The sequence below is a fragment of the Pararhizobium sp. DWP3-4 genome (assembly GCF_049898205.1).
Taxonomy (GTDB): domain Bacteria; phylum Pseudomonadota; class Alphaproteobacteria; order Rhizobiales; family Rhizobiaceae; genus Pararhizobium.
The window spans coordinates 1,011,702-1,067,855 of the sequence record NZ_JAFCXF010000001.1; the positions used below are offsets into that span (position 1 = coordinate 1,011,702).

Sequence of the window (56,154 nt, forward strand, 5' to 3'; positions counted from 1 at the left end):
CGTCAGTTCATCGCCCCAGGCATATTCGACATCGTCGAGACCACCGCGCGCGGCCAGTTCCCACTCGGCTTCCGTCGGAAGATCGAGGCCCGCCCATTCGGCATAGGCCTTCGCATCGCAGAGCGCCACATGCACGACGGGATGGTCGAGCTTGCCGCGAAGGTCGCTCAAGCCACCATAGGGGCGCCGCCAGTTGGCGCCGAACTTGAAAGCCCACCACTGGCTGATATCCGGTCCGTTGACCGATTTGGGTGGCGTGAAGACGAGCGAGCCGGCTCTCAGCATCTCCGGCAGAGCACCGGGATAATCCTTGGGATCCGGTGCCTTTTCGGCGAAGGTCAGATAGCCCGTGGCTTTTACGAATGCTATGAACTGCCGGTTGGTCACGGGCGTCGCTTCAATCCAGAAACCATCGACTTTCACAGGGTGAGGGGGAGCCTCCTCGGGATAGTGTTTGTCGGATCCCATTGTGAAGGTGCGGCCCGGTATCCAGAGCATCTCGCTCAATGCCATAAAACTGTCTTTTCCGCTATCCAATGCCAAAGCCATGGCAGTCTCCGAATTTCGATGCCGCAACATCGCAACCGCGATGTGCATCCGGAAGTACGTTACAGTAACAACGCCTCCCGGGCAGCTGCGTCTTTCACGCAACGACACATCACGATGTGGTGACCGGGCGGGAAACTTGACGCCAGAACCGCAACGTCCCGTTGGAAAGGGCTGCGATTGGCTGCATAAGAGCTTGATCCGATTCCTGCGGGGTGAAGACGCGTGGCGCATTGCTTGATTGGCGAGCATGCCGGCTGCTTCGTCCAGATGGGCCGGACATTATTGCCGACTAGCGAATTGATGGGGCTCATGACGACCGATCACAGTTTTTCCCGCCGCGGTTTTCTCGGCGTTCTTGCGGCAGGCACGCTTGCCGGATGTTCCACCACGATGCCGGGCGGAAGCAATGCTCCGACGCCCGGGCGACTCAGCCGGCCGATCGGCCCGCCGTCGGATGCCGAGTTGCAGGTGATGTACGGCCCTGTCGAGGACGGCGGCTATTTGATCCCGGCCATTCCATACCAGCAGATCGATCCGCAATTCTACCGCCAGCGCGTCGTCGATCGCACCGGCGAAGCGCCGGGTACCGTCGTCGTCGATACGCCATCGCGCTTGCTCTACGTCATCGAGCCCGGTGGCACGGCGATGCGGTACGGCGTCGGCATCGGCCGCGAAGGTTTTGCCTGGCAGGGCGACGGCGTCATCCACTGGCGCCAGGCCTGGCCGCGCTGGAAGCCGCCGAACGAAATGGTGGCGCGCACGCCGAGCCTTGCCAAATATTCGATCGCCAATGGCGGCATGGAGCCGGGCCTGAAAAATCCGCTCGGTGCCCGGGCGCTCTACATCTTCCAGAACGGCGAAGACACGCTCTACCGGCTGCACGGCAATCCGGAATGGAAGTCGATCGGCAAGGCAGTCTCGTCCGGCTGCGTGCGGCTGATGAACCAGGACGTGATCGATCTCTACCAGCGCGTTCCTGCAAAGGCGAAGATCGTCGTCTGGCAATAAGCCGTTGAGAGGCCGGCGAAACTGCGCCTGCCTCCCGCAAGCTGCGGGGCAGATATTAACCGGACGCTAACCGCGATGACCGATTCTTCGATGGCCGGGCGCATTATTGCTCCGATTTGACACGTCCGACAAAACTTTGGCACGATTTCCAGCGATAGACCCTTTCATGAATTCTCTGCTTGCTCTTTATCGCGCCTCGACGCGCGTCAGTTCCGCCCGCACGGTCGTGTCGCGGACGTTGGCAGCACTTGCCCTTGGCGTGGCGCTGTCGGGCTGCATGGCGCTCGACGACCTCTCCGAGGCACCGCCGAAACTGTCCGGCAAGATGATCGCGGAAATGTCGAAGAAGGGCATGAAGCCGGAAAGCCCGGTTCTGGTGCGCATTTTCAAGCAGGAAAGCGAGCTGGAAGTCTGGAAGGTCAACAAGACGGGTGCCTATGCGCTGTTGAAGACCTATCCGATCTGCCGCTGGTCCGGGGAGCTCGGCCCAAAGACGAAGGTTGGCGACCGCCACGCGCCGGAAGGGTTTTATCACGTCTCCGCGGGCATGCTGAACCCGAACTCGCAGTTCTACGTTTCCTTCAATCTCGGCTATCCCAACCGGCTGGAATCGGCGCTCGGTTATACCGGCGAGGCGCTGATGGTGCACGGCGCCTGCTCGTCATCCGGCTGCTATGCGATGACTGACCAAGGCGTCGGCGAAATCTATGCAATAGTCCAGAAAGCACTGGCGGGCGGCCAGGAAAAATTCCAGGTCCAGGCCTATCCTTTCCGCATGACGGCGCAGAATATGGCCGGCCATCGCGGCGATCCGAACATGTCGTTCTGGCGCACGATGAAGGAAGGCTACGATGCCTTTGAAGTAACGCGCCGGCAGCCGAAGGTCTCGGTGTGCGAACGCCGTTATGTTTTCAACAAGGAATTCGAGGGCGGCGAGCCGACCGATCCGCTGGCGGCCTGCCCGCCGGTTGTCAATCAGATCGAGCCGCAGGCGATGGCCAGGATAGAGGCGGAAGACCGCAAGCTGGACACGGCGATTACCGGGTCCGTTCCCGCCAGCTCGACACTCAGCGCCTATTCGGATGGCGGCATGCATCCGAGTTTTCGGGCGCTGTTGAAGGCGCAGGGCCCGAAGAAGCTGGCCGCCAGCATTTCCGGCACACAATATCCGATCAGCCGCCCAGATGCTGCCCTGGCCGATCCTTTTGACGGGCGGTAGCATCACCGATCAGTGACGCGACGGATGGTGCGCGCGCTGCCGGCTGTGGTTTATCCTGGCCATGCCGCTCCGTTCTGCTATTCCACTCCCAGTACCATCCGGCGCGTTGCAAACGCTTGCTCTCGCCCGCAGATGGCCTATCTTCACAGTCACGACAATGCTTCGGCAGGAGCCACATGGCCAACGATCCCTACAAAACCCTCGGCGTGGCGAAAACCGCGACGCAAAAGGAAATCCAGAGCGCCTATCGCAAGCTTGCCAAAAAGCTGCATCCTGACCTCAATCCGGGCGACAAAGGCGCCGAGGACCGTTTCAAGACGGTCTCCGAGGCCTATTCGGTGCTGGGCGACGAGGACAAGCGGGCCCGTTTCGACAAGGGTGAGATCGACGGCGCCGGAACCGAACAGGCGCCGCGAAACTATTACCGCGAATATGCAGGCGCTCCGGGCACCGACGCGCGCTACCAGAACAGCAGCGGATTTTCCGACTTCACCAGTACGGACGATATTTTCTCCAGCTTCTTTTCACGGCGGGACCGGAGCCAGATGCGCGCCAAGGGCAGGGATTTGCAGTTCTCGATGGAAGTGGACTTCCTCGATGCCGTCAACGGCTCGAAAGAGAAGATCACGTTGCCGGACGGAAGCGTGCTCGACCTGCAGGTGCCGCCCGGTACCCAGCAGGGTCAGACGCTGCGGCTGCGCGGCAAGGGCGACCCCGGCTCCGGCGGCGGCCCGGCCGGCGATGCGCTGATCGAAATCCACGTCCGGTCCCATCCCATCTTCACCCGAGATGGCGACGATATCCGGATCGACATGCCGATTTCTTTGCGTGAAGCCATTCTTGGCGGCAAGGTCAATGTCCCGACGGTATCCGGCAGCGTCATGCTCACTCTGCCGCCGCATTCCAATACCGGCAAGACGCTGCGGCTGAAGGGCAAGGGCGTTGCCAAGCGCGGCGGCGGCAACGGCGACCAGTACATCACCCTCAAGATCATGCTGCCGGACGCCGCCGATCCGGAACTGACGGCCTTCGCCACCAACTGGGCGGCCGGCCAAGCCCATAATCCTCGCAGGGCCTGGGGAGATTGACATGGACCATCTGGAGTTTTGCGAGCGTCTCAGCATCGTTTCCTCCACGCTGACGATATGGATCGACCGGCAATGGATCATTCCGGAATTGAGCGAACAGGATGAAACGTTTCACGACGCGGATCTCGCGCGCGGGCTTTTGATCCTCGATCTCTCAGAGAGCATGGGTGTCAACCAGGATGGTATTGACGTGATCATGGCGCTTGTCGATCAGGTGCACGGCCTGCGCGCCAAGTTGTCCGCACTGACGAATGCGATCCGGGAACAGGATGGCGATGTTGCCGAGCGCGTGGTGAAAAAACTCGAGGGCATACGATAGCGGGTGAGGGCATCCGTTACATTTGGGGCGTGGCTGCCGCCGGAGTGGCTTTGCGCCGGCACCGGCATGACGGGAGGATTTTTCAATGCGGCATATCTATAGCCTCGACCATTTCGCGCTTCTGGTCCGCGACCTCGATCGCAGCGTCGCCTTCTACACCGATATCCTCGGCTTCACCCCGATCGAGCGAACCGGCAGCGGCAATGTCGCCTGGCTGACGATCGGCGGCCTGGATACGATCCACCTGATCGAGGGCGAATTTGGCGCGACGCACCTCACCAAGGACACCCATTTTGCGCTCCGCATCAACGATCTCAACGCCTTTGTCGCTGATATCACCGCCAAGGGCGTGACATTTTACGACTGGCCCGGAAATGCCGGCCAGATCGGCATCCGCCGCGACGGGTTCCGGCAGGCTTATGTGCAGGATCCGGACGGGTACTGGATCGAGATCAACGATCATACGAGTGCTGTTGCGGGAGGGTGAGGTCCGCGCAAACATCGCTGTTCTTTTACGCAGCCGATGGCGCACAAAGCTTGACTCATGCAGCCAGCCAGCCAGTGAACGGTCCTTAGGCTAACCCAGCCTTGCTCAACCCGTCCAGCCAATGGTCCCGCGCAGCGTCGTCGCCGTAGTGGTAGTCGGCTGACTTTTGAAGTGTCCAGCCAGGCTCGATTTCGTTGAATTCGCCCATAATCCGCCTTGCCTCATCGAGATTTCCAAGTTGAGCTTGGCTTGCGGCCTCGATGAGGCGCGTGTCGTTGGGTGGAGAGCTCATCCCGTGCAGGGTTGCCAATGCATCGGCGTACCGTTTCACCATGTAATAGGCACGGGCGCGGTTCCACTCGTGCCAGTAGGGGTGATCGGGATAGCGCGCGGCCGCACTATCGATCAGAGCGAGAGCCTGCTCGGAATCACCATAATATATGTATGCCTCTGCCATATCGGCATCCAGGTCGGCCGTATCCTTGTCGATCCGCTTCGGATCGGTGATCAGCGCTCGGGCAGCGGCAAACTCTTCAAAGCTTGTCTTAAAATCACCCCGGTTCCAATACACCATTGCGCGGTACCAACGCCCCCTGAAGTCGTTGAACCAGCCGCTTTTGGCGTCATCGGACAGAGCAACGGCATAATCCGCCAGCCGCTCGGCCTCGTGGATCGAGGCCTCCGGATCTGCGGTCCATCTGTTCTGATGGTCGCGGAGATTGGCATAGGAGCATTCGGCATAGGCGGGTAGGTAATTGCCATCTTCCTTGATCGCCAACGCGTAATATTCCTTGGCCCTTTCATTCCCTTCCGGGGTCAAAGGCTGCCGTCTTCCGTCGCGGCAATAGTCTCGGGCGGTCTGCTTCATGCTGTCCCCCATTGGCTGATATGGTTCCTGGATGCACCTTTTTTGGCGCTTCACGCATCAAGTTCGATACAAGTTACCAGATATCAAATTACGGATTGTAGACAGGTATTGTCTTTGACGGCCGTGCCAACGGCATGTCTGCACCCGATGAGTTTAATGCCGATGCAAGACGTTCGAGGCGGAATGTCGCTCAAGCTGCGCAGGGTTTAAATCAACTGCGACCCTACTTCCGATCTGAATGGCACTAATTTACGCTTGAACATCGAGTTGTCAACGTAACCAAAGCTGCCTTAAATGTAAAAAAATGTATATTTATAGTTGTATCTTTTTATTTGTACTTTTCTCATTCTCTTTACTTCTCCCTCAGTCCGGCTTTTCTCAGTCCATCGACCCAGTGCTGACGGTCGCTGTCCTTGCGATAGTAGTAGGCCGCTGATTGTTCGATCGACCAATCCGGATCTATCTTGCTGAACTCGGCCATAATCGCCCGCGCCTTGGCGACATGCCCGAGCTGCGCCTCGCTTGCAGCGGTGATCAGCCGGACATCATTGGGGGGAGCGGTCATCGTGCCGATCGTATCTATCGCTTCCTGGTAACGGCCGGCCATGTACAAGGCACGCGCGAGATTCCACGGGTACCAGAAGGGGAAAAATGGATTGTGCAGCATTGCGCCCCTGATCTGCCCGATCGCCCTTTCCGGTTCGCCGCCGTAGACCAGCGCCTCGGCCATATCCGCCGCAAGATCCGGATCGTTCGGGTTTATCTGGCGCGCCGTCTCATACTCATGGAAGCTCTTGTCGAACTCACCCTGGTTCCAGGCAACGATGGCAAGATACCAGTGGCTGCTGAAATCGTCATTCAGGCTCAAGGCTTTCTCGGCAAACAGTTTTGCCTTGCGCAGGGACGCCGGGCCATCCGGGCTCCATCCATTTTGATAGGCGCGCACATCGACATAGGAACGCTCCGCATAGGCGGACGAATAGAACGGATCGAGCTTGATCGCCATCTCGAACAGCCGGCGTGCCTCCTCGTTCCCTTCCGGTGTCACCTTGTCTGGATCCGACCAGATCGCCTTGCCTTTCAGGTAATAGTCATAGGCATCCAAGCTTTCCGTGAGCTTCCGGCCTGACCTCTGCTCTTCGGCTGCGGTCACCTTGACGGCAAGAGCAGTCACGATGTTCTTGGTGATGTCCTCCTGCACGGTAAAAGTATCCCCCAGCGTTCGATCATAGCGCTCGGCCCAAACGTGGTATCCGGTTTCGGCATTGATCAATTGGGCATTGATGCGCAGCCGCTCCGGCGTTTTCTGCACCGTTCCCTCTAAGACGTAACGAACGCCCAGCGCAGCACCGATATCCTGGACTTTCGTCGGTTTACCTTTGAAGGTCGATGCCGAGTTGTAGGCTATGACGAACAGACCGGAGAATTTGGACAGATCGGTTGTTATATCGTTGGTCAGGCCCTCACTAAAGTATTCGTGGGTGGAATCGCTGAGATTGTCGAGCGGCAGGATTGCGATCGATGGCTGTGATGCAGGTACGAGCTGCGCCGATGATTTGTTGCTGGCCGCCATTTCCGGCGCGTAGATCCAACCGATAGGGATCGCGACCATCACCAGGATCGCGCCTGCTGTCGCGACCCAGGGCCATCGCATGGTGCGCTTGCGCAAGGTCTGAGCGCTTATTCCCTTCACGGAATAGGCGTGCACCGGCGTGGGAATATTCTTCAACTTGCGCGAACCCAGATCATGAAAGCCAATGTTCGGCAGGTGCTTCACCTGTTCGTAAAGTGTTCCGGACACGCAAATACCACCTGGTTCGGACAGCCCCTCCAGGCGTGCCGCCACATTGACTGCCTCGCCATACAGATTGTCCTGCTCGACGACCGCATCCCCGAGGTTGAGGCCGACGCGAAATCGCATGCGCCAATCCTCGTCGAGTTTCTCATCCAAATGGGCCAGCTGGTTCTGGATTTCGACGGCGCAACGCATGGCTTCGACAGGGCTTGGAAATTCGGCAATGAGACTGTCGCCCGCCCCGCCGAACACACGGCCCTCATGGACCCGGATTAACTCTTCGATGATCGCAGCATGCTCCTTGAAGAGCGCAAGAGCTGCGTCTTCATCCCTTGCGACCAACCGGCTGTAACCAACGGCATCCGTCGCTAGAATTGTGACTAGCCTGCGCTGCATCAACCCTTCCACTTCAGCCACTGAGCGGCATTCGACCCGGACGATAAACGCGTATCCGGGCGTCAGTTCGGCTCTGCAGAAAGGGTGGGATCATTCGGCCGTCTTTTGACCGAGCGATCAAGGAAATGTGCAGGCCGCCCCAACGAGTACATCGGCATACGCTAATATACCTTGGGCGCGATTGGGTATTTTTGCAAGATAAGGTTTTACTGAGCGGGCAATGCCATTCAGGCGACGCTCTTTGCCACACGGCTCAACGCGGAAGCGATGATGCTCTCGATCAATGCGCGGTACGGAAGACCCTTCAGGCGCGCAAGCAGCGGCAAGTCGGAATCTTTTGGATGCAGGCCCGCCAAAGGGTTTGCCTCAAGGAAGTTTACCTTGCCGTCCACGTCGCATCGCACGTCGATGCGCCCCGCGTCTCGACAACCGAGTCCTTTCCAGGCGGAAAGCGCCAGATCTGCGGCTGCAAGGCCGTCGGCATCCACTGCCAGGCGAGCCTCGACCCGTTCTTCGAAGTGCTTTTTATTCTCGTAGGAGTAAATTTCGGGTTCGGCTCCCGCCCGCAATACCACCTCCATGACGCCGAGCACCGTCGAGGCCGATCCTGTGCCAAGAATTCCGACGGTGAATTCACGGCCCGGCAAGTAGCGCTCGACTAGGACTGGCTGGCAGTGACGCGTCAACAACCTTTCGCATCCTCGCATCAGCTCGATCCGGTTTCCGACCTTGGATGTCGCGGAAATACCTTTGCTCGTGCCTTCGGCGATCGGCTTTATGAAGAGCGGAAATGGCAGCGTCACATGCTGGACATCCGCCAGAGCCTCGACCACCGAAAAATCCGCTGTGCAAAGGCCTTGATCTCGAACGATGCGCTTGGCGGCCGCCTTGTGCAGCGTAACCGCAAGAGCGAGCGGATCGGAGAAAGTATAGGGCACCCGGTATGTATCGAGTAGTGCCGGCACCAGAGCCTGGCGGCCAAAGCCGTGCATTCCTTCAGCAATATTGAAAATCAGATCCCACCGGTCGCCATCGACCAATCGCTTTGCAAGGACGCGGGCGTGCCCGATCCGATCTGTCTCGTGGCCCAGCGAATGCAAGGCGGAATCGATCGCCAAAATGGTGTCGACATGGTCAAACTCGGCCGTTTGTTCCTCGTCATACCCTTCGCGCGCATAGTCTTCACGCAAATCGAATGTGATGCCAATCCTCATGCTCTCGGCCACCTCTGTGTGTTTTCAAAACGGTCACAGGGCGCGCAATTCGCGCCGGGGCATTGCCTGCACCAGAAATTGGAAATTTCCGGACGATAAAATCGCCCGGAAATCTGCCAGTTCTGGTTTTTGCCCTTGGAGATCATGATCCTTGCAAGGCATCCGTTCAAGACACCTCAGCTGCACCCACTCGTCGCACCACACGTGTCGCACTTCTCGCACGTGCCATTCCGCACCATCGTAAAATTCTGGCACTCGCTGCACATGTTGCCCGTATAGCCTTGCGCGATCGAGCGGATGCGGCGGGCGGCTTCCAGTTTTTTGGCGTCCGACTTGGCGGCGGCGGCTTCGGCGGCGGCCTTGTCGGAGAACAGGGCGGTGACGTCCGGTTCGGTGCTGGCGTCGTCGGCGATCTCTTCGGTGAGTTCGACGGCGCGCTCCTCGTAATCGCGCTTGAAGGCGACGATTTCGGAGGTGGAGATCGCGACGGCGGCGACCGTTTCGAGCTTGCGGGCGGCACTGCCGGAAAACGCGGTGACCGTTCCGCCCGACGATGCCTTTGCAGGAGCGGCGGTCGCAGCCCCCTTCGGCTCGCCGGAGGTGCGGTCGATCTGGCCGCCCTGGATCAGCGTCGGCTTGTGGCCGCGGGTCCAGCCGGTGGAGAGCAGGTTGGTCTTGCCTTCCTGGATGCCCTTGCCGAGCGCCGTGTTGGAGAAATCCGACGTATCGACATGCGCCAGGTCATGGCGGTTGAGGTAGGAGACGGCGAGTTCGCGGAACACGTAGTCGAGGATCGACGTGGCGTTCTTGATCGCGTCATTGCCCTGCACCATGCCGGCCGGCTCGAACTTGGTGAAGGTGAAGGCCTCCACGTATTCTTCCAGCGGCACGCCGTATTGCAGGCCGAGCGAGATGGCGATGGCGAAATTGTTCATCATCGCCCGGAAGGCAGCGCCTTCCTTGTGCATGTCGATGAAGATCTCGCCGATGCGGCCATCGCCGAATTCGCCGGTGCGCAGATAGACCTTGTGGCCGCCGACGATCGCCTTCTGGGTATAGCCCTGGCGGCGGTTCGGCAGTTTTTCGCGCTCGCGGGTGACCCGCTCGATGACGCGTTCGATGATCTTTTCAGTGACCGTGACGGCCTGGGCGGCGGCGGGCGCTGCCAGGAAATCCTCCATTGCATCCTCGTCCTCATCGTCCTCGATCAGCGAGGCGTTAAGCGGCTGGGAGAGTTTCGAGCCATCGCGGTAGAGAGCGTTGGCTTTCAGCGCCAGCTTCCAGGAGAGCATGTAGGCGGCCTTGCAATCCTCGACCGTCGCCTCGTTCGGCATGTTGATGGTCTTGGAGATCGCCCCGGAGATGAACGGCTGCGCAGCCGCCATCATGCGGATATGGCTTTCGACCGAGAGATAGCGCTTGCCGATCTTGCCGCAGGGATTGGCGCAATCGAACACGGGCAGGTGCTCGTTCTTCAGGAACGGTGCGCCTTCCAGCGTCATCGCACCGCAGACATGCACGTTGGCCGCTTCGATGTCCTTCCGCGAGAAGCCGATATGCTCGAGCAGGTTGAAGCTCATGTCGGCGAGCTGCTCGTCGGAAACCTTCAGCGTGTCCTTGAGGAAATCGACGCCGAGCGTCCACTGGTTGAAGACGAACTTGATGTCGAAGGCAGCCTTGGTAGCGCCGTTGATCGCCGCGATCTTGTCGTCGGTAAAGCCCTTGGCCTTCAGCGAGCCGGGATTGACCGCCGGAGCCTGGTTGATATTGCCGTGACCGACGGCATAGGCCTCGATCTCGGCGATCTGGCTTTCCGAATAGCCGAGCGTGCGCAGTGCTTCTGGAACGGCGCGGTTGATGATCTTGAAGTAACCGCCGCCGGCGAGCTTCTTGAATTTCACCAGCGCGAAATCGGGCTCGATGCCCGTCGTGTCGCAATCCATGACCAGGCCGATCGTGCCTGTCGGTGCAATGACCGAGACCTGGGCATTGCGGTAGCCGTGCTTTTCGCCGAGCAACAAGGCCTTGTCCCACGCATCCTTGGCATGAACGATCAGGTCCTGATCCGGGCATTCACCATGGATCAGCGCCACCGGATCGACCGACAGGCCTTCATAGCCTTGTGTCTCGCCATGGGCGGCGCGGCGGTGGTTGCGGATGACGCGCAGCATCGATTCGCGGTTCGGCTTGAAGCCCGGGAACGGGCCGAGCTTGGCGGCGATTTCGGCCGAGGTGGCATAGGAGACGCCGGTCATGATGGCGGTCAGGGCACCGGCAATGGCGCGGCCTTCGGTCGAATCATAGGGGATGCCGGAGGACATCAGCAGGCCGCCGATATTGGCGTAGCCGAGACCCAGCGTGCGGTACTCATAGGAGCGCTCGGCGATTTCCTTCGACGGGAACTGCGCCATCATGACAGAGATTTCGAGAACCAGCGTCCACAGGCGCACGGCATGCTCGTAATCGGCAATGTCGATGTTCTTGGTGGCGGCATCCTTGAACTGAAGCAGGTTCAGCGAGGCAAGGTTGCAGGCGGTGTCGTCGAGGAACATGTATTCCGAACAGGGGTTGGATGCACGGATCGGTCCTGCGGCCGGCGAGGTGTGCCAGTCGTTCATGGTCGTGTTGAAATGCAGGCCCGGATCAGCCGATGCCCAGGCGGCGTGGGAAATCTGTTCCCAGAGGTCGCGGGCCTTCAGCGTCTTCATCACCTTGCCGTCCTTGCGGGCGGTGAGGTTCCAGTTTCCATCCGCTTCCACCGCGCGCAAAAAGTCGTCCTTGAGGGAGACGGAATTGTTGGAGTTCTGGCCCGACACGGTGAGATAGGCTTCCGAATCCCAATCGGTGTCATAGGTCTTGAACTCGATATCCTTGTAGCCCTGCTTGGCGAACTGGATAACGCGCTTGACGTAGTTTTCCGGAACCTGGCTCTGCTTGGCAGCCTTGATTTCGCGCTTGAGGGCAGGGTTTTCCTTGGGATCGTAACAGGCGTCGTTCTCGGCCGAGCAATTGATGCAGGCCTTCATGATCGCCTTCAGGTGCTTGGCAACGATCTTCGAACCGGTGACGAGGGCTGCGACCTTCTGCTCTTCCTTGACCTTCCAGTTGATGTAATCCTCGATATCCGGGTGATCGATATCGACGACGACCATCTTGGCGGCACGGCGCGTGGTGCCGCCCGACTTGATGGCGCCGGCGGCGCGGTCGCCGATCTTCAGGAACGACATCAGGCCCGACGACTTGCCGCCGCCCGACAGGCGCTCGCCTTCGCCGCGCAGGTAGGAGAAATTGGAACCGGTGCCGGAGCCATATTTGAACAGACGGGCTTCACGCACCCACAGGTCCATGATGCCGCCTTCGTTGACGAGATCGTCGCCGACCGACTGGATGAAACAGGCGTGTGGCTGCGGATGCTCATAGGAAGACTTGGACTTCACCAGCTTGTTGGTGAAAGGGTCGACATAGAAATGGCCCTGGCCGGGGCCGTCGATGCCATAGGCCCAGTGCAGGCCGGTGTTGAACCACTGTGGCGAATTCGGTGCGACGCGCTGGGTGGCCAGCATGTAGGCGAGCTCGTCGCGGAAGGCGAGGGCGGCTTCTTCCGAAGCGAAGTAATTTCCCTTCCAGCCCCAATAGGTCCACGTGCCGGCCAGGCGATCGAAAACCTGGCGCGCATCGGTTTCGGAACCGTAATGCTCTTCCTTCGGCAGATCCTTCATGGCGGCAAGGTCGGCTTCCGAGCGCCACAGCCAGGACGGAACGGAATTTTCCTCGACCTTCTTCAGGCGCGCGGGAACGCCGGCCTTGCGGAAATATTTTTGCGCGAGAATGTCGGCCGCAACCTGCGAAAACTGCGCGGGAACATCGATATCCGCGAGACGGAACACGATAGAGCCATCGGGATTCTTGATCTCGCTGATGGCCTTGCGGAACTCAATTTCAGCATAGGCCGACTGGCCTGGCTTGGTGAAACGACGTTCGATCTGCATCTGTCCCTTGTCCTTTGTTTGCCGCATGCCCGAACCACTTCAAAGGCTCAGGGCACAGCTGTTCGCTTCCGGCCGAGCAGGTGGTGCGCAGCCAGTTCCGTTTTCCGCTCTGATGGGAAACCCGTTCCGGGCAACCCTGTATCTTGTGCTGATTTTGGCTGCAAACACTAAATATAGTATCAACAACTTCCTAACGCCAGCGATTTGTGACGTGTTTGGCGCCTGGGGAAATCACAAAAAATAACCGTCACGACCGGTGGATCATCCACCGGACAGTTTTGAAGACACAGACGATTTCCTCTGAAATGAACCGGCCTCGTTACTTTCCGGTCCCGCCGCCGCCGCAACGTAGAAACCATTAACGGCATTCGACCCGAGTCCGTCAAGGGCTGGTTTGTGTCGTAATTGCGAACACCAGATGTTGTGTGTGTGACCTGTGGAAAACGGGGACAGCGGGCATATCCAGCAAAATCAGACGCTTCGCCGGGTTCCCTCCAGCGTTGTCCGCCATGGCAGGCAATTTCGCAAAATTTTGCGGGTGAGAAACCACACTATATTTACCATGGTGCCCAGCGGTCATAGCCAAACCCAATAAAATATGGGGCTTGGCGAACTGATTCGAAAAAGTCGCGCCGCCAGCCTAGAGGGCGTCGAGATTGATACCGATAGTGATGGCACCGATCGGCTTTCCGGTCTTCGGATCGGAGATCGTCAAGCTGGCCTGCGATTGCAGCATCTGCGTCGATTCATCTTTCTCCGCCGCATCTACGAAGAGGGTCGAGGCTCCGGCAAGATAGGTTTTTTGCCACTTCAGTTCGTCGCCTTGCCAATAGTCGGAACTGATCTCGCTTTCGCCAACGGCTAGCCCCTTGGCGTCGATGACGAAAATTTCGGTAATGACGCCACCCGAGGCGATCTGCTTCTCCTTGAGAAACATCGACAACGGATTACCGACGACCGTATCGATCAGCGGATGAACGTTGCTCGAAAATTCTGCGCGCCACGTGGCGTCGAGATCGTCTATGGCGGCCTGGGTAAGGGCGGCGTGAAGCACATTCTGGGTGTTCAGCGCTTCAATGATGGCCTGGTTTTCGATCCACCCGCGGATATTCGCCTCGACATAGGCCGTAACCGGCTCGACATGAGCATCGCCGGCCATCGACGGCGCGATCTGCATCAGAAAGAGCGCCGCGCCGCCTGCAGCGAGAAAGAACGTCCTGCCCCCGATCATCCGTCCTCCCCATGCGGTCATGCGATCCGTTGAGAAAGCCTTGGGGCATTCCGTCTGGGCGCCTGCTTCCGCAGCGATTGCGCCGCGAAATATGGTTCAATCTAGCAGAACAGTTCGTTGTTCAAACAGGAATATTCAACACGTCTTGTATGCGCGCGGCGGTGCCCGCTTCATCAAAATGCTGAGTTAGCCGCGCGATCCCTTGGCGATCGGCTCCTGATAGGTGAGGCCCATATCCCAGGGGAAATAGATCCAGGTATCCTGGCTGACTTCGGTGACGAAGGTATCGACCTGCGGCCGGCCCTTCGGCTTGGCGTAAACCGCAGCGAAATGGGCCTTGGGCAGCATGGCGCGCACCACTGCTGCGGTCTTGCCGGTGTCAGTGAGGTCGTCGATGATCAGAACGCCTTCGCCGCCATCGGCCTTCAATTCCTCCGAAATGCCCTTGAGTACGTACATCTGCCCCTGTGCATCATAGTCATGATAAGAGGCGACGCAGACGGTCTCGATCAGCCGGATGTTCAACTCGCGGCAGACGATCGCCGCCGGAACGAGGCCGCCACGGGTGATACAGACGATCGCCTTCCATTCGCCGCCATTGTCGGCAAGGCGCCAGGCAAGCGCACGCGCGTCACGATGAAACTGGTCCCAGGAAACGGGAAATGCTTTTTCAGGAAGTGACATGTGCTCAAGCTCCAGTTGATCGAGGCATCCGGTTTCGGGAGTGGTGCGGACGACGGGGGTCGAACCCGTACAGATCTCTCCGAGAGATTTTAAGTCTCTTGCGTCTACCAGTTTCGCCACGTCCGCTTGCTTTCCCTTTCAAACACTCGGGCTTTAAGGTCAATAGGCAGTTTTTCAAAACACGATCCGGACGACGAATTTGGCCCAGGTTGAGCAAAAATAGTCGATTTCTAAAAACCCCTCAAACCACAGGGTTATGCCAAACCGGCTGCAGACCTATATTAGTATGTGAATCAAAAGCTGGGGCGTGATCGCATGTTGCAAGAAATCCCATTGACGTGGAAACCGATCCGCAACCGCTCGTTTGCCGGTATGCTTGGCCAGCAGGAACTCGCCTATGTGCTGCAGCATGACGGTCAGACGAGTTGGAAATGGATGGTGTCGGGTTGCAACGGTACGATACGATACGATTTTAGATCGGCCGATACGCTGGATGATGCAAAAGCCGCCGTGCAAGCCAGTGTCGAGGAATGGTTCAGGCGGGCGGGCCTGCTGAACAAGGCCGCACCGATATAGGTGGCTTCTGCAGGATTGGCGGTTACATAGCGTGCATTGCCAAAAAAATCAACTGACGATAATTATAAGCAAAAACTTATAGTTGAATTACAACAATTGAATATTACTATGGATGCTGCAATCGTTGAAAAGGTGAGGCTTCCGATGTCGGACAAAACGCATGTCACGGATCTTCTACAGGCTGCAAAATTGCTGGCCGACGCTGAACAGAATGTGATGCTGAGCTATCTGATCTGCATGGCGCTTCTTGAGGCCCGGCAGCTCCCGAAGGAAAGAGCCGCGAAGGCGGCTTAAGGACAAGCCTCAGCAATGGGCCGGCGAATGCCGAGGTGATGGCGGCTTCGCTTGTAAAACGTAAATCACAGCCCAACTGTGACTGGTCCCTCAGGCGGGGTGCCATTAACCCTACCTATGAAGGTTAATCAACGGTTTCGGTTGATCCGTCTGCGAAGTGACGCTTTAACAGCGACGCCGAGGGAGGGAAACTCGGCGTTTTCAGCACCAAACAATTAGCCCCTCTTCGGCGCCGGAGAGGGGCATTGTGGTCCAGCGTACCAGCGACGGGATGCGTCGAGCTGATATTGGCGTGCTCCCCCTATTGATCTTCGACAATGGCTTCCGGCCGATCACCGCCGTCTGCATGTTCAAAATGCCACTGACCGCTTTGGTCCTGAAAACTGATTTCCTCATCCTCGCCGCCGACCTGCTGTTCCGCTGCCGCAGCTTTAGCCGCCGCTACTGCCATGTCGCGGTTCGGGAAGGCCTCGGAAAAGACGTCGGAAAGCTTATAGGCCCATCCGCCGTCATGCTCGACGATTGCATAGATCACCTTGGTCATTTCGTACTCCCTGGAGTGCGCCGCATTCCAATATCTCTTGGAGTCGACGTGACCGGACAGGAACGGCCAAAACAGGCATACGTTCCAATCGCTAATATCCGCGTTGCCAACGGTTGCCCTGCGTCGCGGCGGCCCAAGGTAGCACGAAATCGGCGGTGTTTGCCACTTATCCGGTGGGCGTATAAACACAGCGGCTATCCAACCGCCGCAGCCGTCATCCGTTTTTCCGGCACAGACGTAAAAAGGGCGACCTTGCGGCCGCCCTTTTTACGTTCACTGCGGTAACCAGGTAGGTGCCGCTTGCGCCTTAGGCCGACAGTTTGGCGGCGATCTTGGCAACATGGGCGCCCTGGTAGCGTGCAGCTTCCAGTTCGTTTGCCGACGGCTGGCGCGAACCGTCACCATCGGTGATGGTCGACGCGCCATAGGGGGAACCGCCCTTGATTTCATCGACGCCCATCTGTCCCTGGAAGGCATAGGGAAGGCCGACAACGACCATGCCCTGGTGCATCAGCGTGGGAATGAAGCCGAGAATCGTCGATTCCTGACCGCCGTGCTGCGTTGCAGAGGAGGTGAAGACCGAGCCGACCTTGCCGACAAGCGCACCCTTCATCCACAGGCCACCGGTCTGATCGACAAAATTGCGCATCTGCGATGCAACGGTGCCGAAACGCGTGCCGGCGCCGAAGATGATGGCATCGTAGTCGCCCAGTTCATCCGGAGTGGCGATTTCGGCTGCCTGATCGACCTTGAAATGGGAGGCTTTGGCGACGTCGGCCGGTACCAGCTCCGGTACACGCTTGACGGTCACGTCGGCACCGGCCGACTTGGCTCCCTCGGCGACCGCATACGCCATGGTTTCGATATGTCCGTAAGCCGAATAATAAAGCACCAATACCTTAGCCATCGTATTCTCCTTTGAGTTGGCAATTCCGCTTGATTGCCGCTGGAGATAAGATTTATCAGTTAACCCGCCCGTTGTCAGAAGCGAAGCGCGCGACAGACTGTTCGAGAATAAAAGACAATCGGATTTTTCGACTGAACAATCCCAGCGTCACATAGGACCTCCCGATGCCCAGCGAAAAAATTGTTACGGCTGCCATGCTCGCCATCGGCGACGAATTGCTCTCCGGCCGAACCAAAGACAAGAATATCGGCCATCTGGCGGATGTACTGACGCTCGCAGGTATCGATCTGAAGGAGGTCCGCATCGTTGCCGACGATGAAGCTGCGATCGTCGCAGCTCTCAACGGGTTGCGGCCCGAGTATGACTACGTTTTCACCTCGGGTGGCATCGGCCCGACCCATGACGACATTACCGCCGACGCGGTGTCGCGGGCGTTTGGCGTCGAGTGCATTCACGATCCGGATGCAATGACATTGCTCGGCGCCATGTACGAGCGGCGCGGCATGGAGTTTACCGAAGCGCGGCGGCGCATGGCACGCATGCCGAACGGCGCGCGTCATATTCCGAACGCCGTATCGACAGCGCCCGGGTTCATCATCGGCAACGTTCATGTCATGGCCGGTGTACCACAGGTGTTCCAGGCCATGCTGGATGCACTCCTGCCGCAGCTGCAAAGCGGCACGGTCGTCAAATCACGCACCGTGCGCTCGCCTTTCGGGGAAGGCGATATCGGCGGACCGCTTGGCGAGGTGCAAAAGGCCCATCCCCTGACAAGCATCGGATCCTATCCGAAATTCGACGGTACGTCGTTTTCGACCGACCTCGTGATCCGCGCCCGCGACGAAGGCTTGCTCGATGCGGCGGAGGCGGATGTGAAGGCTATGATCGAGAAAATCGCAGCATCGAAGAACAAGGCCTGAGCGGTTACGGCGTTGGAGGCGGGGCAGCGATCGTGAACTTCTGATCGACGCTTGCGGACTTGCCACTGTTCAGATCGTTGAAATGGAACCGCAGAACATAATCGCCTGCTGCAGCGCCACTGACGTCCGTGGTCAACGTGGCATAGATTTCCTGGTTGTGGAAAAAGCTGGTGAACGTAAAGTCGCCAAAAGCCTTTTTATTGCCCAGCACCTCGCCCGAAGCGCTGAGAATGTCCAAATCGACCGTAAAATGCGTTTCTACCTTGCCTGCAACCGCCGACGTTTTCCAATTCAGGCCTATCGGCTCGACATAGGAGATGAGGGCTTCGCCCGGCTTGAACACCGGCTGTGGCTTTTGCTCATACATGGCGTAACCGATGGGAGGAGCTGCAACGAACACCGCTTTGCCGACGGAAAAGGGTAACGTCGCTGAAAATGCGCTGATTGCAGAGCGCATGGCATCATGGGCACCGAGCGTATCGCCGGCTGCTGCCAGCGCTTCGGCCTTCGTTGCTGCCTCTGCGAAAGGTCCGGAGAGAGCAGGGTTGGCCAGCAGCAACAGGAGAGGGACTGCGGTGATTGCGCCTGTCAGGCCGCCTTTTCGATTGCCGTTGCGCATTGCCGCTCCCCTGATCCTGCATTGTTACGGATGTTCGGCATTTGCCGGCCGGAGTCAAGGCGGGCCAACACTCAAAAAGGTGAGCAATCCAATCCACTTAATGACGAATAGCTGTGGTTTAGCCGGCTGCGATGTGGCATAGGCAGGGCGATCCGAACCCGAACGAAAGACCGCATTCCATGAAGCAGGACGTTGATAATGCCGTCGAGGCTTTGCGCGCATTGTTCCCGGCAACGCCGCTGCAGCTCAACGATCATCTGAGCGCGCGTTACGGCGCGACGATCTATCTGAAGCGCGAGGACCTTTCGCCGGTGCGATCCTACAAGATCAGGGGCGCGTTCAACTTTTTCCGCAAGGTGATTGCCACCGGTGGAACCGGCAAGACTTTCGTCTGTGCGTCTGCCGGCAATCACGCGCAAGGGTTTGCCTTTGTCTGCCGCCATTTTGGCGTGCCGGGCGTGGTCTTCATGCCGGTGACGACACCGCAGCAGAAGATCGACAAGACGCGGATATTCGGCGGCGAGTTCATCACCATCAAGCTGGTCGGCGACTTCTTCGACCAGTGCTATCAGGCGGCACGCGAGCATGTGGAGCTGATCGCCGGTGTCATGGTGCCGCCGTTCGACCATGCCGATATCATCGAAGGCCAGGCGACGGTGGCCGCCGAGATGGTTGAGCAACTGCCAGACGGCGTCATCCCGGATCTGGTGATCATGCCGGTCGGCGGCGGCGGCCTTTCGGCCGGCATGACCGGCTATCTGAACGACCGTATCCGGGCCGAAGCTTTCATCTTCTGTGAGCCGGAGGGCGCGCCGAGCCTGCGCCGTAGCTTAGAGACAGGGTCGGTGGTGACACTCGACCAAGTCGATAATTTCGTCGATGGCGCTGCAGTCGGGCGTATCGGTGACCTGAATTTCGAAGCGCTGAAGCATTTCTCAACAGATCAAGTTCTGCTTCTGGCGGAAAATGCCATCTGCGTCACGATCACCGACATGTTGAACGTCGAAGGCGTCGTGCTGGAACCGGCGGGCGCCTTGTCGATCACGGCTCTGGAAACGCTCGGCCGTGCGGCGCTGGAGGGCAAGACGGTTGTCGCCGTGGTTTCCGGTGGCAATTTCGACTTCGAGCGCCTGCCTGACGTCAAGGAACGGGCAATGCGGCATGCCGGCCTGAAAAAATATTTCATCCTGCGGATGCCGCAGCGCCCCGGCGCCCTGAAGGATTTTCTCGGCCTGCTCGGCGAGGAGGACGATATCGCCCGGTTCGAATATTTGAAGAAATCGGCGCGCAATTTCGGCTCGATCCTGATCGGCATCGAAACCAAACATCCGGAGAATTTTCCAAGGCTGAAAGCGGCCTTCGACCGGGCCGGACTGCATTATCAGGATATTACCGATAACGAGATTCTCGCTAATCTAGTGATTTGATATTATGAATATATATCAGATTATTGGTTAGTTTTACTAAACCAATTTATGATGCTTTTTGCAAGCCGGTCTGTCGTCTTTGGCGATAGGGCGTCGCCCGCGGGCACATGACCATGGGGATCGCCGATTTCACCGGGGTCGAGGATGGCGGCCGGGCCACCCCAGCGCGCGGCGACGGCAGATGTTTGCCGCGCATCAACCACCTGATCGCGCGCCGATTGAATGAACAGCACCGGCGTCGATATCTCTTCAAAGGGCAGCGCCCGAACCTGCGCCACAAGCGATGCCACCGGCAGAATCGAAGAAACTGGATATTCCGTTGTCCAATAGGCTGCGTGAAGGGCGTTCACCGGTACGAAGGAACGGCTACGGCCAAGCAAGAGGCGGGCGCTGAGACCGGCAAGCGGCGCAGTCAACAGAAACGCACCACGGCCCTTGATCCGGAAATTCGGAGCCAGGAAAACGGCGCCTTTGACGCGCGCGGCTAACAAAGGCTGCGAAAGGGCTGAGGTGGCCAGAGCCGCGCCGGTGGAGGTTGCAATGATCAGCGTTCCGTCACCGAGAAGCGCGGCGATATCCAGTGCTTCACGCATATCCTCCCGCCATTCGTCCACCGAGGCCTCAGACATTGCATCGCCGCTGCGGCCATGCCCGGCAAGGCGCGTATAAAACAGGTTGGCGTTAAGCGCCGTCGCCACGAGATCGGGCAGGGGCCGAACTTCGCCCTTGGACGCGGAAAAACCATGGATGTAGACAATGGCAAGCGGCGTCCGCTGCTTTGTGATGGGATCGGCCCAGACGACCTGCTTGGCCAGTCCCGGCCTGATGTCGGGGAAGGCTGATTCGCTGGCACCAAGATATGCTTCGATTTCATCAGCCGATCCAAAGGCAATTGCTCTGGGGTCAATCGATTTGGTGACAGGAAAATCCGATGTCATGCTCGCCACATCATCCCTACCATTCCATTTTCCGCGAACCTGCGCCTGGTGCGCTGATGGGCGAACTTAGGCTTTGACAGCCCCGTTTGCCATGGTTAAGTCTTTTGCATGGCTTCATTCCTGTCAAAACTGTTTGGCCTTTCCAAAGGCTCCGGCACCGATACGGCTGCGTCTTCCGGCAAGACGGAGACCTATGGCGACTGCCTGATTCGAGCCACGCCGATCCGCGAGGGTTCCCAGTTCAGGCTGGCCGGTTCGGTCGAAAAGGAAATCGAGGGAGGAGTTCGCGTCCGCACGTTCATCCGCGCCGATGTGTTCACGTCGGAGCAGGACGTGATCGACGCAACCTTGCGCAAGGCGCGTCAGATCATCGACCAGCACGGCCCTTCGCTGTTTGCCGACGACGCTGCCTCCCGGCAGGTCTAACTCTGGGCAACTGATGCTGTTCTTGTGCGGGCTTTCATCGCGCCGTTCCTGAAAAGCAGCGGCAAACCCTAAACGTTTCTTTAAATTTGCCGCCTATAGATTCGTACAGTGAAATCCGAGTGAATATCCGGCGATGACCAATGTTGTCCTTTTTCTCTGCGAAGGCCTGGTCTACGTCGCAGTCATGGTCACATTGCTGCACCTGCGCCATCGCCTGGGCCTTGGGGTCTTCATCGCAGCGCTCGGCGTCCTGCATTTCATAGAGACTTACCTCGCCGCTGTCTTTTATGTGCAGTTGCCGTTCGGCGTGATTTCTCCGGGCTCTGCCGTGCTGTTTGCCGGCAAGCTGCTGATGATCCTTCTGCTCTACGTGAAGGAGGACGCAGCAACCGTGCGTCAGCCGATCTACGGTCTTTTGTCTGGCAATTTTATCACCGTCGCACTCAGCCTGCTTCTGCAAATGCATCAGACGGTATCGGCCGTTTCCAACCGCAGCGCCGACCTCGCCTTCATCGACGAGATGGGATGGCTGATGCTGTGGGGAACGCTGCTGCTCTATCTGGATTCGCTGCTGATCATCCTGCTCTATGAGCGGATCGGCCGTTGGACGCGCGGGTTTCTCACGCTGCGTTTTCTCATCTGCGGCGTCGTGGTGCTGACCTTCGACCAGGCCGGATTCTATTTGGCGCTGCATGCACTGAATGGCGCGCCGGCCGAGGTATTCTGGGGCGGCTGGATTGCCAAGATGGGAGCGGCGATCCTCTACTCGCTAATTTTGGGCGCCTATCTGCATTTTTCCAGTCACTCGCTGTCCGTCGTAAGGCAGCCAATCGGGGACATATTCAACACACTGACATTCCGGGAGCGTTACGAGGATCTGTTGTCGAGATCGGGACGCGACATGCTGACCGGCGTGCTTGATCGCAGCCGTTTCGAATTTGAAGCGCCTCGGCTGATCCGCAATGCGGTGATGTCGGGCAGCGTCATCAGCCTGATCATGATCGATGCCGATCACTTCAAGAGCATCAACGACCGCTTCGGCCATCTCGAAGGCGACCGGGTGCTGAAATCCGTTACCGACGCCATCCAGGCCGGCCTGCGCCCCAACGATCACCTTTTCCGTTACGGCGGGGAGGAATTCGTCGTCCTGTGCGAGGGGCTGGATCACGGCAGCGCCTTGTCGCGGGCCGAACAATTGCGGCTGCGTGTCCTAGGCGGTGTGACGACGTCGGATCAATCTGCTGTTACGGTCAGCATCGGTATTGCCTCAACCCCTACCGACGGAACGACGACGCGCGATCTGCTGTCGAAGGCCGACTTGCGGCTGTACGAAGCCAAGCGCAGAGGGCGCAATTGCGTGGTCGGAAACGCCTGAGACTCATGACCAAGGGCAATCAGACGCCGACATTTGGCCTGTCGATAACCTCCCGCAGCGAGAAGCTGGAATTGATCTTGACCACATGGGGCAGGGCCGAAAGCCAATCCCGGTGGATGCGCTCGTAGTCCTCAAGGTCCTTGGCGGCGACACGCAGGATATAGTCGTATTCTCCCGACATCAGATAGCAGACCAGCACGTTCGGACAGAGCTTTACCGCCGCTTCGAACTCGGTCAGGGTCTTGGCAAATTGACCGGACAGCGAGATATGGACGATGACCATGATGCGGTAGTCTAGCGCCTTGTGCGACAGGCGCGCATGATAGCCGCTGATGACGCCGGATTTTTCGAGAATATCGACCCGGCGCGAGCAGGCGGAAGCCGACAGGCCGACCTTTTCGGCCAGCTCCGCGTTGGCGATACGCCCGTTCTGCTGCAGAATTCGCAGGATCGCAGCATCAATTGCATCCATTGCCGACAATCGAATATCCTTCGAATTTTTCTTCAAAAACGCAATAATCTGCGAAATATTACGCGATCGCCCTGTCATTATGCAAGGACATGCGGTGCTCTTTCTGTTTCGCTACGCTGGTAGAACAATGATGGCGAAAGCTGCACAGGAGAGGAACGCGAAGATGCGTGTCGGTTGCCCGAAGGAAATCAAAAACCATGAATATCGTGTCGGTTTAACACCCGGATCGGTAAGGGAATATGTGGCGCATGGCCACGAGGTAATCATCGAAACAAAGGCCGGCGCAGGTATTGGCGCGGAAGACGACAGCTATCGGGCCGCCGGCGCCAAAATCGTCGCCACCGCCAAGGATATTTTCGAAAAATCCGACATGATCGTCAAGGTCAAGGAGCCGCAGCCGGCCGAATGGGCGCAGCTTCGCGACGGTCAGATCCTCTACACCTATTTGCATCTTGCGCCCGATCCCGATCAGACCAAGGGACTGCTTGGCTCCGGCGTCACAGCCATCGCCTATGAAACCGTCACCGACGATCGTGGCGGTCTGCCGCTTCTGGCGCCGATGTCGGAAGTTGCCGGGCGGTTGGCCATCCAGGCCGGCGCCACCTCGCTACAAAAAGCCAATGGCGGCCGCGGAATCCTACTCGGCGGCGTTCCGGGCGTGCTGCCCGCAAAAGTCACGGTCATCGGCGGTGGCGTGGTTGGCCTGCATGCGGCCCGCATGGCAGCCGGCCTCGGCGCTGACGTCAGCATTCTCGACCGTTCCATTCCGCGCCTTCGCCAGCTTGACGATCTCTTTGCCGGGCGCGTCCATACCCGGTTTTCCACCATCGATGCGCTGGAGGAGGAAGTCTTTTCTGCCGATCTGGTGATCGGCGCCGTGCTGATCCCCGGTGCCGCCGCACCAAAGCTGGTGACGCGCGAAATGCTGTCCGGCATGCAGAAAGGCGCCGTCATCGTCGATGTCGCCATCGACCAGGGCGGCTGCTTCGAAACCTCGCATGCGACGACCCATTCCGATCCGACCTACGAAGTCGATGGTATCGTGCATTACTGCGTCGCCAATATGCCGGGCGCGGTTCCCGTCACTTCCGCGCATGCGCTGAACAATGCGACACTCTATTACGGCCTGCAATTGGCAGACCGTGGCCTGAAGGCGATTGCCGAGGACAGGCATCTGCGCGCCGGGCTCAACGTCCATAGGGGTCGCGTCACCAACAAGGCGGTTGCCGAGGCGCTTGGTTATGAGAGCTACGCCCCGGAAGCCGCGTTGATGATCGCCTGATAGGAGCGCCGGTACCTTGTCCCAGGCGGGGCCGGTATTTCCGGCCCCGTTTTCATGCGCGCTCTATTCGGCATTGATAACAGTTGTTGCGGGCTGAGCGAACATGGATATAGGCCACGTCGGATCTTTCCAGCAGTTCCGCTGCCCGGGAATCAATAGCATCGACTGGGGTTACGGCGCCGGTGCCATAAACGATCCGATCGTCGGCACCATAGCCACGCAACAGATAATCCTTGCTGGTCGTGAGGACAGGCGGAACGGCCTCGCCTCCGGTATAAGCCTGGCATTCTTCAGCGTGCAGGAAAATCGGCCCGGTCTCGGCATAGGGCTGAAGGCCGGGAAAGGGGCGATAGGCAAGAATCAGATAGGGATCGCCATCGGCGATATTGGCGAGGCAATGACGGCAAGGCATGCCCTGGCCATCGGAGACATGCAGTTCGGGTGTCAGGCCATAGGCATCGGCTTCGCGGCGGCGGTAGCGCGCAGCAAGATCGCTCGGCATCGGCCTGTATCGCAGGTTGATCATCGGTTCCTCCTCTTTCAATAGCGAAGGAACTAACATCCACCCAAAGCGGGAGACACCCGATTCTTGCCGCCGTCAAATCAGAGACTGAGCGCGAATTTCAGGAGTTCGTCATCGCTCAGCGGCTGTACCGACGCATCATGCGTGGAAACCGGGGAGAAGCCGAACCGCTGGTAGAGTTGCAGCGCGCGTGGATGATCCAGCGTGTTGGTCGCGACACGCACCGTTTTCGGATTCGAGTTCCAGGCGGCGTATAAAGTCTGCAGCAGAAACCATTTGCCGAGCCCCAGGCCGAGCGCATGTTCGAACATGCCGAAATGGGAGAGTTCGACGGTGTCCTCATCCACCTGCAGCAGCTCGAAGAAACCGGCCGGCGCGCCATTGACGTAAAGCACGGTCACGGTATTGCGCTTGTCGTGCAAGAGGCCGGTCAGGTCGGTGTCGCTCATCCGCAGCCGGTCGACCCAGTTCCAGCGCTTGCCAACCTGGAGATAGAGGAAGCGATAGAAGGGCAACGGAATTTCCGGCACGCGCATGATGGCGGTCTGGATATTCACCGGTACCGGAAGGCTTTGCTTTGGTGGTGCTGTCATTTCCAGTTCGGTGACACGAACGGCGAGCGCTTCGACTGCTTTGTCCTTGGTCATGCTGATCATTCTTTTCCGGTAATGACGGGTGTGTCTGCCCGGCTGCCCCATTCGGACCAGGAGCCATCATAGAGCGTATTTTGGGTATGGCCCAGCGATTGCAATGCTAGCATGATGATTGCTGCGGTGACGCCGGAACCGCAGGAGGTGACGACTGGCTTGTCGAGATCGATACCCGCCGCTTCGATCGTTTCGCGCAGGGAGTCGAGTGATTTGAACTTGCCGCCAGTCGAGAAAACACCGGAAGGCAGGCTTTTGGCGCCGGGCATATGGCCGGATCGCATGCCGGCTCTCGGCTCGGCTTCCTCGCCGGTAAAGCGCGCGGCACCACGTGCATCGGCAATCTGGCGGGAACCGGTTTCAACGATGTCGTGCATCTGCGCAAACGAGGTCACCGCTTCAGCGTTGAACGTTGGATGGAATGTTGCAGGTTTGGGCTGTGGGACATCGGTAGTGACCGGCCGGCCCTCGGCATTCCAACCGTCCATGCCGCCGTCCAGCACGAAGACAGACTTTGCACCCATTGTGCGCAACAGCCACCAGACGCGGGGCGCGGTGAAGATGCCGGGACCATCATAGACAACGATGGTGTCGCTCTCGCTGATCCCGAGCTTGCCGACCGATGCGGCGAAGGATTCGGGCGAGGGGATGGTGTGCGGCAGGCCGCTCGTCAGGTCGGCAAGGGCGTCCTGGTCGTAAAAGACGGCGCCGGGAATGTGGCCCGCCGCATACTCGGCCTTCGGGTCCCGCTTCTGAGCCGGAAGATACCAAGCTGCATCGAGGATTTTTACCGACGGATCGGTCAACCTCTGCTCAAGCCAATCCGCGGATACGACGAAAGCACTTTTCTGTTCGGTCATCGATTACTCTCCCGTGGACACAGCGTCCGGCGTGCCGAAACGGATGCGGAAGCGCCGGTTTTCCTTGCCCTTCTTTTCGATCTTGGCGATGTAGATCGCCCCGACTTCCTGGGTTTCGGACACATGCGTGCCGCCGCACGGCTGGCTGTCGACCGATGCGTTTTCGCCGATGCAGACAAGGCTGACGCGGCCAAGGCCAACCGGCGGGCGGACATTCTTCGATTTGACGATATCGGGATTGGCCGCAAGTTCCGCGTCGGTGATCCACTGCAGGTAGATGGGGTGATTGCCATCGACCAGCGCCATCATCGCGGCGGTGACCGCGTCCTTGTCGATGGTTTCGCTCATGTCGAAATCGACGCGGCTCTCGTCCTCGCCGACGGCTGCCCCCGTGATCGGATACTGGCAGACAACGGAGAGAAGATGGCAAGCCGTGTGCATGCGCATCAGCTTGTAGCGGCGCGGCCAGCCGATATGAAGCACCAGCTGTTCACCCACCAGCACAGGCGGCTGATCGGCTGCCGGAACATGGATGATGATGTCCTTGGTATCGCCATGACGGGTGGTTTCGATGTCGATGCGGCTGCCATCGGCGCGCTCGAAAAAGCCGTTATCGCCGGGCTGTCCGCCCGACGTTGCGTAAAAACACGTCCGGTCCAGCTCGATTCCACCGTCTTCCCGTATTCCCGTGACGATCGCCTCCGTGGTTGAAAGGTAGAAATCGTCGCGAAAAAGGGCAGTCGTTGTCATGAGATGCTATCCGGCGGGTTCGTATGGCACTGCTATTCCGGAATTCCGTGTCAACCAGGCCGGCACGGGAAGGCCCTTGGACTTGAGAAATGCCGGGTTGAACAGTTTCGACTGATAGCGGTTACCATAGTCGCAGAGGATCGTCACGATGGTATGTCCCGGTCCCAGATCTTTTGCCAGGCGAATGGCGCCGGCGATGTTGATGCCGGAGGAACCGCCGAGGCAGAGACCCTCTTTTTCAACCAGATCGAACACCAGCCGTACGGCTTCCGCATCCGGGATCTGATAGGCGAAGTCCGGGGTGAACCCTTCGAGGTTGGCCGTGATGCGCCCCTGGCCGATACCTTCGGTGATCGAGCTGCCGGATGATTTCAACTCGCCATGGGCATAGAACTCGTAGAGGGCAGCGCCCTCCGGATCGGCGATCCCGATCTTGATGTCCGGGTTCTTCGCCTTCAGACCAAGCGCGACACCGGCCAGCGTGCCGCCTGAGCCGACCGCACAGATGAAGCCGTCGACCTTGCCATCGGTATCGCGCCAGATTTCCGGCGCGGTCGTTTCCACATGGGCGTCGCGGTTGGCGACATTGTCGAACTGGTTGGCCCAGATCGCGCCGTTCGGCTCGGTCTTTGCCAGTTCGTCGGCGAGACGGCCGGACAGTTTCACGTAATTGTTGGGATTCTTATAGGGAACAGCGGGGACCTCGATGAGTTCGGCTCCGAGAAGACGCAGCGCATCCTTCTTTTCCTCGCTTTGGGTCTCTGGAATGACGATGACCGTGCGGTAACCGAGGGCCTGGGCAACAAGCGCAAGACCGATGCCGGTATTGCCGGCCGTGCCTTCGACGATCACCCCGCCAGGCCTCAACTGGCCTGATTTTTCGGCGTGCCGGATGATCGACAGGGCGGCACGGTCCTTGACCGACTGGCCCGGATTGAGAAACTCCGCCTTGCCCAGAATGGTGCATCCGGTTGCTTCTGAGGCGCCTTTGAGGCGGATCAGCGGCGTATTGCCGATGGCGTCGAGAACGGAATGCAGAACGGGCATGATTAAACCTTTTGGCTTCGGGCGATAACATCAGGCGCGTGCCTGAAACGGACGACGATTAAACAGGAAATAGGGAGCTGTATGAACCGGGAAAGCCCCTGCAGTTCAACAGACCGAAATCCTAGCGTCTTTTCGGCTGAGACTCCTGATCAAGCAAGAAATAGCGTTTCACCGCGACGCTGTCGTGGGCAAAAATTGACCCAAAAGTGGATGATCCGGTTTCGCAAGGATGTGATCCAATTCTTGACCCTTGGCGTAGTGAGGCGATAGTTTCTCCTGCGCGATCCGCCAAGACAGGTTTTAAGATGAATGGCTGAAGTCCAGCTCGATACGGTGGATGCCTTGATGGCACGATATGCTGCAGGCATTCTGCCGGAGCCCGCACGTGTGCTCGTCGAAGCGCATCTTCAGATGCAGTCCGTCAACAGATCCAAGGTCGCCGAGTACGAAATGGTCGTCGGCGGTATTCTCGAACACATGGAGCCGGTTTCTCTCAAGTCAAGAGACACCGCACTGAGAGCCGTTTTCGCGGCCGCAGCCGTGGCAGTGGCAGATACGACATTCGAGCAACCGGAAACGGCGCTTTTCCCCAAGGCCATTCGCGACTTTGCCGGACTCGATGCCGCAGAAATTCCCTGGAAACGCAAACTGCCGGGTTTCAAGGAATACAGCCTTGGAAAAATCGACGGCTGCGACGTCAGCTTCTTCTGGCTGAAGCCTGGGCGCGTGATTCCGGCCCATACGCATGAAGGGTACGAGCTTTCGCTGGTTCTCGACGGCGCCTTCAACGATACACGCGGGCGCTTCGCCAGGGGCGATATATCGGTGGCGGACGAAAGCATCGACCACCGTCCCGTGGCGGAAGCCGAATGCCCCTGCATCGGCTTTGCCGTCTCCCAGGCCCCCGTCAAGCTGACTGGCTCATGGAGACAATTGCTCGGTGACATGATCGGCTGACGTTTTGCCGAACAATGGCCCGAATGCGGGAACAAACTACATTTCAACGCGTATTGTTTGGTGATCCCGGTTTCCGGGGTCGGCGATGAAGCAGCGAGAGGAAACCCCATGACCGAGTTTGTCGCACACCCCGAGTTGGGTCTGGCCTGGGTCACGGGAGCAAGCTCCGGCATCGGCCGCGCTTTGGCGCTGCGGCTGATCAGGGACGGTTTCAACGTCGTCGTCACCGCGCGCGACCATGAAAAACTGGTCCAGCTGCAACATGAATCACCAGGGCCCGGCAAGATCATCGTGCTTGATGGCGACGTTACCGATCCACGCGATATGGAACGGATTCTGGCTGCTATCGAATATGAGCACGGTTCGATGGTGCTCGCGGTCCTGAATGCCGGCGTCTACATTGCCGTTCACGGGGAAGACCTGCACCGCGAGGATTTCGAAAAGACGTTTGCTGTCAACCTGAACGGCACGGTCAACTGTCTTTTGCCGGCCGTGCGCCATATGAAGGCGAGGGGGCAGGGGCAGATCGCCATTGTGTCCTCCGTCACGGGATATGGCGGACTGCCGACCAGCGCTGCATACGGAGCCACCAAGGCGGCATTGATCAACATGGCTGAAAGCCTGAAATTTGATCTCGATAAAGTCGGCGTGCGCCTGCAGATCATCAATCCCGGCTTTGTCGAAACGGCAGCAACGGCAAAGAACGCATTTCCGATGCCGGCTCTGGTCAGCGCCGAGGTGGCGGCAGATCGCATTGCCGAGGGCCTGAAATCCAGTGGTTTCGAAATTACCTTTCCACGGCGCTTCACCTACGTCATGAAGCTGCTCAACCTCTTACCTTACGGCCTCTATTTCTGGCTGATCAACAGGGCGACCGGATGGAAGACACGGCCGCTGGTCACTGACGGGCATGCCGTCGAGACGTTGGAGCGAGACCCTCAAGCTGTGTAATATCCCACAGCCCAGCCGTTCCATCCCACCGCATTTATGGGTGGATGCGCAACCGCAGATTCTTCTGTGCCGTCTCGTCCAGCGGGAAATTCCACATCAGCGCGATAGCAGCAAGTTTGAGTACGACCGGAACCCAGGCATAGATCGCCGCGAGTGCGAACAGCGCAGGTGCGCTATTGTTTGCTGCCGGTGCCGGATCGAAACCGAAGTACCCAAGCAGTGGAAAGATGACGCCCACGCCGGCCGCCAATGAAAGCTTCGTCGCAAGCCCCCATGCGGCAAAATAAAAGCCGCTTCGCTGATCACCGGAGGCTGCGGTATCGGCATCGATGACATCGGCCTGGATCGACGGCGGCAACGTCAGGTCGAAACCGAGCAGCAGCCCGGTCGAAGCGCAGATCAGGGCAAACGGTAGGAGCGCTCCTGGCGGCAGCATGGGAGCTACCGCAAATATGGCGCAGGCGACGGTCATCGCCATGGCCCATGCCCGGTGTTTGCCGAGCTTTCGCGCCGTCCACGCTGCAAGCGGGATGCCGGCGACGGCACTGAGGAAGTAGAGAAAAAGCAGCGGTCCGCGCATATCCGGCAGTTGCAGGCGCGCCGAAACGAAATAAAGGAACAGTGTCGCCGGAATGCCGTTGGCAAGGCCGTTGAGGAAAAAAGCGGCGATCAAACGCAGGAATGGCTTGTTGCGACCGAGACAGGACAGTGCCTCCCTCAAAGGCAAGGTGTTTCGCGTCAGGTTCGTGGGCTCCGGAACGATCCAGACGGTCAAGCCGCCGAAGACAAGCAGTAAGACCGCCACGGTGACGCCGAGGACGGCCAGCCCTGAAAATCCTTGCCGTTCAAACCCAAGCGCAAAGGGCAGCACGATGGCGACCAGCGTGCCCAACAGCGTCAGGCCTTCCCGCGCCGAGGTCAGCCGCGTGCGGCCATGATAGTCCGAGACCAATTCGGCGCCCCAGGCGGAGTAAGGCACGACCGCCAGCGTGAAGCCCAGCGATGTCAGCATGCCCCAGACGGCGAGCCACACGACACCAGCGCCATCTGCAGGCCAATACAGCATCAGGGCCGATAGGGCGGCGATCGGCAAGGACAGCAGGAAAAGCAGTCGGCGGCGGCCAAAACCCGGATTGATCCGGTCTGCCGCATAACCTGCCAGGGGATCGGTGATCGCATCGAAGAGCCGCACCAGCAACAGCGCCCATCCGACGGATGCAATCGGCAGGCCGAGTGTTTCGGTATAGTAGGTCGGAACCAGCGAGTATAGCGGCAGGCCGAGAGCTGCCAGCGGTGCTGCAGGAAGAGCATAGGCGAAAAGCAGCCGCCGGCTGATCTGCGTCCTGGCAACACCCCCGGCTGTGGGCTTATTCATAGACGATCTGTCGAACGTCGATGTTTTTGGCGCGAAAGCCGGCTTCGCAGTAGAACAGGTAGAATTCCCAAAGCCGTTTGAAGCGGATATCGAAACCGAGCGGTTCGACCTTGTCCCAGACACTCCAGAAGCGCTCGCGCCATTCGGCGAGCGTGCGGGCGTAATCCAGACCGAAACCGAAGTCACCGCTGATTTTCAAACCCACCTTGCGGCCGAGATCGATCAGATGTTGCGGGGTTGGCAGCATGCCGCCCGGAAAGACGTATTTCTGAATGAAATCCGGATTGGCGCGATATTCCTCGTAGGCTTCCGGCTTGATGGTGATGATCTGCAGCCCAGCCTTGCCGCCCGGCTTGAGGCAGCGCTGCAACTGCGAAAAATAGGCCGGCCAATATTTTTCGCCGACAGCCTCGAACATCTCGATGGAGACGATCCGGTCATAGATTCCGGCCTCGTCACGATAATCCTGGAACTTGATCTCGACCTTGTCGGACAAGCCGGCATTCTTCATCCGCTCATTGGCGAAGGCCAGCTGTTCGCGGCTGATCGTCAGACCGGTCACCTTGCAACCGATCTCGCTTGCTGCATATTCGGCGAACCCACCCCAGCCGCAGCCGATCTCCAGCACGTGATGGCTGGCATCGATGCCGGCCGCATCCGCCAAGGCCTTGTACTTGGCGCGCTGGGCCGATTGCAGATCATTGGCACCGGTCGAATAGAGGGCCGACGAATAGGTCATCGTTGGATCTAGCCACTGTTTGTAGAAGGCATTGCCAAGATCATAATGGGCGGAAATGTTCTTCTTGGAGCCCGATTTCGTATTGGCATTCATCCAGTGACGGAATTTTTCGACCAGACGCAGCACGCCGCGCGCGCCGTTGGAAAAATTACGGCCGACATCGGTATTGACGAGAAACAGTTCCAGAAACGCGCCGACATCCGGGCTGTCCCAGTCGCCGTCCATATAGCTTTCGGCAACGGCGATGGTACCGCCGGTCAGCGCCCGCTGCGGCAGGTTCCAGTTGTGCAGCGTCACGGCAGCGACAGGCCCCTGCGCCTTGCCCTTGACCACCACGGTACGTCTATCCGGCAAGGTCAGCTTCAGACACCCAGCCTGCATATGCACAAGACCCCGCAAAACCATCTGAGCTTTCGCTGGTAAGCCTTTGACAATGCGTGATAAATTTTCTGTTGAAAGACGTTCTCCGTCTTTCGGATCACAATAACCGGTGCCTGCTGTACTCATTCGACAGATCCTCAGCAATCATTGTTCTTGACGCAAAATAACCTCATTCCGCCGGAGCGCCAACCTGAGATTCATGGGAAAAACCGCTCCCTGTTCTACGCCCTTCTCTCCAGACGCTGGTTGGTTCCGGCGCTTGCGGCCGCGGGATATAGCGGAGGCCTTTGATCCAAAGCTTCAACGCTTCCCAGTGAATCCCTGCAACGATCTTGAGTGTAAGATGCGGAATGCGGGCAACAAGACGCAAAATCCTGCCTGTCTGCAACGGTACTTGAACACCGGAGAAGGTTGCGGCGAGCAGCGGACCCTCCTTGTCTGTTTCCAGAATACGCCAGCGGATCTCGTCTCCCGGAGGCAGCATGCGGAACTGGTAGCGCATGTCCATGGGGATGAAGGGCGAGACGTGAAACAACTTGTCGCATTGCTGTCGAACACCGGCATCGGACACATCGTCCGGCCCGATCGGGCAGACATAGGTGTGGCGTTCGCCGAACGTATTGCGCACCTCGTAGATCATCGCGCTCAACGCACCGTTTTCGCCATAGGCGTAATAAACGGCCAAGGGGTTGAACACGAGACCGAGGATACGCGGATAGCAGACCAGAAGCACACGGGCGGGCCGCACCGGCAAACCGTTCTTCGCCAGCAGCGCATCGACATAGCTGCGCAGCGGCGCCCCGCTATCGCCCGTATGATCCTTTTCGTGAAACGACAGAAGATTGCGGCGATTGACCGAGAAAACCCTGCTCATTCCATCCGCCTCGGGCAGCCGGTCGAGATCGATCATCAGCGAAAACACATGATAGCTGAACCGATGACCGACCGGTTTCATCCGCTGATGCATGACCTGGCCGGCATAAAGCACGGCAGCCGCCCGCGGAGGCGCGCCGTTCTTTGTCATGTCCGATCCGGATGATGCGCGCATCTATTCTGCCGCCTCCTTGAACACGGACGATAGCTGCTGGCGCCAGGGGATGATACCGCCAAGCGCCTCTGCAGCCGCAAGCCCCGAGGCCAAGCCATCCTCATGAAAGCCGTACCCGGTCCAGGCACCGGCAAAGAACGTGCCGTTGTCGCCCTGGATTGCCTGCAGCGCGCGCTGGGCAGCCATGGAGCCTGCGTCGAATTGCGGATGATCATAGGAGAATTCGGCAAATACCGTCCCCGGTGCCGGTTCGCGTTCCGGGTTCAGCGTCACAAACAGTGGGTGCTGAGGCGCGATGCCCTGAAGGCGGTTCATCCAGTAGCTGACGGCGACGCCCTGCGAGCCGCAAGGTTTGGTCGAGCGCAGGTAGTTCCAGGACGCCCAGACTTTTTTCCGTTTCGGCATCAATCCCGTGTCCCGGTGCAGGATGACCCGGTTGGAATGATAGGGAACGGCCGACAGCAGCGCGCTTTCCGCGGGTGTGGGATCAGAAAGCATGGCCAGTGCCTGGTTGCTGTGGGCGGCGATGATCACCTTGTCGAAGATTTTTGTCGAGCCGCGCTCGTCGGTGATGCTCACCCTGCCGTCTTCCCGCCGGATTGATGTCACGCCGCATCCAAGACGGACGCGGTCGCCAAGCGGCTGCAACAGCTTGCGCAGATAGTTTCGGCTGCCGCCGGTAACTGTGCGCCACGGGTGCGGCTTGGAATAGATGAGCCGGTGATTGTCGAAGAACTGAATGAAATTCTCAGCCGGAAAATCCAGCATCTTGGCTGTCGGCGACGACCAGATCGCGGCTGCCATCGGCGCCAGATAGTTGTTGGTGAAGCCGGGTGAAAAGCCACGCCAGTTGAGATAATCGCCGATCGACATGGCCTTGAGCAGACCCGCGCTTCGATCTTCAAGGCAGATGCGGTTGAACCGGAGGATTTCGCGCAGCATCATCAGGAAAGAGGGGCGGACGAGATTGCGCTTCTGGGCAAAGACGGTGGCCAGATTGTCGCCGCTCCATTCCAGCCGTCCCTGATCGAGCGACACCGAAAAGCTCATGTCGCTCTTATGCGTCGTGACGTCCAGCTCTGAAAATAGCGCTTTAAGATTTGGATAATTGGCCTCGTTATAGACGATAAAACCGGTATCGACGGAGAGCGGCGTGCCATCGTAGTCGATATCGACCGTGGCCGTGTGACCGCCGGGGCGAGTATCCTGTTCATAGAGAATGACATCGTGGACGGGATTGAGCGCCCATGCGGCAGAGCTGCCCGAGACGCCGGAGCCTATAACCGCGATCGACAGGCGGCGGCCAGAAATATGATGTTGGCCTTGCGAAAAGAGGGCGTTCATGCTGCGTCCTTGATCTTGTTATAGGCGGCGAGTGCGCGGTCGCGTGCCTTCGTATGGTCGACGATCGGTTCCGGGTATGTATCCCCCAGTCTTAGACCGGCGGCATCGAGGACGCTCCGAGACGCCTCGAAGGGCCGGTGCACGAATTTTGCGGGCAGGTCCGCGAGTTCCGGCACGAAGGTTTTGACGTAGATGCCGTCGGGATCGAACTTTTCCCCCTGCAAGACAGGATTGAAGATCCGGAAGAAAGGCGACGCATCGGTGCCGCTGCCGGCCACCCACTGCCAGCTTGCCGCGTTGGAGGCGGGATCGGCATCCACCAGCGTATCCCGGAACCAGGCCTCGCCCCGGCGCCAGTCGATCAGCAGGTCCTTGATCAGGAAGGATGCCGCGATCATGCGGACGCGGTTGTGCATCGTACCGTGCCGCCAAAGCTGGCGCATGCCGGCATCGACGATCGGATAGCCGGTTTGGCCCGTCGTCCAGCGCTTGAAATCGTCGTCGGTTCCGCTCCAAGCGAAGGCGTCATATTTCCGGTTGAGATTTTCCCTCGGCAAATCCGGATTGTGGAAGAGCAGGTGGTAGGAAAAATCGCGCCAGACCAGTTCCTTGCGAAAGGTGACCAAGTCATCGGCGGGAACATCCCGCAGATTGCGGGTGGCGTGCCAGATGCGGGCAGGGGAGATTTCCCCCATGGCCAGATGCGGCGAAAGCCTTGACGTGCCATCGGTTCCCGGCAGATCGCGCCTGGTCTTGTATCCGGAAAGATCGTCCTCGACGAATGCCTCCAGCCGTTCGAGTGCAGCGGTTTCGCCCGGTGTCCAGATTTCGGAAAACGTCTGTGCCCAATCCGGAGCCGTCGGCAACAGCGCCCATGAGGCCAGATCCTCGCTGTCAGGCCATTTGGCTGGCGCAACCAGCACATCTGGCCGTTCGAGCGGCTGATCCGGCTCGCCGGATGCCTCGAGCGCGCGCCAGAACGGCGTATAGACGCGGTAGGGCGTACCGGAGCCCGTCTTCAACCGGGTGGGCTCGTGGAGAAGCTGTCCGGCAAAACTCTTTACGGTTATTCCCGTGGAGACCAACGTGTCTTTCAGTGGCCCATCGACAGCGATGCCGTTTGGGTCGTAGCGGCGATTCCAATGGACGGTTGACGCGCCGGTCTCAGCAATCAGCTTTGCCAATACGCTATCCGGCTCGCCGCTGCGAAGGGCAAGCCGGCTTCCGAGGTCACCAAGCGCCTTTTCCAAGCCTTTCAGCGAATGATGAAGCCACCAGGACTGTGCGGCGCCCAGTGGCCCGGTGCCGTGCCGAGAAGGCTCGCGGATGTAGACGGGAATGATACTGCGGCCGGTTTTTGCTGCGGCATGAAGCGCATGATTGTCGTCCAGCCGCAGGTCCTTGCGAAACCAGACGATGATAGGGTTTTCGTGGGAAAGGTCATTGTTGTTCATTTTTATCCGCGCAACGTATCCAACGTCGTAGTCTACGCAGATACGGGTGCAACGGATCAAAGGTTTCGCGGAGAAAGCTTTTTATTTCATCGTTTTGCGGGCGAATACCGCCAGCGAAATTGGAACTGCCGCTTCTTTATATGAAGCGGCAGCCGCAGCCACCGGAGGCCGGAAGGATTCAGCTTTTCTGGAAAGCCAGATGCGCCCCGAGACCGACCAGCATGGTACCACCGGCGCGCTGCATCAGGCGTTGCGCGGAGCTCGAACGGCGCAGCTTGGTCATCACCGCACCGGCCAGAAACACGCAGACGATATCCGCCGACGAAAACATCAGGTTGACGATCGTTCCAAGGATTGCCAGCTGCAGCCAGACCGGGAAGGCGGCCGACGCATCGACGAATTGCGGCAGGAAAGCCACGAAGAAAATCGCCGTCTTGGGATTGAGGACCTCGACGGTAACGCTCTCGAAGAATGCGCGGCGCCCGGATTTCGGCGCGGTGCCGGGCAGGGTGGTGTCGCCCTCAACCTTGGAACGGAAAAGAGAAATGCCGAGCCAGATCAGATAGGCCGCACCGGCAAACTTGACGATCATGTACAGCGTCGGCACGGCATGAAACAGGATCGACAGACCTGCAGCCGCAGCAATGACATGGAAGTAGCCACCGAGGTGAATACCAAGCGTGGCCATCAGCCCGGACCAGCGACCACGCGCAATCGTCTGGGCCGCCGCATAGAGCATGGCCGGACCGGGAATATAGGCAAAGACCGCCGTGGTGGCGATGAAGGCGATAAGCAACTCGATCGACGGCATTGTCCGCTCCTGTCGTGGGTCCTGATTGTGACCTGATCTATACAACAGGATTTTCAGAAAGTCGCGCGTACGTTGCGCTGAGCCTAGCCCCAGGTGAGCGGGTCGAGACGCAGATAGAAATCGAGCCGCGCTTTGTCCGCAGTCGCGATCGCGTGTATGTCGAACAGACGAGTTTGCGCAGTCCGCACTTCTTCAGCGATGCGCCATGTCTCGCGGGTATTGCCGACAAGCAATGCAAAGTCGACGTAGCGATCCGCCGCGCCCAACCGTCCGAGATCGATCAATCCGGTGCAGCGAAGCGTTTCCGGATCGATCATGAAGTTCGGCATGCAGGCATCACCATGGCAAACGACACGGTCAAGGCTTTCCTGCGCCAACCGCTCGGACAATTCTGCCCTTACCCGGTCAAGCAGGGTCTGCGGCGGTGTGTTGTGATCATCCGGATCGAGAAAATCCGGATTGACGCCGCCACGTCCAACCACGTCGGCCGCCCGGTCGAACATGGTTTGGAGGCTGCGTTCAAACGGGCAATCGTTTACCGGAATGGCATGCAGATCGCGTACCATTGCCGCAATAGAAGGCCATGCCCGGATCAGCTCCGTCGCTTCGAGCTGATCTGCCGGAATGCCAGGTACCGCACTTGTCACAAGGCATGCGACACCGTCCGACACCTGCCAATCGAGAACTGTTGGAGATCCGATCCTGAAGGGGGACAGCCATGCAGTCCGCCGCCGCTCGGCATCCAGCAGCGCCACGCCGCTGCCGGTAGACACTTTGGCGTAAGCGCTGCCATCGATACGCCGAAACAGCGCATCTCCCGATTCGCCGTGACGATAGGCAGTCCACTGGCTTCCCAGAGAAAATCCTGGCAACCGGGCCGTACCGGATCGAAAGTCAGTCACGTATCATCCCCCACGGCCTGTTTAGCGAAGGCGAATTGCGCCCCCGCACCACATAGATTTTGGCAACCGCAATTTCACCGTCACTGAACAGAAAGCCGGGTTTTTGCGCGGTTTCTTTTTGCTGACAAAGGTCGAAGGGCGCGGGGACTTCTGCCAAACCGGTGCATTCGTGAAGCTGAGATTCGACACAACACCGCGACCTTTGCATTGCTGTTGATGATCGAAGGGCTAGGTGCCCCGCTGGTGGCGATGACCGATGATACCGCAAACTACCATGCCACGCCGGTTACCGGCCGACCCATTCGCCTCGAATCAAAAAGGCCTTGCTTTTTCAGCAAGGCCTTTGAAAACTGGCTCCCCGGGCCGGATTCGAACCGGCGACCTGTCGATTAACAGTCGAATGCTCTACCGCTGAGCTACCAGGGATCATCTGCGGCGGTATGTCCTGCAGAAGTGAGGCTGCTAATACAAATGCTTTTCCGATTTGCCAAGCGGTTTTTCAAAAAAAACGCACAATCTTGTCAGACTGTGGAGAACTTCCCATCTGTGGGAGGCAGCGCATTCCGGCTGCCTGCGAGCCAAACCCTTGGCATTGCGGGACTGTAGCATAACGGGCACGCGCTTTACGCTTGATAGGTGGAATATATGGCAGAACCGCAAAAAACGAAAAAATTCGGCATCGACGCGCGAACGCATGAACTGGTCATTGGTTCATGGCGGATGCGGCTGCCGCAATCGCGTCTATTGCGCATCACCATCGGCGGCACGTTGATTTTTGGCGGCATCCTCGGGTTTCTGCCGGTCCTCGGATTCTGGATGGTGCCGCTGGGGTTCCTTGTCCTGTCGCATGATCTCGCCTTCGTCAGGCGCCGGCGACGCAGGCTATCGGTGTGGTGGGCGCGAAAATGGCAAGCGTCCAATTAGAACACCGTAACAGCTGCTGTTTCAGGACATCATGCTAGGGGGTGTCGATCGTTCCTTGATTGGGCCGCGTCGCCACACCGGCTGCCGGGGCATTCTCCTGGACTCGGGGTCGCGGCATTAACCTCTGTGCTCTTGCTAAACATTCCCGCACCTCAAAGCCAGCAACACCAGCCGCCCAAGAAATCCTGACATGCCTTTTGGCATTTAGCTGTGCGGTTCGGTTTGTCTTTTCCGGCGAAAACGACATTGCCACGCTCATCGACATGCCGTGCCATTACATCCATCAGTCTTTTTTGGAGCCACGGTCCTTACAAACGAACCGCTCCAGGTTGTGCAGAGGTTCTGTAATACGGCCCACTTCTGCGCGAGCGGGAATACTCCGGTGAAAACAGTAGGATGAAAGGACCCGATCCGATCGTTTGTGTCGCCATGTGCCCTTTGAAAACATTCGATGATTTTTAAGCACTTGCGGAACACATATGGAACAGATAATGTTCGTTCTTGATTTGTTTCTCGATTCTGGAGTGATCGTTCATGCTGACCCGCAAGCAACAGGAACTGCTTCTGTTCATTCACGAAAGAATGAAAGAGTCGGGTGTGCCTCCATCGTTCGATGAAATGAAGGATGCGCTGGATCTGGCCTCAAAATCCGGCATTCACCGGCTGATCACAGCGCTTGAGGAGAGGGGGTTTATCCGCCGCCTTCCCAACCGTGCGCGTGCACTGGAGGTGATCAAGTTGCCGGAGGCCTATTCGATGAGCCTCCAACCCAAGCGGGGCTTTTCACCGAGCATCATTCAGGGCAGTCTTGGCGTGCAACCGGCCCCTGCAGCTCCCGCCAAAGCCGCCGCAAACAGCGATACGGTCTCGATACCGGTGATGGGCAGGATTGCCGCCGGTGTGCCGATCTCGGCGATCCAGAACAACACGCATGATATTTCCGTGCCCCTCGAGATGGTCGGCGCAGGCGAGCATTATGCACTTGAAGTACGCGGCGATTCGATGATCGAGGCAGGTATTCTGGATGGCGACACGGTCATCATCCGCAACACGAACAGCGCCAGCCCGGGCGAAATCGTCGTCGCTTTGGTTGATGACGAGGAAGCGACGCTGAAGCGTTTTCGACGGAAAGGGGCGTCGATCGCACTGGAGGCCGCCAACCCTGCCTACGAAACCCGCATCTTCGGGCCTGACCGGGTCAAGATACAGGGGAAACTTGTCGGACTGATCCGCCGTTACCATTGAACGGACCACGTCTTCTGCCCGCATGATCAGGTGATAACCGAGCGATGCGCACTGCAACGCAAAAAAACTCGAATGACGATGGAAAACGGCCGCAGAGCTCGGAGCGACAAGGCGTTGGCGATGCGTTGGATTTGAGATCACGTCTTCTCAGCGCTGCTTTCAAACTTGGTACTTGGCAGGACTTGGTTTCAGCCAAGTCAACCAGCGGCGGGGCCGCTCCATCATTCAACACGGCGGAGATGGCGCCTGACTATGGGGCGACTTTCGAAACCCGCCTTCCATTCCCTTCGGTAATGCACCAATCGATCAGGGCAGGGGCGTTGCGAATTTTCATCGGCTGCTGTGATCTCGTTCCGGTTTGTCGGAGGCCAACTTAAGCGTCGCCTCAGGGTTGTGACGACAGATCGGAAATATCATTTCGGAACTGGCCAAGAGCGTTTTTGAGAAATATCCTCTTGCGATTTGTCTAGGATCATTCTAAACCGCCGCCACAGTTCGACTATTTGAACTCGTGAGGCCTCGTGGCGGAGTGGTGACGCAGAGGACTGCAAATCCTTGCACCCCGGTTCAATTCCGGGCGAGGCCTCCAAATTTCCCACAGATGTCAGTCTCAGGCGGAAACGAGCAACGGCGTTGCCGTTTCGACCAAGGTCGATTACGGCGCGAGCAAATCCTTCCACGCGATTTTTTCAGGCAGAACCTCTGGACCGTTGTTTTAATCCGGCACTCTTGATCAGGAAGAGACAAGCAGTCGGCAACAATGGATGGGCGTTCCGCGTCCACCGTTGCGGTCGGGATATCACGGACCGGGGCTAATCAATGATAATAGAAGCAGGCGCAATCGGCCTTGCTGTCATCCGGTTTCGTCCAGACGCGTACCGCCAGTTTTTTGGCTGCACCTGTTTCGTCCAGCCGAAGTCCGAGCAGTGACACGGCCGCAAGCTTCGGGTTGACCGCATCGATCTCGATGGTGGATCCGACCTGATGGACGCCCTGCTTCGGGGTCCAAGTGAAAAACTGCACGCTGTAATGCATTGCATTCTCCTTCGCCGGCTTGCAGCACATACGTTCAAGTGGGGAACAGACGCTGCAACACGCTGGTCACGGGCGCTCCACTGCTGAATGCGTACTCAATGCGTAGGAGTGACGATAACATAATTTGGCAGCCGGGGAAACAATCTCGCCATAATATGCACCGAACGATCACTGCTCATCATCCATCCGCACGGCATGCATCGCCTGTGAAATGCGCATGACGCATTTTGATGCTGCGGCCCCCAATGATCACCAGCAATGGCGGTAACCCGCCGTTAACGCTGGTGGCAGTTCGACTGCCTGTTCATGCCGAAATACGGCACCTGCCGTATGTCTCTTGCACCCCTCCTGCGTGCATTTCTCCCGGCGTCGATGACAGAATCGCGGCTTGACCGGGATGGCTTCATCAACGCCGTTCTGAACAAGGGGCGGCGCTACCGGTTGGAGGAGCCGCTATGTTGCCACTGGAACAGTTGATGCCGTTCGCCTTTGCGACTCTGATTTTCGCTTGCATGCCAGGCCCTGCCATTCTCTACATGACGGCACAGACACTGGCGCACGGGCCGCGGGCCGGATTGATGGCGGCCTTCGGTATTCATCTGGGCTGCTACGTTCATATCGTCGCGACAGCATTGGGTTTGGCGGCGATTCTCGACCAAGCGCCCGCCGTTTACAATGTCATCAAATTCGCCGGCGCCGCCTATCTCGTGTGGTTGGGTGTCACCATGTTTCTTGGCCGCCGGCGGGACGGCGAAAAAATTGCCAACGCAGCGCCCGGCGTTCTGCGTGACAGTATCGTCGTCGAGGTCCTCAATCCCAAGACCGCGCTGTTTTTTCTGACCTTCCTGCCGCAATTCATCGACCCGGCACCCGGCACACCTGTGTGGCTGCAGTTTCTCATCCTTGGTCTGATCGTCAATCTGGCCTTGTCCATCGCTGACCTGGTCGCCGTCGGCATTGCATCCTTTGCCCTTGGACGGGTCGGCACAGGCGGTTCAAGCTGGCTCGTTCCAAAAGCGTGCGGATCGATTTTAATCGGCTTGGGCATCGCCCTGGCGCATAAGGGCGCCTGATCGAACCGGCACCGGACCTGGACCTGGACGGCATGGCTGCGACCTTCTAACCTGCCGCCAACCCTAGGCGAATAGCATACGCCGTCAGTTCTGCGCCGCTGTGCAGGTCCAGTTTTCGCATCAGGTTTTCACGATGTTTGCGGGCTGTGAGTGGGCTGATGCCGAGACGTTCGGCGATGTCGCGTGTGGTTACGCCATGCGGGATGAGCGCCAGCATCTGCTGTTCACGCCGGGTCAGTTCGGCGGGAAATCCGATAGCGGTCCCTTGCCCGGGCGGTACGGCTGGCCTGTTCTTTTGGTCTACAGCAAAACGAACCTCTTCGGCGACATAGGGTTCATCGTGCCGCATGGCCTCGATCGCCGCCATCAACTCGCTCGCGTCACCGCTTTTCGTCAAATATCCGTCAGCACCCGCATCCAAGGCGGCGCGAACGGAGCGAGGTTCGAGATTGGCTGTCATGATCAATATCTTCAGCCCGGGCCGTCGGGTTCGGATGGTCCTGATAAACTGGAAACCGCCCACGCCGGGCATCCCAAGGTCGAGGATCAGAAGATCTGTCTTGATTTCCTTGAGCAATCGCTCGACGGTGTCTCCGTCTGCCGCTTCACCGACGACCGCGATCCCTTCGATCGTCGATAGAAGCATTTTAAGGCCTTCACGCACAATCGCATGATCATCGGCAAGAACAACCCTGGACAGCCCACGCATATCGCCTACCCGTTTTACAGTGAGTTCCGGAATGCCGCCGTCTGACGGGACCGGGAATCAGAATAGGATTACGATGCTCCCCGAGCAACGATTGCAACCCCATCTTGTCGATCTCCTGTACCGCCAATCCTACGCGGTGCTGTTTTCCAATTTCGTCATTCCTCTTCCCGTTGCATACATGTTGTGGAACTTCGTCGCGGACAGCGTCCTTTTATGGTGGATGGCGGCAATTTATGGCCTGACCATTGCGCGCGTACTGGTCTCGCGGCAATATTTCAAACGCGCAAGGCGCGGGGCCGATCAGCCCGTCGCAAACTCGAGGTCATGGGCTTGGGGTTTTGCCATCCTCTCATGGGTTTCGAGTTCACTCTGGGGTCTGCTGGGATGGTTCGGATTTCTGTCAACGCAACCGCAACTGCAAGCGTTCACGACCATCGTTCTGACGGGGCTGGTCTGCGGCGCCATCCCGTCGCTCTCGGCTTTTCCGATCGCCTATATCGGTTCGCTTGCCGCCATGCTTTTGCCCTTGGCGGCCCGTGCCATGATGGGCGGAGGCGATAGTGACACTGTCTATCTGCTGTTCGTGGTCTGCCTTGCCGGCGTCAATCTCTACTATAGCCGCGTATCGTACAGGTCGATGGTCGAGACCGTAGAGTTGCGCTTTGAAAATCTTTCGCTGATCACCCAGCTGAAAACGGAACGAGACAAAGCGCAGGCTGCCGATCGCGCCAAATCCCGCTTCCTCGCTGCCGCGAGCCACGACCTGCGGCAGCCGATCCATGCACTCAGCCTTTTCAACTCCACACTGGCAGCCTTGGGCGAAAGGGGCGATGTTCGAAGTGCTGACGCGCGCAACCTGGCACACCGGGTGAAGTCGATCACTGCCAATCTCAGCGGGCTGCTGAATGCCTTGCTCGATGTCTCACGTCTGGACGCCGGAATTGTCACCGTCGCTAAGGAGCCGGTGGCTCTGACGCGCCTGTTTGACGATCTGCACGATGAGTTTCTCGGCAAGGCCGAGCAATATCGCCTCGAATGGACCATCGTCGATACCGGCTGCTGGGTCGATACCGATCCAATGATGCTTAAGCGCGTTTTGGGAAACCTCCTGACAAATGCCTTTCACTACACCGACCGGGGACGGGTTTTGCTCGGTTGCCGGAGGCGGGGACCAGATGTCGAAATCCAGGTTTTCGATACGGGCATAGGAATACCATTCGATCAGCAGGAAGCGATTTTCGATGAATTCCACCAGCTGGACAATCCTGCCCGGGATCGGGAAAAGGGCCTGGGGCTCGGACTTGCCATCGTGCGCCGCACAGCAAATCTGCTCGGCCATCCCCTGAGGCTTGTGTCCGTGGAAGGACGCGGCTCGCTGTTCTCGATCACGGTGCCATCCATCGCAGCTCCACCAACACCGTCAGTCCCAACGCCCGCATTGCCCACCAGCGGCGCAATCGGGATCATCGTAATCGATGACGATCGTGATGTGCTCGATGCGATAGGGCGGCTCCTGACGGTATTGGGCTGTACGATCTATCCCGGAAGATCGGCGGGCGATGTGATCCAGTTGCTGACAACCGCGGCAATCGGCGCCCGTATCGATCTGATCATTGCGGACTACAGGCTGGAAAACGCTGCGACCGGTCTGGATGCGATCGAGGAGCTGCTAACCTATCTGCAGCAGCCCGTTCCCGCGATCATTCTGACAGGTGACACATCGCCTTTGGTCTTGAAGACGATTTCAGACAGCGGCCATCATCTGCTCAACAAACCGATCGACGGGGATCATCTGCAACAGGCCATCCACTCCGTGTTGCAGCCTGTCCGTTCCACAGTGCTGCCAGCGGTTTTGGAGCACGGGCAGGGTGACGCTTAACATCGGATGCGAAAAAATTGGGAAATCCGGACTCAGGGGCATATGCCACCGATCGCGCACGATCTTCGCGCTCCTTTGTATGGCTTCTTTGCCGTCTCCGGGTTGGAAAACCCCGTTGCTTCCCGCGTGGCCTGTTGCGGGGGCGAGACAAGCAGGAACAGGCTCCAGAGAGCAAGGCCACTCAGAACCGCGCATATCGCTATGTAGGCATAAAAAATCCGCACGGCGTTGCCAGCTATGTTCCCTCAGAATCCGGACTTCGTGTCTAGCGCACTCTCACGTGTCAGCATGGCCTTGGGCGGGGCATGGCTTCACGAAATAAGCCAACGGCCATGCCCCTATGGCGTTCAAGGCCAACGCTGTTTTGTAGTCCCCGGCGTTTGGGGATACAATTCCGACATAAGGAGCCGGGGGTACAGCCTTTGGATTAGGATTGAACCGAGATCGCTGAGGCAGCCAGTCTTTTGGTACGGCATCACGGCGCCTTACATTGACGAAACAATGGTGAATGGACTTTTAAATTAGATACGGCTAACTTAATCAGGCTGTTACCTTGGCCGAAACCGGAACGGCATTGACTGCGAAAGCGTTTTCCACTTTGCGTATTGAGGGACTTTTCAGCGATTATATTTGCGAGGCGATTTAGAACCCGTCACCTCAACTGGTGACGGGTTTGTAATGTTGCCGATTTTTTTCACGCGTTCAGCATTCGCCGGAAGAGAAGTTCCCAGATCCGGTTGCCAACAGCATGCTCAACAATGGTGACGCGGGCATTCCCGCGGCGGATTCCATTTAAATCGAGCGCATTTGCCATGTTTTTGGCGGAAGAGGTGGGATTCGAACCCACGGTACGGTCTCCCGCACGCCGGTTTTCAAGACCGGTTCCTTAAACCACTCGGACACTCTTCCTGATGACGGGCATTTGTGTGAGACCGTTTTGGCGGGCGGTGGTTTCCCCGTGCAAATATCCGGACATCAACCTGTCACGGTTCGCTTTATAGCCTGCCGATTGTGAACGTCAACCGGGTGCCGCAGCAGACTGGCATCCAGCTGCAACGGGCAGCGGTTTGACGCAACCGATGGCTCTGCAGCGGCGCGGCGTTGCGCTACCGGAACAAAACCCCGGATGGCCGGTTCTCACATCATATTTTGTGGGAGATAGCGATGTTGAAGAAAACTCGGACGGTGAGCATGTTGGTCTTCTGGCTCGTTGCTGCGGTTGCTTCACCGGTACGTGCCGCGCTTGAGGCGCATGACGATCCCATGCCGGGTGTGGCCGCCGTCGCGGTGACGGATAGCCAACAGATGCATGGTTCAGTCTGCAGACCGCCTGAGCCTCAGTATTTTTCCACATTTATTCGTGACATCGATGGCACCATTATCGGTATTCGCTACGACATTGTCGATTATGTCTGCTAGGAGACTGTATTCGTCTGCGTTCGCCCCACCGTTAGCTGCACTTTCAAGCGTTTTTTAGCCAGTATCGGCAGTATTCGACCGGCGTCGCGTTAACTATTCGTAAACCATAATCCCAATTGTTTCATTCCGGCACGGTTAACCATTCGCATTTTCGCCACGTTGTTGTCATGATTAATCGACTGTTACGTTTCGTGACGCCGGTACCTTCGCGGAGGCAAATGCGGGAAGGTGCTGTGTACGGCTTTTACGAATGGCGATGTGGGGCACATGACTTCCAATCTGACTGCGGCTTTTTTCTTCAAGGGATTGCGCGTTGCCGCCATTCCGATGCTTTGCGTCGGGCTGACCGCATGCGGCTCGACAAGCACCGTCAAGAACGGCAAGCCGCGCAGCAAGGAGTATTTTGCCGAGTCGATCTATGGCGTGAAGGCCAGCCCGCGCGTTGTTGACGAGGGTAAGGCCGTTCCCAAAGGGGGCGGGCGCTACCAGGTCGGCAAGGCCTATCAGGTCAAAGGCAAGTGGTATCAGCCGAAAGAAGATTTCGGCTACAACAAGACAGGCATGTCGTCCTGGTACGGTTCAGCCTTTCATGGCCGCCTGACGGCGAACGGTGAGGTCTACGACAAGTACCACCTGTCGGCTGCCCATCCGACATTCCCGTTGCCAAGCTATGCCCGCGTCACCAACCTGGAAAACGGCACATCCGTCGTGGTCCGGGTCAATGATCGTGGCCCTTATGAATATGGCCGCATCATCGACGTTTCGTCCAAGACGGCCGACTTCCTCGATATGAAGCGCAAGGGCAGTGCCCAGGTTCGCGTGCAGTATATCGGCAAGGCACCGCTTGAGGGCAACGACATGCCCTATTTGATGGCATCCTATGTCAAGAAGGGCGATCGCACCCCGAACGCATTCCCAGAAGGCCAGATCGCCACCGGTGTCATGGTCGCGTCGAACGAGCCGCTGCGCAAGCAGGCCGGCAATCTCGGCATGCCCACCATCCCGTCCAAATCGAACCTGGACATGGGCGTGCCGGTGACGGCACTTGCCGAAGCTGAAACGCCGCGTGCGTCATCGGCCGGGCTCGATACTTTCGTCATGCTGCCGGAGATCGGCCCGATCCCGCGCGAGCGGCCGGAATACATCCCAATGCCCAATGGCAACACGGCCTATGCGGCTGCCTATGTCGAAGCCCGGGTCAGCGATTCCAAGACGGCTTTCGATGCAGTGCTCGTCGACCAGAACCCTTTGACGCCCGATTCGATCGTCGAATACGCCAAGCGCAAGAGCGTGGCGCGGTAATCGCGATCCTTCGCGATTGATCACCGGTGGGCCGGCTGCTACTGCCGGAGAAGGCACCGGAGTTTGGAATGCATATACGACTGGTCTCGGTTCTCTTTTCTCTTGTCTTGATTGTCTGCGCGCCGTTGGAGGCGCAGGCGCAGGCTTTCGAAACCAAGGCGAAACAGGTTTATCTGATCGATGCCGAGACAGGCACGGTTCTGTTCGCCAAGGACGAAAATGCCGCCGTTCCACCGGCATCGCTTGCCAAGCTGATGACCATGGACGTCGTCTTCGACGCAATCCGCAAGAGCGAGCTGACGCTCGACACCGAATTCCCCGTCTCCGAACATGCCTGGCGAACCGGCGGCGCACCGTCGGGAACATCGACGATGTTTGCGGCACTGAAATCACGTGTTCGTGTCGTCGATCTCATCCAGGGCGTCACCGTCCAACTTGCCAACGATGCCTGCATCATTCTGGCCGAGGGTATGACGGGCAGCGAAGAGGCCTTTGCAAAGCGCATGACCGATCGTGCCCGTGAGCTTGGGCTGACCGGCTCGGTCTTTCACAACGCCACCGGGCTGCCCGATCCAGACAACAAGACGACCATGCGCGACATGGCGCTGCTTGCGCAGCACATTCAGTCCAACCACCCGGACCTGTTCAAATATTATTCCCAGACAGAATTCGAATGGAACAAGATCCTCCAACGGAATCGCACGCCACTGATCGCGGCCAATATCGGCGTCGACGGGTTTGCCACCGGATTTGCCGAGGGCTACGGCTTTGGCATGGTTGCGACGATGCAGAGGGACGGACGACGGGTCTTTCTGGCGCTTGGCGGCCTTGCGACCGACAAGGAACGCGTCGAGGAGACGCGCAAGATCCTCGACTGGTCGATGACTGCGTTTGAAAGAAAGAGGCTGTTCGAAGCCGGTGACAGTCTCGGAGAGGCGAGTGTCTACGGCGGCGCCGTATCGCATATCCCGCTTGTCACGGCCAATGCCGTCGATGTGCTGGTGCCGGTCAACAATCCGGAGCGGCTTTCGGCCAAGGTGATCTATCGCTGGCCGCTGACCGTGCCGGTGGAGGCAGGCAAGCAGGCAGGGACGCTGAAGATCTGGAGCGGCGAGCGGCTCTTGCGCGAGGTGCCGGTCGAAACCAGTGCTGCCGTCGGGCAGGGTTCGCTCTTCAGCCGGGCAGTCGATGCGCTGCAGGAGTTGTTGTTCTTCTGGCTCTGATGAAATGACGCGACCGGCGGTTTCGCGGCCGGACACAATCAGTTAAACAGACCCTGTGTCACGCCTTGCAGCAGCCATCGGTATCGGTGGCCGGGGGCGCGGCACACAGACAGGGACGTCCATTTTCGTGGATGTTCAATTGAAAATTGATCTACGGGAATAAGCGGTGTCAGTCGGAACAGGCTTGTTTGTTACATTCGAAGGCGGCGAGGGGGCGGGCAAATCCACCCAGATTCGCCTGCTTGCCGACGCCTTGCGGGAGCGCGGCCATACTGTGCTGACGACGCGCGAGCCGGGTGGTTCGCCGGGTGCGGAAGCCGTGCGGCACGTGCTCTTGTCCGGCGCCGCCCAGGAATTCGGCGTGCGCATGGAAGCAATCCTGTTTGCTGCGGCCCGCAGCGACCATGTCGAGGAGATCATCCGGCCAGCGCTGTTGAAAGGCACCGTCGTGATCTGCGACCGGTTCATGGACTCCTCTCGCGTCTACCAGGGCGTTACCGGCAATCTGGAGCCCAGCTTCATCGAGGCGCTGGAGCGCGTCGCGATCAATGGGATCGCGCCGGATTGCACGATTATTTTCGACATCCCGGCAGCACTCGGTCTTGAGCGCGTACGGCGAAGGGCAGGGGCTGCCGAGGTTCTGACGGGCCAGGAAGTCGAGCTCGACCGTTTCGAAAAAGAAGAACTCGAAACCCATGAAAAGCGCCGCGAAGCCTTTCTTGATATCGGCAACGCCGACCCCGGACGCTGCCATGTGGTCGATGCGTCCGCCTCGGCCAGCGACATCGCCGTAGCCGTGCTTTTGATCGTCGAACCCATGCTGGCCGGTTCGGGCAGCGGACCGGATACGGAAGCGGCACAATGAGCACCGACAGGTTCGACGTTCTCGACGGCGCCATTTCTCCGGCCGAAAACATGTGTCTTTTCGGCCATCAGGAGGCCGAGCATTTTCTGGCGCAAAGCTATAGGTCGGGGAAGGGACATCACGCCATCCTGATCGAAGGCCCGGAAGGCATCGGCAAGGCGACGCTTGCCTTCCGCTTTGCAAATCATGTGCTGACGCATCCCGATCCGGCGCAGGCGCCAGCGGAACTTGGCGATCCCGATCAAAATTCAATCGTCAGCCGGCAGATCGCGTCGGGTGCCTCGCACAATCTTTTGCACCTGGCGCGCCCGGTCGATGAAAAGACCGGCAAGGTCAAGAGCGCCATCACCGTTGATGAAGTGCGCCGGGCCGGAAAGTTCTTTTCGCAGACATCCGGTACCGGCAACTGGCGGATCGTCATCGTCGATCCGGCCGACGATCTCAACCGCAACGCCGCCAACGCGATCCTGAAAATCCTCGAGGAGCCACCGAAGCGGTCGCTGTTCCTGGTCTTGACCCATGCGCCTGGCAAGCTGTTGCCGACCATCCGGTCGCGCTGCCTGCCGCTGCAATTGAAGCCGCTTGCGCCGGACGCGATGCGCAACGCCATGAACAATCTCGGCTTCGACCTTTCAGGTGCGGACGGAGAAAAGGTGCTGATATCGGCGAACGGCAGTGTGTCGGAAGCGCTGAAGCTGATCAATTACGGCGGCCTCGACATCATGACGACATTCGAGTCCATTCTTGCCGGGCAGGATCCCGCGATCCGCAAGGACATGCACAAGCTCGCCGACGTGCTGGCTGGAAAAGACAGCGAAACGATCTTCGCTTTCTTCCTGGCGCTAGTGACTGGCCATATGATGGGCGAGGCGCGCCGCGCCGCCCATTCCGGCGATCTCGGCAGGGCAGACCGGTTTGCGCGTCTGTCGAGCAGCGTGACCGAGCGCATTACCGTGGCGCAGGCCTACAATCTCGATCGCAAACAAACGGTTCTGTCGATTCTCGATGACCTGAGGGCGGCATCGCACGCGATGGCCTGAAATTTCATTCTGCTCCCGTGTGGAAGCGGCATCGATAGGGTTTGCGCAGGTGCAGAGCGGCGGCACGCCGCTGCTTTTCTAGGCGCGCACTGTTTCATCCCGCCGTTGGATGCGCTAATAGCCAGACACCCAAGATCAGACACAGGCCGAAACCCGATCATGACCGACACGTCTCCATTCTACATCACCACCGCGATCTCCTATCCGAATGGCAAGCCGCATATCGGCCATGCCTACGAATTGATCGCGACCGATGCGGTGGCGCGCTATCAGCGGCTGGAAGGGCGCGAGGTCCTGTTCCTGACGGGCACCGATGAACATGGCCAGAAGATGCAGCAGACGGCACGCAAGGAAGGCATCAGCCCGCAGGAACTGGCCGACCGCAACTCCGCCGAATTCCAAAACATGACCGTTCTGCTCAACGCCTCCAACGACGATTTCATCCGCACGACGGAACCCCGCCACCACGAGGCCGTCAAGAACATCTGGAACCGCATGGGCGAGGCGGGCGACCTCTACAAGGACAGCTATTCCGGCTGGTACTCGGTGCGCGACGAGGCCTATTATCAGGAAGGCGAAACGGAAGTGCGCGCCGATGGCGTCCGCTACGGCCCGCAGGGATCGCCGGTCGAATGGGTGGAGGAAGCCAGCTATTTCTTCAAGCTGTCCGCCTATCAGGACAGGCTGCTGCAATACTATGAGGAAAACGCGGACTTCATCGGTCCGGCCGAGCGCCGCAACGAGGTGATTTCCTTTGTCAAATCCGGCCTGCGTGATCTGTCGATGTCGCGCACCACATTCGACTGGGGCATTCCGGTTCCAAACGATCCAAGCCATGTCATGTATGTCTGGGTCGACGCGCTGACCAACTACATCACTGCGACTGGTTACCTGACCGATCCGGAAGGCCCGCGCGCCAAATTCTGGCCGGCCAATATTCACATGATCGGCAAGGACATCATCCGCTTCCATGCCGTCTACTGGCCAGCCTTCCTGATGTCGGCCGGTCTGCCTTTGCCAAAGAAGGTGTTTGCCCACGGCTTTCTGCTCAACAAGGGCGAGAAGATGTCGAAGTCGCTCGGCAACGTCGTCGATCCCGTCGATCTGGTCGCGCATTTCGGCCTCGATCCGATCCGGTATTTCTTCCTGCGCGAAGTCTCCTTCGGCCAGGACGGCAGTTATAGCGAAGAGGGGATTGCCACCCGCATCAATTCCGATCTCGCCAACGGCATCGGCAATCTCGCCAGCCGCTCGTTGTCGATGATCGTCAAGAATTGCGACGGGCAGATCCCGGAATGCGGCGCGCTCACCGACGAAGACAAGGCGATGCTGGCCGCAGCCGATGCGCTGCATGCCTCGACCCGCGACGACATGAACGCATTGATGATCCACCGGGCGCTGGCCTCGATCATCGCCGTCGTCTCCGAAGCCGACCGCTACTTTGCCGGCCAGGAACCCTGGGCACTGAAAAAGACCGACCCCGCGCGCATGGCGACCGTGCTCTATGTTACGGCAGATGTCGTGCGCCAGATCGCCATCCTGCTGCAGCCCTTCATGCCGGAATCGTCGGCAAAGCTGCTCGACCTCGTGGCAGCGCCTGCCGGCAAGCGCGATTTCGCCTCGCTGGGCGAAGCCGGACGGCTGGTTGCCGGAACGGCGCTGGAAGCCCCGAAACCGGTATTCCCGCGTTATGTCCCGCCGGAAGCTTGAGGACAGCTCGCGATGCTGATCGATACCCATTGCCATCTGGATTTTCCGGATTTCGAGACCGAGCGTGATGCGATCATCGAGCGGGCGCGCGCGGCCGGCGTCGGCCAGATGATCACCATCTCGACGCGCGTGAAAAAATTCGACACGATCCTCGCCATTGCCGAAAACTACGCCAACGTCTTCTGCTCGGTCGGCACGCATCCGCACAATGCCGATGAAGAACTGGATATCGAGACGGACGATCTGGTGCGCCTGGCGGCGCATCCGAAGGTCGTTGCCATCGGCGAAGCCGGGCTCGATTATTTCTACGACAATGCGCCACGCGACGCACAAGCAATCGGCCTGCGCCGCCACATCGCTGCTGCCCGGCGAACCCAGCTGCCGCTGGTGATCCACAGCCGCTCGGCGGACGACGACATGGCCGCGATCCTGAAAGAGGAAACAGGGAAGGGGGCCTTCCCTTTCCTTCTCCATTGCTTCTCGTCCGGCCCGGAGCTGGCAAGGATCGGCGTCGACCTTGGCGGCTATATCTCGTTTTCCGGCATCCTGACCTTTCCGAAATCGGAAGAGCTGCGCGAAATCGCCAAAACCGTTCCGCACGACAGGATGATTGTCGAAACCGACGCGCCGTATCTGGCGCCAAAGCCATTCCGGGGCAAACGCAACGAACCGGCCTATGTGGCGCATACCGCGCAGGTTCTGGCCGAGACGATCGGCGTTTCGACGGAAGAGATTGCGGCGATCACCACGGACAACGCTTTCCGCGTGTTTTCTAAAATGCCTAGACTTGTGAGATGGCGGTGAGGCGGGTCTTCACCATTCTCGGCTGCGGCTCGTCTCCGGGCGTGCCGCGCATCAATGGCGACTGGGGCGCCTGCGATCCCACCAATCCGAAAAACCGCCGCAGCCGCGCTGCCTTGCTGATCGAGCAGACCGGCGATGACGGCGGCACGACCACCGTCGTCATCGATACCGGGCCTGATTTTCGCGAGCAGATGATTGCCGCCAAGGTCGGGAATATCGACGCCGTCTTCTATTCACATCCGCATGCCGACCATATTCACGGCATCGACGATCTGCGCGGCTATGTTCAATACACCGGCAGACGCATGCCGATCTGGGCCGATGCGCTGACCATGGAGCGCATTCGCGAAGGGTTCCGGTATTGCCTGGAGACGCCGGAGGGCAGCGGCTATCCGCCGATCGTCGAGGCAAGGATCATCGATCCGTCGCTGGCGCCAGTCACGATCAGCGGCGCCGGAGGAACGATCGTGCTGCAGCCGGTCCTCCAGCACCACGGCAGCATCCTGTCGATGGGTTTTCGCATCGGCGATTTTGCCTATTGCAGCGATGTCAGCGATTTCCCGGAAGAGACCGTCGGCAAGCTGACCGGGCTGGACATGCTGGTGATCGACACGCTGCAATACAAGTTCCATCCGAGCCACCTGTCGCTGGAACAGTCGCTCGGCTGGATCGAGCGCTTTGCGCCCGAGCGCGCCGTGCTGACCCATATGCACACGCCGCTCGACTACGAGACGGTGATGCGCGAGACGCCGGAGCACATCGAACCGGCCTATGACGGCATGCAGATTGCGTTCGACGTCAACGATGAGCCCGGCTGAGATCCCTCAACTGAAATAGGGCTGAAGATTGGACCGGATGCGGTCGAGGACGGTGGCACCGGAAGTATCCGCGACGAAACGCTTGCCGGTGATCGTCTCATAGGCCTCGATATAGACCTTTGACGTCTGTTCGACGAGATCGGCCGGAATTTCCGGAATCGGGTCCTTGTAGGGATCGCAGCGTTCGGTCACCCAGGCACGGACGAAATCCTTGTCAAAACTCTTTGGCCGCGTGCCCGACGCAAAGCTCTGCGCATAGCTCTCCGTGATCCAATAGCGGCTGCTGTCCGGCGTGTGGATTTCGTCGGCAAGAACGATGCGGCCGTCCTTGTCGGTGCCGAATTCATACTTGGTATCGACGAGAATGAGGCCGCGTTCAGCCGCGCGCTCCTGGCCGCGCGCAAACAGCGCCAGCGCATAGCGCGACACGGTTTCCCATTGTTCGGCCGTCAAAAGCTTTTGAGAGAGGATGTCATCGGCCGAGAGCGGCTCGTCATGGCCACCGTCAAAGGCCTTGCTGGTCGGCGTAATGATCGCCTGCGGCAGTTTCTCGTTGTCCTTCAGGCCGTCCGGCAAGCGGATGCCATACATGTCGCGCTCGCCATTGCGGTACTTGGTCAGGATCGACGTGCCGGTGGTGCCGGCGAGATAACCACGCACGACGATCTCGACCGGCAGGATGTCGAGCCGCGTGCCGATGACGACATTCGGGTCCGGATAGGACACCACATGGTTCGGGCAGATATCGGCAGTTTCCTCGAACCAATAGCGCGCCGTCTGCGTCAGCACCTGGCCCTTGAACGGGATCGCGGTCAGGATGACATCGAACGCGCTCAGCCGGTCGGTGGCGATAATGATGCGGTTGCCATCCGGCAAATCATAATTGTCGCGCACCTTGCCATTGTAGCGTCCTGGCAATTCAGGAATGAAAGCATCTGAAAGAATGCGCAAATCGCTCATCGGACCGGGTCTTTCGCTGACGGTGGAGACCGATATCGCTTAAGCCTTGGGACCGGGTGAGGTCAAGGCAGGACAAGCCGGAACGCGGACGATCGGCGCGATTCACATATCCGCAAGTTCCATAATCTATCTTATGTGATCTAGGCCTGTAGCGGCATTTTAGAAATGCGACATATAGGCTAGTTAGAGACGCGACAGTCGTCGCCTCTTGGGATGCTGGTCGAACGTCAGCATTGGGAAGCAAGATAAGCGACGTGCATCGTGGTTGAGGCCATCTGTGTTCGGAGTCGTCATGTCTTGTTTGATTGTTATGTCTCAGAAGGAATTGCATCGTCTTGAACTAATCCAGCAGATTCGGGCTCGGAGGCTGACTGTCGTCGAGGCGGCTGGGTTGCTCGGTCTCAGCCGCAGTCAGGTCCACCGTCTGTTGCAAGCCTATGACCTGGCTGGCGCCGATGGTCTTGTCTCGAAGAAACGCGGCCGTGCGAGCAACCGGCGTCACAGCGAGGACTTCCGCAACCTGGTGCTCGACTTGGTGCGTGAGCATTACGTGGATTTCGGACCGACCCTGGCCGCCGAGAAGCTGCTCGAGCGCCACCGGATTGCCGTCAGCAAGGAGACGCTGCGTCAGTGGATGATGGAAGCCGGCATCTGGGTGTCGCGCCGCGAACGCAAGAAGCGGGTTTTCCAGCCGCGCGGCCGGCGCGACTGCTTTGGCGAACTTGTGCAGAT

At 58.8% G+C, this 56,154-nt stretch carries 55 protein-coding genes and 4 tRNA genes (1 of these 59 cut by a window edge); 28 read left to right on the forward strand and 31 right to left on the reverse strand.

Annotation, left to right across the window (positions count from 1 at the left end):
• Positions 1–549, reverse strand: partial view of a formylglycine-generating enzyme family protein gene (locus ACP7E6_RS04785; protein ID WP_426228368.1) — the 5' portion only. It extends 417 nt beyond the left edge of the window; the window shows 549 of its 966 coding nt (coding positions 1–549); the start codon lies at positions 547–549; the stop codon falls past the left edge of the window.
• A 309-nt stretch (positions 550–858) separates the two neighbouring features.
• Between ACP7E6_RS04785 and ACP7E6_RS04790 the strand changes: the two genes are divergently transcribed.
• The 5 genes from ACP7E6_RS04790 to ACP7E6_RS04810 all read left to right on the forward strand — a co-directional run bounded on the left by ACP7E6_RS04790 (position 859) and on the right by ACP7E6_RS04810 (position 4,670).
• Entirely contained in the window at positions 859–1,557 is a 699-nt protein-coding gene (locus ACP7E6_RS04790) for a L,D-transpeptidase (RefSeq protein ID WP_426228370.1), read from the forward strand.
• A 166-nt stretch (positions 1,558–1,723) separates the two neighbouring features.
• Positions 1,724–2,776, forward strand: a complete 1,053-nt coding sequence (locus tag ACP7E6_RS04795) for a hypothetical protein (RefSeq protein ID WP_426228372.1) — start codon at positions 1,724–1,726, stop codon at positions 2,774–2,776.
• Positions 2,777–2,952: 176 nt separating this feature from the next.
• On the forward strand, positions 2,953–3,864 hold the full coding sequence (locus tag ACP7E6_RS04800; protein WP_426228374.1) for a DnaJ C-terminal domain-containing protein: 912 nt from the start codon (positions 2,953–2,955) through the stop codon (positions 3,862–3,864).
• 1 nt (position 3,865) lies between these two features.
• Positions 3,866–4,183: a chaperone modulator CbpM gene (locus ACP7E6_RS04805; protein ID WP_426228375.1), complete on the forward strand. Its 318-nt coding sequence runs from the start codon at positions 3,866–3,868 to the stop codon at positions 4,181–4,183.
• Positions 4,184–4,268: 85 nt separating this feature from the next.
• Complete coding sequence (locus ACP7E6_RS04810) at positions 4,269–4,670, forward strand: VOC family protein (protein ID WP_426228377.1); 402 nt, start codon at positions 4,269–4,271, stop codon at positions 4,668–4,670.
• Between the two features lie 85 nt (positions 4,671–4,755).
• Here the strand turns inward: ACP7E6_RS04810 and ACP7E6_RS04815 are convergent, their stop codons facing one another.
• The 7 genes from ACP7E6_RS04815 to ACP7E6_RS04845 form a co-directional block, all read right to left on the reverse strand.
• Positions 4,756–5,538 (reverse strand): tetratricopeptide repeat protein, encoded by a 783-nt coding sequence (locus ACP7E6_RS04815; protein ID WP_426228379.1) that lies wholly within the window; start codon positions 5,536–5,538, stop codon positions 4,756–4,758.
• 352 nt (positions 5,539–5,890) lie between these two features.
• Positions 5,891–7,729, reverse strand: coding sequence for an adenylate/guanylate cyclase domain-containing protein (locus ACP7E6_RS04820; RefSeq protein WP_426228381.1), 1,839 nt, complete (start codon positions 7,727–7,729; stop codon positions 5,891–5,893).
• A gap of 227 nt (positions 7,730–7,956) precedes the next feature.
• Positions 7,957–8,955: a D-alanine--D-alanine ligase family protein gene (locus ACP7E6_RS04825; RefSeq protein WP_426228383.1), complete on the reverse strand. Its 999-nt coding sequence runs from the start codon at positions 8,953–8,955 to the stop codon at positions 7,957–7,959.
• Positions 8,956–9,119: 164 nt separating this feature from the next.
• Entirely contained in the window at positions 9,120–12,932 is a 3,813-nt protein-coding gene (locus ACP7E6_RS04830; protein ID WP_426228385.1) for a vitamin B12-dependent ribonucleotide reductase, read from the reverse strand.
• A gap of 640 nt (positions 12,933–13,572) precedes the next feature.
• Positions 13,573–14,163, reverse strand: coding sequence for a hypothetical protein (locus tag ACP7E6_RS04835; RefSeq protein WP_426228387.1), 591 nt, complete (start codon positions 14,161–14,163; stop codon positions 13,573–13,575).
• Between the two features lie 186 nt (positions 14,164–14,349).
• On the reverse strand, positions 14,350–14,847 hold the full coding sequence (gene gpt, locus ACP7E6_RS04840; RefSeq protein ID WP_318411742.1) for a xanthine phosphoribosyltransferase: 498 nt from the start codon (positions 14,845–14,847) through the stop codon (positions 14,350–14,352).
• 41 nt (positions 14,848–14,888) lie between these two features.
• Positions 14,889–14,973, reverse strand: a tRNA-Leu gene (locus ACP7E6_RS04845).
• Positions 14,974–15,180: 207 nt separating this feature from the next.
• Between ACP7E6_RS04845 and ACP7E6_RS04850 the strand changes: the two genes are divergently transcribed.
• A complete protein-coding gene (locus ACP7E6_RS04850) occupies positions 15,181–15,423 on the forward strand; it encodes a hypothetical protein (protein WP_426228389.1) in 243 nt (80 codons plus the stop codon).
• 108 nt (positions 15,424–15,531) lie between these two features.
• Entirely contained in the window at positions 15,532–15,717 is a 186-nt protein-coding gene (locus ACP7E6_RS04855) for a hypothetical protein (protein WP_426228391.1), read from the forward strand.
• 301 nt (positions 15,718–16,018) lie between these two features.
• On the opposite strand, the gene ACP7E6_RS04860 is transcribed toward ACP7E6_RS04855, so the two are convergent.
• Together ACP7E6_RS04860 and wrbA are read right to left on the reverse strand one after the other, a co-directional pair.
• A complete protein-coding gene (locus tag ACP7E6_RS04860; RefSeq protein WP_426228393.1) occupies positions 16,019–16,261 on the reverse strand; it encodes a DUF2188 domain-containing protein in 243 nt (80 codons plus the stop codon).
• A 307-nt stretch (positions 16,262–16,568) separates the two neighbouring features.
• Positions 16,569–17,168, reverse strand: a complete 600-nt coding sequence (gene wrbA / locus ACP7E6_RS04865) for an NAD(P)H:quinone oxidoreductase (RefSeq protein WP_426228395.1) — start codon at positions 17,166–17,168, stop codon at positions 16,569–16,571.
• A gap of 164 nt (positions 17,169–17,332) precedes the next feature.
• On the opposite strand from wrbA, the gene ACP7E6_RS04870 reads away from it, so the two are divergent.
• Positions 17,333–18,088 carry a competence/damage-inducible protein A gene (locus ACP7E6_RS04870; protein WP_426228397.1) on the forward strand — a complete coding sequence of 252 codons (756 nt, stop codon included), beginning with the start codon at positions 17,333–17,335 and terminating at the stop codon, positions 18,086–18,088.
• Positions 18,089–18,092: 4 nt separating this feature from the next.
• Here the strand turns inward: ACP7E6_RS04870 and ACP7E6_RS04875 are convergent, their stop codons facing one another.
• Complete coding sequence (locus ACP7E6_RS04875) at positions 18,093–18,707, reverse strand: hypothetical protein (protein WP_426228399.1); 615 nt, start codon at positions 18,705–18,707, stop codon at positions 18,093–18,095.
• Positions 18,708–18,886: 179 nt separating this feature from the next.
• Here ACP7E6_RS04875 and ilvA point away from each other — a divergent pair, with 179 nt between their 5' ends.
• Complete coding sequence (gene ilvA, locus ACP7E6_RS04880; protein WP_426228401.1) at positions 18,887–20,134, forward strand: threonine ammonia-lyase; 1,248 nt, start codon at positions 18,887–18,889, stop codon at positions 20,132–20,134.
• A 20-nt stretch (positions 20,135–20,154) separates the two neighbouring features.
• Here ilvA and ACP7E6_RS04885 read toward each other — a convergent pair whose 3' ends face one another.
• Positions 20,155–21,072 (reverse strand): alpha/beta hydrolase, encoded by a 918-nt coding sequence (locus ACP7E6_RS04885; protein WP_426228403.1) that lies wholly within the window; start codon positions 21,070–21,072, stop codon positions 20,155–20,157.
• A 108-nt stretch (positions 21,073–21,180) separates the two neighbouring features.
• On the opposite strand from ACP7E6_RS04885, the gene ACP7E6_RS04890 reads away from it, so the two are divergent.
• Positions 21,181–21,498, forward strand: coding sequence for an HlyU family transcriptional regulator (locus ACP7E6_RS04890; RefSeq protein ID WP_426228405.1), 318 nt, complete (start codon positions 21,181–21,183; stop codon positions 21,496–21,498).
• A gap of 133 nt (positions 21,499–21,631) precedes the next feature.
• Positions 21,632–22,873: a diguanylate cyclase gene (locus ACP7E6_RS04895; protein WP_426228407.1), complete on the forward strand. Its 1,242-nt coding sequence runs from the start codon at positions 21,632–21,634 to the stop codon at positions 22,871–22,873.
• Between the two features lie 19 nt (positions 22,874–22,892).
• On the opposite strand, the gene ACP7E6_RS04900 is transcribed toward ACP7E6_RS04895, so the two are convergent.
• A complete protein-coding gene (locus ACP7E6_RS04900; RefSeq protein WP_426228409.1) occupies positions 22,893–23,354 on the reverse strand; it encodes an Lrp/AsnC family transcriptional regulator in 462 nt (153 codons plus the stop codon).
• 154 nt (positions 23,355–23,508) lie between these two features.
• On the opposite strand from ACP7E6_RS04900, the gene ald reads away from it, so the two are divergent.
• Positions 23,509–24,627, forward strand: coding sequence for an alanine dehydrogenase (gene ald / locus ACP7E6_RS04905; RefSeq protein WP_426228411.1), 1,119 nt, complete (start codon positions 23,509–23,511; stop codon positions 24,625–24,627).
• A 52-nt stretch (positions 24,628–24,679) separates the two neighbouring features.
• Here the strand turns inward: ald and ACP7E6_RS04910 are convergent, their stop codons facing one another.
• The 5 genes from ACP7E6_RS04910 to ACP7E6_RS04930 form a co-directional block, all read right to left on the reverse strand.
• Entirely contained in the window at positions 24,680–25,153 is a 474-nt protein-coding gene (locus tag ACP7E6_RS04910) for a DUF1203 domain-containing protein (protein ID WP_426228413.1), read from the reverse strand.
• 77 nt (positions 25,154–25,230) lie between these two features.
• The gene (locus ACP7E6_RS04915; protein ID WP_426228415.1) at positions 25,231–25,797 is read right to left on the reverse strand and encodes a GNAT family N-acetyltransferase; all 567 of its coding nucleotides are present in this window, start codon (positions 25,795–25,797) and stop codon (positions 25,231–25,233) included.
• A 5-nt stretch (positions 25,798–25,802) separates the two neighbouring features.
• Positions 25,803–26,657, reverse strand: a complete 855-nt coding sequence (gene sseA, locus ACP7E6_RS04920; protein ID WP_426228417.1) for a 3-mercaptopyruvate sulfurtransferase — start codon at positions 26,655–26,657, stop codon at positions 25,803–25,805.
• Positions 26,658–26,660: 3 nt separating this feature from the next.
• On the reverse strand, positions 26,661–27,407 hold the full coding sequence (locus tag ACP7E6_RS04925; RefSeq protein WP_426228419.1) for an alanyl-tRNA editing protein: 747 nt from the start codon (positions 27,405–27,407) through the stop codon (positions 26,661–26,663).
• 6 nt (positions 27,408–27,413) lie between these two features.
• Positions 27,414–28,454: a cysteine synthase A gene (locus tag ACP7E6_RS04930; RefSeq protein WP_426228421.1), complete on the reverse strand. Its 1,041-nt coding sequence runs from the start codon at positions 28,452–28,454 to the stop codon at positions 27,414–27,416.
• Positions 28,455–28,763: 309 nt separating this feature from the next.
• Between ACP7E6_RS04930 and ACP7E6_RS04935 the strand changes: the two genes are divergently transcribed.
• Positions 28,764–29,411, forward strand: a complete 648-nt coding sequence (locus ACP7E6_RS04935; RefSeq protein WP_426228423.1) for a cupin domain-containing protein — start codon at positions 28,764–28,766, stop codon at positions 29,409–29,411.
• 108 nt (positions 29,412–29,519) lie between these two features.
• A complete protein-coding gene (locus ACP7E6_RS04940) occupies positions 29,520–30,362 on the forward strand; it encodes an SDR family NAD(P)-dependent oxidoreductase (protein ID WP_426228425.1) in 843 nt (280 codons plus the stop codon).
• Between the two features lie 34 nt (positions 30,363–30,396).
• Here ACP7E6_RS04940 and ACP7E6_RS04945 read toward each other — a convergent pair whose 3' ends face one another.
• The 8 genes from ACP7E6_RS04945 to ACP7E6_RS04980 form a co-directional block, all read right to left on the reverse strand.
• Positions 30,397–31,737: an MFS transporter gene (locus ACP7E6_RS04945; RefSeq protein WP_426228426.1), complete on the reverse strand. Its 1,341-nt coding sequence runs from the start codon at positions 31,735–31,737 to the stop codon at positions 30,397–30,399.
• On the reverse strand, positions 31,730–32,983 hold the full coding sequence (locus ACP7E6_RS04950) for a class I SAM-dependent methyltransferase (RefSeq protein ID WP_426228428.1): 1,254 nt from the start codon (positions 32,981–32,983) through the stop codon (positions 31,730–31,732). Before ACP7E6_RS04950 ends, ACP7E6_RS04945 begins: the two co-directional genes overlap by 8 nt.
• A gap of 43 nt (positions 32,984–33,026) precedes the next feature.
• Positions 33,027–33,881: a DUF1365 domain-containing protein gene (locus tag ACP7E6_RS04955; protein WP_426228430.1), complete on the reverse strand. Its 855-nt coding sequence runs from the start codon at positions 33,879–33,881 to the stop codon at positions 33,027–33,029.
• Positions 33,882–33,905: 24 nt separating this feature from the next.
• The gene (locus ACP7E6_RS04960) at positions 33,906–35,249 is read right to left on the reverse strand and encodes an NAD(P)/FAD-dependent oxidoreductase (protein WP_426228432.1); all 1,344 of its coding nucleotides are present in this window, start codon (positions 35,247–35,249) and stop codon (positions 33,906–33,908) included.
• A complete protein-coding gene (locus ACP7E6_RS04965) occupies positions 35,246–36,703 on the reverse strand; it encodes a cryptochrome/photolyase family protein (protein ID WP_426228433.1) in 1,458 nt (485 codons plus the stop codon). Before ACP7E6_RS04965 ends, ACP7E6_RS04960 begins: the two co-directional genes overlap by 4 nt.
• A 178-nt stretch (positions 36,704–36,881) precedes the next feature.
• Entirely contained in the window at positions 36,882–37,514 is a 633-nt protein-coding gene (locus ACP7E6_RS04970; protein ID WP_426228435.1) for a LysE family translocator, read from the reverse strand.
• Positions 37,515–37,597: 83 nt separating this feature from the next.
• Positions 37,598–38,386, reverse strand: coding sequence for an APH(3'') family aminoglycoside O-phosphotransferase (locus tag ACP7E6_RS04975; protein WP_426228560.1), 789 nt, complete (start codon positions 38,384–38,386; stop codon positions 37,598–37,600).
• 381 nt (positions 38,387–38,767) lie between these two features.
• Positions 38,768–38,842, reverse strand: a tRNA-Asn gene (locus ACP7E6_RS04980).
• A gap of 219 nt (positions 38,843–39,061) precedes the next feature.
• On the opposite strand from ACP7E6_RS04980, the gene ACP7E6_RS04985 reads away from it, so the two are divergent.
• From ACP7E6_RS04985 to ACP7E6_RS04995, 3 genes are all read left to right on the forward strand, one after another.
• Positions 39,062–39,340, forward strand: coding sequence for a hypothetical protein (locus ACP7E6_RS04985; RefSeq protein WP_426228437.1), 279 nt, complete (start codon positions 39,062–39,064; stop codon positions 39,338–39,340).
• 534 nt (positions 39,341–39,874) lie between these two features.
• The gene (gene lexA / locus ACP7E6_RS04990; RefSeq protein ID WP_426228439.1) at positions 39,875–40,585 is read left to right on the forward strand and encodes a transcriptional repressor LexA; all 711 of its coding nucleotides are present in this window, start codon (positions 39,875–39,877) and stop codon (positions 40,583–40,585) included.
• 515 nt (positions 40,586–41,100) lie between these two features.
• Positions 41,101–41,174: transfer RNA gene (locus ACP7E6_RS04995), tRNA-Cys, on the forward strand.
• Between the two features lie 227 nt (positions 41,175–41,401).
• Here ACP7E6_RS04995 and ACP7E6_RS05000 read toward each other — a convergent pair.
• Positions 41,402–41,620 carry a hypothetical protein gene (locus ACP7E6_RS05000; RefSeq protein WP_113243694.1) on the reverse strand — a complete coding sequence of 73 codons (219 nt, stop codon included), beginning with the start codon at positions 41,618–41,620 and terminating at the stop codon, positions 41,402–41,404.
• 455 nt (positions 41,621–42,075) lie between these two features.
• On the opposite strand from ACP7E6_RS05000, the gene ACP7E6_RS05005 reads away from it, so the two are divergent.
• On the forward strand, positions 42,076–42,693 hold the full coding sequence (locus ACP7E6_RS05005) for a LysE family translocator (RefSeq protein ID WP_426228441.1): 618 nt from the start codon (positions 42,076–42,078) through the stop codon (positions 42,691–42,693).
• Positions 42,694–42,739: 46 nt separating this feature from the next.
• Here the strand turns inward: ACP7E6_RS05005 and ACP7E6_RS05010 are convergent, their stop codons facing one another.
• Positions 42,740–43,402, reverse strand: coding sequence for a response regulator (locus ACP7E6_RS05010; RefSeq protein WP_426228443.1), 663 nt, complete (start codon positions 43,400–43,402; stop codon positions 42,740–42,742).
• A gap of 91 nt (positions 43,403–43,493) precedes the next feature.
• Between ACP7E6_RS05010 and ACP7E6_RS05015 the strand changes: the two genes are divergently transcribed.
• A complete protein-coding gene (locus ACP7E6_RS05015) occupies positions 43,494–45,281 on the forward strand; it encodes a hybrid sensor histidine kinase/response regulator (protein ID WP_426228445.1) in 1,788 nt (595 codons plus the stop codon).
• A 694-nt stretch (positions 45,282–45,975) separates the two neighbouring features.
• Here the strand turns inward: ACP7E6_RS05015 and ACP7E6_RS05020 are convergent.
• The gene (locus ACP7E6_RS05020; RefSeq protein ID WP_426228447.1) at positions 45,976–46,128 is read right to left on the reverse strand and encodes a hypothetical protein; all 153 of its coding nucleotides are present in this window, start codon (positions 46,126–46,128) and stop codon (positions 45,976–45,978) included.
• Positions 46,101–46,190, reverse strand: a tRNA-Ser gene (locus ACP7E6_RS05025). The genes ACP7E6_RS05020 and ACP7E6_RS05025 overlap by 28 nt, the downstream gene beginning before the upstream one ends.
• A 255-nt stretch (positions 46,191–46,445) precedes the next feature.
• Here ACP7E6_RS05025 and ACP7E6_RS05030 point away from each other — a divergent pair.
• The 8 genes from ACP7E6_RS05030 (at position 46,446) to ACP7E6_RS05065 (ending at position 54,462) form a co-directional block, all read left to right on the forward strand.
• Positions 46,446–46,700 (forward strand): hypothetical protein, encoded by a 255-nt coding sequence (locus tag ACP7E6_RS05030; protein ID WP_426228449.1) that lies wholly within the window; start codon positions 46,446–46,448, stop codon positions 46,698–46,700.
• A gap of 267 nt (positions 46,701–46,967) precedes the next feature.
• Positions 46,968–48,002: a septal ring lytic transglycosylase RlpA family protein gene (locus ACP7E6_RS05035; RefSeq protein ID WP_426228451.1), complete on the forward strand. Its 1,035-nt coding sequence runs from the start codon at positions 46,968–46,970 to the stop codon at positions 48,000–48,002.
• A gap of 68 nt (positions 48,003–48,070) precedes the next feature.
• Positions 48,071–49,225: a D-alanyl-D-alanine carboxypeptidase family protein gene (locus tag ACP7E6_RS05040; protein WP_426228453.1), complete on the forward strand. Its 1,155-nt coding sequence runs from the start codon at positions 48,071–48,073 to the stop codon at positions 49,223–49,225.
• A gap of 166 nt (positions 49,226–49,391) precedes the next feature.
• Positions 49,392–50,090 (forward strand): dTMP kinase, encoded by a 699-nt coding sequence (gene tmk, locus ACP7E6_RS05045; RefSeq protein ID WP_426228455.1) that lies wholly within the window; start codon positions 49,392–49,394, stop codon positions 50,088–50,090.
• Entirely contained in the window at positions 50,087–51,130 is a 1,044-nt protein-coding gene (locus tag ACP7E6_RS05050) for a DNA polymerase III subunit delta' (RefSeq protein ID WP_426228457.1), read from the forward strand. Before tmk ends, ACP7E6_RS05050 begins: the two co-directional genes overlap by 4 nt.
• 159 nt (positions 51,131–51,289) lie before the next feature.
• Positions 51,290–52,840: a methionine--tRNA ligase gene (gene metG, locus ACP7E6_RS05055; RefSeq protein WP_426228459.1), complete on the forward strand. Its 1,551-nt coding sequence runs from the start codon at positions 51,290–51,292 to the stop codon at positions 52,838–52,840.
• A 12-nt stretch (positions 52,841–52,852) separates the two neighbouring features.
• Positions 52,853–53,644, forward strand: coding sequence for a TatD family hydrolase (locus ACP7E6_RS05060; protein WP_426228461.1), 792 nt, complete (start codon positions 52,853–52,855; stop codon positions 53,642–53,644).
• Positions 53,635–54,462 (forward strand): MBL fold metallo-hydrolase, encoded by an 828-nt coding sequence (locus ACP7E6_RS05065; protein WP_426228463.1) that lies wholly within the window; start codon positions 53,635–53,637, stop codon positions 54,460–54,462. Before ACP7E6_RS05060 ends, ACP7E6_RS05065 begins: the two co-directional genes overlap by 10 nt.
• Positions 54,463–54,468: 6 nt before the next feature.
• On the opposite strand, the gene ACP7E6_RS05070 is transcribed toward ACP7E6_RS05065, so the two are convergent.
• Positions 54,469–55,413 (reverse strand): phosphoribosylaminoimidazolesuccinocarboxamide synthase, encoded by a 945-nt coding sequence (locus ACP7E6_RS05070; RefSeq protein ID WP_426228562.1) that lies wholly within the window; start codon positions 55,411–55,413, stop codon positions 54,469–54,471.
• Between the two features lie 301 nt (positions 55,414–55,714).
• Between ACP7E6_RS05070 and ACP7E6_RS05075 the strand changes: the two genes are divergently transcribed.
• Positions 55,715–56,154 (forward strand): helix-turn-helix domain-containing protein (locus ACP7E6_RS05075; protein WP_426228564.1); only part of this gene is annotated, 440 nt, incomplete at its 3' end.

Bases quoted from the DNA above. Each gene is read 5' to 3' on its own strand.
- ACP7E6_RS04945 (WP_426228426.1), bottom strand. From the start codon at position 31,737: ATGAATAAGCCCACAGCCGGGGGTGTTGCCAGGACGCAGATCAGCCGG.
- wrbA (WP_426228395.1), bottom strand. From the start codon at position 17,168: ATGGCTAAGGTATTGGTGCTTTATTATTCGGCTTACGGACATATCGAA.
- ACP7E6_RS04860 (WP_426228393.1), bottom strand. From the start codon at position 16,261: ATGACCAAGGTGATCTATGCAATCGTCGAGCATGACGGCGGATGGGCC.
- sseA (WP_426228417.1), bottom strand. From the start codon at position 26,657: ATGACCGAACAGAAAAGTGCTTTCGTCGTATCCGCGGATTGGCTTGAG.
- ACP7E6_RS04950 (WP_426228428.1), bottom strand. From the start codon at position 32,983: ATGAGTACAGCAGGCACCGGTTATTGTGATCCGAAAGACGGAGAACGT.
- ACP7E6_RS04810 (WP_426228377.1), top strand. From the start codon at position 4,269: ATGCGGCATATCTATAGCCTCGACCATTTCGCGCTTCTGGTCCGCGAC.
- ACP7E6_RS04855 (WP_426228391.1), top strand. From the start codon at position 15,532: ATGGATGCTGCAATCGTTGAAAAGGTGAGGCTTCCGATGTCGGACAAA.
- ACP7E6_RS04895 (WP_426228407.1), top strand. From the start codon at position 21,632: ATGACCAATGTTGTCCTTTTTCTCTGCGAAGGCCTGGTCTACGTCGCA.
- ACP7E6_RS05065 (WP_426228463.1), top strand. From the start codon at position 53,635: ATGGCGGTGAGGCGGGTCTTCACCATTCTCGGCTGCGGCTCGTCTCCG.
- ACP7E6_RS04930 (WP_426228421.1), bottom strand. From the start codon at position 28,454: ATGCCCGTTCTGCATTCCGTTCTCGACGCCATCGGCAATACGCCGCTG.
- ACP7E6_RS04835 (WP_426228387.1), bottom strand. From the start codon at position 14,163: ATGATCGGGGGCAGGACGTTCTTTCTCGCTGCAGGCGGCGCGGCGCTC.
- ACP7E6_RS04960 (WP_426228432.1), bottom strand. From the start codon at position 35,249: ATGAACGCCCTCTTTTCGCAAGGCCAACATCATATTTCTGGCCGCCGC.
- ACP7E6_RS04915 (WP_426228415.1), bottom strand. From the start codon at position 25,797: ATGACCAAGGACAAAGCAGTCGAAGCGCTCGCCGTTCGTGTCACCGAA.
- ACP7E6_RS05050 (WP_426228457.1), top strand. From the start codon at position 50,087: ATGAGCACCGACAGGTTCGACGTTCTCGACGGCGCCATTTCTCCGGCC.
- ACP7E6_RS04805 (WP_426228375.1), top strand. From the start codon at position 3,866: ATGGACCATCTGGAGTTTTGCGAGCGTCTCAGCATCGTTTCCTCCACG.
- ACP7E6_RS04800 (WP_426228374.1), top strand. From the start codon at position 2,953: ATGGCCAACGATCCCTACAAAACCCTCGGCGTGGCGAAAACCGCGACG.
- lexA (WP_426228439.1), top strand. From the start codon at position 39,875: ATGCTGACCCGCAAGCAACAGGAACTGCTTCTGTTCATTCACGAAAGA.
- ACP7E6_RS04885 (WP_426228403.1), bottom strand. From the start codon at position 21,072: ATGACATCGGATTTTCCTGTCACCAAATCGATTGACCCCAGAGCAATT.
- ACP7E6_RS04925 (WP_426228419.1), bottom strand. From the start codon at position 27,407: ATGACAACGACTGCCCTTTTTCGCGACGATTTCTACCTTTCAACCACG.
- ACP7E6_RS04940 (WP_426228425.1), top strand. From the start codon at position 29,520: ATGACCGAGTTTGTCGCACACCCCGAGTTGGGTCTGGCCTGGGTCACG.
- ACP7E6_RS04875 (WP_426228399.1), bottom strand. From the start codon at position 18,707: ATGCGCAACGGCAATCGAAAAGGCGGCCTGACAGGCGCAATCACCGCA.
- ACP7E6_RS04870 (WP_426228397.1), top strand. From the start codon at position 17,333: ATGCCCAGCGAAAAAATTGTTACGGCTGCCATGCTCGCCATCGGCGAC.
- ACP7E6_RS05000 (WP_113243694.1), bottom strand. From the start codon at position 41,620: ATGCATTACAGCGTGCAGTTTTTCACTTGGACCCCGAAGCAGGGCGTC.
- gpt (WP_318411742.1), bottom strand. From the start codon at position 14,847: ATGTCACTTCCTGAAAAAGCATTTCCCGTTTCCTGGGACCAGTTTCAT.
- ald (WP_426228411.1), top strand. From the start codon at position 23,509: ATGCGTGTCGGTTGCCCGAAGGAAATCAAAAACCATGAATATCGTGTC.
- ACP7E6_RS04935 (WP_426228423.1), top strand. From the start codon at position 28,764: ATGGCTGAAGTCCAGCTCGATACGGTGGATGCCTTGATGGCACGATAT.
- ACP7E6_RS04910 (WP_426228413.1), bottom strand. From the start codon at position 25,153: ATGATCAACCTGCGATACAGGCCGATGCCGAGCGATCTTGCTGCGCGC.
- ACP7E6_RS04970 (WP_426228435.1), bottom strand. From the start codon at position 37,514: ATGCCGTCGATCGAGTTGCTTATCGCCTTCATCGCCACCACGGCGGTC.
- ACP7E6_RS05030 (WP_426228449.1), top strand. From the start codon at position 46,446: ATGTTGAAGAAAACTCGGACGGTGAGCATGTTGGTCTTCTGGCTCGTT.
- ACP7E6_RS05005 (WP_426228441.1), top strand. From the start codon at position 42,076: ATGTTGCCACTGGAACAGTTGATGCCGTTCGCCTTTGCGACTCTGATT.
- ACP7E6_RS05040 (WP_426228453.1), top strand. From the start codon at position 48,071: ATGCATATACGACTGGTCTCGGTTCTCTTTTCTCTTGTCTTGATTGTC.
- ACP7E6_RS04830 (WP_426228385.1), bottom strand. From the start codon at position 12,932: ATGCAGATCGAACGTCGTTTCACCAAGCCAGGCCAGTCGGCCTATGCT.
- ACP7E6_RS04795 (WP_426228372.1), top strand. From the start codon at position 1,724: ATGAATTCTCTGCTTGCTCTTTATCGCGCCTCGACGCGCGTCAGTTCC.
- ACP7E6_RS05060 (WP_426228461.1), top strand. From the start codon at position 52,853: ATGCTGATCGATACCCATTGCCATCTGGATTTTCCGGATTTCGAGACC.
- ACP7E6_RS04955 (WP_426228430.1), bottom strand. From the start codon at position 33,881: ATGACAAAGAACGGCGCGCCTCCGCGGGCGGCTGCCGTGCTTTATGCC.
- ACP7E6_RS04985 (WP_426228437.1), top strand. From the start codon at position 39,062: ATGGCAGAACCGCAAAAAACGAAAAAATTCGGCATCGACGCGCGAACG.
- ACP7E6_RS05035 (WP_426228451.1), top strand. From the start codon at position 46,968: ATGACTTCCAATCTGACTGCGGCTTTTTTCTTCAAGGGATTGCGCGTT.
- ACP7E6_RS04965 (WP_426228433.1), bottom strand. From the start codon at position 36,703: ATGAACAACAATGACCTTTCCCACGAAAACCCTATCATCGTCTGGTTT.
- ACP7E6_RS04815 (WP_426228379.1), bottom strand. From the start codon at position 5,538: ATGAAGCAGACCGCCCGAGACTATTGCCGCGACGGAAGACGGCAGCCT.
- ilvA (WP_426228401.1), top strand. From the start codon at position 18,887: ATGAAGCAGGACGTTGATAATGCCGTCGAGGCTTTGCGCGCATTGTTC.
- ACP7E6_RS04820 (WP_426228381.1), bottom strand. From the start codon at position 7,729: ATGCAGCGCAGGCTAGTCACAATTCTAGCGACGGATGCCGTTGGTTAC.
- ACP7E6_RS04890 (WP_426228405.1), top strand. From the start codon at position 21,181: ATGGCTTCATTCCTGTCAAAACTGTTTGGCCTTTCCAAAGGCTCCGGC.
- ACP7E6_RS05010 (WP_426228443.1), bottom strand. From the start codon at position 43,402: ATGCGTGGGCTGTCCAGGGTTGTTCTTGCCGATGATCATGCGATTGTG.
- metG (WP_426228459.1), top strand. From the start codon at position 51,290: ATGACCGACACGTCTCCATTCTACATCACCACCGCGATCTCCTATCCG.
- ACP7E6_RS04790 (WP_426228370.1), top strand. From the start codon at position 859: ATGACGACCGATCACAGTTTTTCCCGCCGCGGTTTTCTCGGCGTTCTT.